The sequence below is a fragment of the Streptomyces sp. P1-3 genome (genome assembly GCF_050613155.1).
GTDB lineage: Bacteria > Actinomycetota > Actinomycetes > Streptomycetales > Streptomycetaceae > Streptomyces.
The window spans coordinates 3,912,759-3,967,361 of the sequence record NZ_CP192512.1 but is presented as its reverse complement, the minus strand read 5'-3'; the positions used below and the strand labels follow the sequence as shown (position 1 = coordinate 3,967,361).

Annotated in this window: 55 protein-coding genes and 1 pseudogene (2 of these 56 running past the window's edge); 24 read left to right on the top strand and 32 right to left on the bottom strand. The window is 72.6% G+C overall.

Translation table 11 applies throughout. The features are described 5' to 3' along the window. Positions 1–26: the 5' portion of a hypothetical protein gene (locus ACQUSR_RS16995; protein ID WP_431043419.1), read on the bottom strand. The gene continues 307 nt to the left of window position 1, outside the view; only the first 26 of its 333 coding nucleotides appear in the window; its start codon is at positions 24–26; its stop codon lies beyond the left edge, outside the window. A gap of 210 nt (positions 27–236) precedes the next feature. Here ACQUSR_RS16995 and ACQUSR_RS16990 point away from each other — a divergent pair, with 210 nt between their 5' ends. Further along, the gene (locus ACQUSR_RS16990) at positions 237–710 is read left to right on the top strand and encodes a hypothetical protein (protein WP_431043418.1); all 474 of its coding nucleotides are present in this window, start codon (positions 237–239) and stop codon (positions 708–710) included. On the opposite strand, the gene ACQUSR_RS16985 is transcribed toward ACQUSR_RS16990, so the two are convergent. Both ACQUSR_RS16985 and ACQUSR_RS16980 read right to left on the bottom strand, forming a co-directional pair. Then, entirely contained in the window at positions 703–897 is a 195-nt protein-coding gene (locus ACQUSR_RS16985; protein ID WP_431043417.1) for a DUF397 domain-containing protein, read from the bottom strand. The two genes, ACQUSR_RS16990 and ACQUSR_RS16985, sit on opposite strands and share 8 nt — an antisense overlap. Before the next feature lie 12 nt (positions 898–909). Next, complete coding sequence (locus tag ACQUSR_RS16980; RefSeq protein ID WP_431043416.1) at positions 910–1,764, bottom strand: helix-turn-helix domain-containing protein; 855 nt, start codon at positions 1,762–1,764, stop codon at positions 910–912. A gap of 141 nt (positions 1,765–1,905) precedes the next feature. On the opposite strand from ACQUSR_RS16980, the gene ACQUSR_RS16975 reads away from it, so the two are divergent. After that, positions 1,906–2,334 (top strand): ATP-binding protein, encoded by a 429-nt coding sequence (locus ACQUSR_RS16975; RefSeq protein ID WP_431043415.1) that lies wholly within the window; start codon positions 1,906–1,908, stop codon positions 2,332–2,334. Between the two features lie 287 nt (positions 2,335–2,621). Here ACQUSR_RS16975 and ACQUSR_RS16970 read toward each other — a convergent pair whose 3' ends face one another. After that, a complete protein-coding gene (locus tag ACQUSR_RS16970) occupies positions 2,622–2,864 on the bottom strand; it encodes an SCO5918 family protein (protein ID WP_431043414.1) in 243 nt (80 codons plus the stop codon). 302 nt (positions 2,865–3,166) lie between these two features. Here ACQUSR_RS16970 and ACQUSR_RS16965 point away from each other — a divergent pair, with 302 nt between their 5' ends. Beyond that, positions 3,167–3,370, top strand: coding sequence for a cold-shock protein (locus ACQUSR_RS16965; protein ID WP_197987712.1), 204 nt, complete (start codon positions 3,167–3,169; stop codon positions 3,368–3,370). Between the two features lie 93 nt (positions 3,371–3,463). Here the strand turns inward: ACQUSR_RS16965 and ACQUSR_RS16960 are convergent, their stop codons facing one another. The 5 genes from ACQUSR_RS16960 to ACQUSR_RS16940 all read right to left on the bottom strand — a co-directional run bounded on the left by ACQUSR_RS16960 (position 3,464) and on the right by ACQUSR_RS16940 (position 7,237). Continuing rightward, positions 3,464–3,910 (bottom strand): DUF5994 family protein, encoded by a 447-nt coding sequence (locus ACQUSR_RS16960; RefSeq protein WP_431043413.1) that lies wholly within the window; start codon positions 3,908–3,910, stop codon positions 3,464–3,466. Positions 3,911–4,059: 149 nt separating this feature from the next. Beyond that, complete coding sequence (locus tag ACQUSR_RS16955; protein WP_431043412.1) at positions 4,060–5,310, bottom strand: ATP-binding protein; 1,251 nt, start codon at positions 5,308–5,310, stop codon at positions 4,060–4,062. A 109-nt stretch (positions 5,311–5,419) separates the two neighbouring features. Further along, on the bottom strand, positions 5,420–6,094 hold the full coding sequence (gene cseB, locus ACQUSR_RS16950; RefSeq protein ID WP_431043411.1) for a two-component system response regulator CseB: 675 nt from the start codon (positions 6,092–6,094) through the stop codon (positions 5,420–5,422). 13 nt (positions 6,095–6,107) lie between these two features. Further along, positions 6,108–6,608 (bottom strand): hypothetical protein, encoded by a 501-nt coding sequence (locus ACQUSR_RS16945; protein ID WP_431043410.1) that lies wholly within the window; start codon positions 6,606–6,608, stop codon positions 6,108–6,110. Between the two features lie 83 nt (positions 6,609–6,691). Next, positions 6,692–7,237: a hypothetical protein gene (locus tag ACQUSR_RS16940; protein WP_431043409.1), complete on the bottom strand. Its 546-nt coding sequence runs from the start codon at positions 7,235–7,237 to the stop codon at positions 6,692–6,694. A gap of 212 nt (positions 7,238–7,449) precedes the next feature. Here ACQUSR_RS16940 and ACQUSR_RS16935 point away from each other — a divergent pair, with 212 nt between their 5' ends. Further along, positions 7,450–10,143, top strand: coding sequence for a SpoIIE family protein phosphatase (locus ACQUSR_RS16935; RefSeq protein WP_431043408.1), 2,694 nt, complete (start codon positions 7,450–7,452; stop codon positions 10,141–10,143). A gap of 203 nt (positions 10,144–10,346) precedes the next feature. Further along, a complete protein-coding gene (locus ACQUSR_RS16930; protein ID WP_431043407.1) occupies positions 10,347–10,802 on the top strand; it encodes a tellurite resistance TerB family protein in 456 nt (151 codons plus the stop codon). Positions 10,803–10,847: 45 nt separating this feature from the next. On the opposite strand, the gene ACQUSR_RS16925 is transcribed toward ACQUSR_RS16930, so the two are convergent. From ACQUSR_RS16925 to ACQUSR_RS16905, 5 genes are all read right to left on the bottom strand, one after another. Then, positions 10,848–11,288: an ankyrin repeat domain-containing protein gene (locus ACQUSR_RS16925; RefSeq protein WP_431043406.1), complete on the bottom strand. Its 441-nt coding sequence runs from the start codon at positions 11,286–11,288 to the stop codon at positions 10,848–10,850. Positions 11,289–11,342: 54 nt separating this feature from the next. Continuing rightward, positions 11,343–12,386, bottom strand: a complete 1,044-nt coding sequence (locus ACQUSR_RS16920) for a M56 family metallopeptidase (RefSeq protein WP_431043405.1) — start codon at positions 12,384–12,386, stop codon at positions 11,343–11,345. Between the two features lie 3 nt (positions 12,387–12,389). Then, positions 12,390–12,923 (bottom strand): BlaI/MecI/CopY family transcriptional regulator, encoded by a 534-nt coding sequence (locus ACQUSR_RS16915; RefSeq protein ID WP_431043404.1) that lies wholly within the window; start codon positions 12,921–12,923, stop codon positions 12,390–12,392. Continuing rightward, positions 12,920–14,140 carry an MFS transporter gene (locus tag ACQUSR_RS16910; RefSeq protein WP_431043403.1) on the bottom strand — a complete coding sequence of 407 codons (1,221 nt, stop codon included), beginning with the start codon at positions 14,138–14,140 and terminating at the stop codon, positions 12,920–12,922. Before ACQUSR_RS16910 ends, ACQUSR_RS16915 begins: the two co-directional genes overlap by 4 nt. A gap of 356 nt (positions 14,141–14,496) precedes the next feature. Then, the gene (locus ACQUSR_RS16905) at positions 14,497–16,611 is read right to left on the bottom strand and encodes a GTP-binding protein (RefSeq protein ID WP_431047637.1); all 2,115 of its coding nucleotides are present in this window, start codon (positions 16,609–16,611) and stop codon (positions 14,497–14,499) included. A 224-nt stretch (positions 16,612–16,835) separates the two neighbouring features. Here ACQUSR_RS16905 and ACQUSR_RS16900 point away from each other — a divergent pair, with 224 nt between their 5' ends. Both ACQUSR_RS16900 and ACQUSR_RS16895 read left to right on the top strand, forming a co-directional pair. Beyond that, the gene (locus tag ACQUSR_RS16900; protein WP_431043402.1) at positions 16,836–17,123 is read left to right on the top strand and encodes a hypothetical protein; all 288 of its coding nucleotides are present in this window, start codon (positions 16,836–16,838) and stop codon (positions 17,121–17,123) included. Between the two features lie 134 nt (positions 17,124–17,257). After that, complete coding sequence (locus ACQUSR_RS16895; RefSeq protein ID WP_431043401.1) at positions 17,258–18,568, top strand: alpha/beta hydrolase; 1,311 nt, start codon at positions 17,258–17,260, stop codon at positions 18,566–18,568. Between the two features lie 53 nt (positions 18,569–18,621). Here ACQUSR_RS16895 and ACQUSR_RS16890 read toward each other — a convergent pair whose 3' ends face one another. The 5 genes from ACQUSR_RS16890 to ACQUSR_RS16870 all read right to left on the bottom strand — a co-directional run bounded on the left by ACQUSR_RS16890 (position 18,622) and on the right by ACQUSR_RS16870 (position 24,281). Continuing rightward, on the bottom strand, positions 18,622–19,491 hold the full coding sequence (locus tag ACQUSR_RS16890; protein WP_431043400.1) for a geranyl diphosphate 2-C-methyltransferase: 870 nt from the start codon (positions 19,489–19,491) through the stop codon (positions 18,622–18,624). Between the two features lie 106 nt (positions 19,492–19,597). Continuing rightward, a complete protein-coding gene (locus ACQUSR_RS16885; protein ID WP_431043399.1) occupies positions 19,598–21,064 on the bottom strand; it encodes a family 2 encapsulin nanocompartment cargo protein terpene cyclase in 1,467 nt (488 codons plus the stop codon). A 35-nt stretch (positions 21,065–21,099) separates the two neighbouring features. Beyond that, the gene (locus ACQUSR_RS16880; RefSeq protein ID WP_431043398.1) at positions 21,100–22,530 is read right to left on the bottom strand and encodes a family 2B encapsulin nanocompartment shell protein; all 1,431 of its coding nucleotides are present in this window, start codon (positions 22,528–22,530) and stop codon (positions 21,100–21,102) included. 259 nt (positions 22,531–22,789) lie between these two features. Next, entirely contained in the window at positions 22,790–23,332 is a 543-nt protein-coding gene (locus ACQUSR_RS16875) for a DUF2231 domain-containing protein (protein ID WP_431043397.1), read from the bottom strand. 205 nt (positions 23,333–23,537) lie between these two features. Further along, a complete protein-coding gene (locus ACQUSR_RS16870) occupies positions 23,538–24,281 on the bottom strand; it encodes a PP2C family protein-serine/threonine phosphatase (RefSeq protein ID WP_431043396.1) in 744 nt (247 codons plus the stop codon). A gap of 250 nt (positions 24,282–24,531) precedes the next feature. Between ACQUSR_RS16870 and ACQUSR_RS16865 the strand changes: the two genes are divergently transcribed. Next, a complete protein-coding gene (locus ACQUSR_RS16865; RefSeq protein ID WP_431043395.1) occupies positions 24,532–26,424 on the top strand; it encodes a LuxR C-terminal-related transcriptional regulator in 1,893 nt (630 codons plus the stop codon). Positions 26,425–26,460: 36 nt separating this feature from the next. On the opposite strand, the gene ACQUSR_RS16860 is transcribed toward ACQUSR_RS16865, so the two are convergent. Next, entirely contained in the window at positions 26,461–27,210 is a 750-nt protein-coding gene (locus ACQUSR_RS16860; protein WP_431043394.1) for a HisA/HisF-related TIM barrel protein, read from the bottom strand. A gap of 267 nt (positions 27,211–27,477) precedes the next feature. Between ACQUSR_RS16860 and ACQUSR_RS16855 the strand changes: the two genes are divergently transcribed. The 4 genes and pseudogenes from ACQUSR_RS16855 to ACQUSR_RS16840 form a co-directional block, all read left to right on the top strand. Beyond that, positions 27,478–28,245, top strand: a complete 768-nt coding sequence (locus tag ACQUSR_RS16855; protein ID WP_431043393.1) for an SDR family NAD(P)-dependent oxidoreductase — start codon at positions 27,478–27,480, stop codon at positions 28,243–28,245. Between the two features lie 82 nt (positions 28,246–28,327). Further along, entirely contained in the window at positions 28,328–28,801 is a 474-nt protein-coding gene (locus ACQUSR_RS16850) for a cupin domain-containing protein (RefSeq protein ID WP_431043392.1), read from the top strand. Positions 28,802–29,150: 349 nt separating this feature from the next. Continuing rightward, positions 29,151–29,507, top strand: coding sequence for a hypothetical protein (locus tag ACQUSR_RS16845; RefSeq protein ID WP_431043391.1), 357 nt, complete (start codon positions 29,151–29,153; stop codon positions 29,505–29,507). Positions 29,508–29,594: 87 nt separating this feature from the next. Next, a pseudogene (locus ACQUSR_RS16840) lies at positions 29,595–30,054 on the top strand (class I SAM-dependent methyltransferase); the annotation flags it as partial. 27 nt (positions 30,055–30,081) lie between these two features. Here ACQUSR_RS16840 and ACQUSR_RS16835 read toward each other — a convergent pair. Beyond that, entirely contained in the window at positions 30,082–30,537 is a 456-nt protein-coding gene (locus ACQUSR_RS16835; RefSeq protein ID WP_431043390.1) for a MarR family winged helix-turn-helix transcriptional regulator, read from the bottom strand. Between the two features lie 106 nt (positions 30,538–30,643). Here ACQUSR_RS16835 and ACQUSR_RS16830 point away from each other — a divergent pair, with 106 nt between their 5' ends. Together ACQUSR_RS16830 and ACQUSR_RS16825 are read left to right on the top strand one after the other, a co-directional pair. Then, entirely contained in the window at positions 30,644–30,985 is a 342-nt protein-coding gene (locus tag ACQUSR_RS16830; RefSeq protein WP_431043389.1) for a DMT family transporter, read from the top strand. A gap of 46 nt (positions 30,986–31,031) precedes the next feature. Continuing rightward, complete coding sequence (locus ACQUSR_RS16825; protein ID WP_431043388.1) at positions 31,032–31,352, top strand: DMT family transporter; 321 nt, start codon at positions 31,032–31,034, stop codon at positions 31,350–31,352. Between the two features lie 20 nt (positions 31,353–31,372). Here the strand turns inward: ACQUSR_RS16825 and ACQUSR_RS16820 are convergent, their stop codons facing one another. The 3 genes from ACQUSR_RS16820 to ACQUSR_RS16810 all read right to left on the bottom strand — a co-directional run bounded on the left by ACQUSR_RS16820 (position 31,373) and on the right by ACQUSR_RS16810 (position 35,248). Continuing rightward, a complete protein-coding gene (locus ACQUSR_RS16820) occupies positions 31,373–31,621 on the bottom strand; it encodes an SCO4226 family nickel-binding protein (RefSeq protein WP_431043387.1) in 249 nt (82 codons plus the stop codon). A gap of 118 nt (positions 31,622–31,739) precedes the next feature. Then, positions 31,740–32,801 carry a 2-dehydropantoate 2-reductase gene (locus ACQUSR_RS16815; RefSeq protein WP_431043386.1) on the bottom strand — a complete coding sequence of 354 codons (1,062 nt, stop codon included), beginning with the start codon at positions 32,799–32,801 and terminating at the stop codon, positions 31,740–31,742. Beyond that, positions 32,798–35,248 carry a UvrD-helicase domain-containing protein gene (locus tag ACQUSR_RS16810; protein ID WP_431043385.1) on the bottom strand — a complete coding sequence of 817 codons (2,451 nt, stop codon included), beginning with the start codon at positions 35,246–35,248 and terminating at the stop codon, positions 32,798–32,800. The genes ACQUSR_RS16815 and ACQUSR_RS16810 overlap by 4 nt, the downstream gene beginning before the upstream one ends. Positions 35,249–35,461: 213 nt before the next feature. Here ACQUSR_RS16810 and ACQUSR_RS16805 point away from each other — a divergent pair, with 213 nt between their 5' ends. Next, complete coding sequence (locus tag ACQUSR_RS16805) at positions 35,462–35,980, top strand: STAS domain-containing protein (RefSeq protein ID WP_431043384.1); 519 nt, start codon at positions 35,462–35,464, stop codon at positions 35,978–35,980. On the opposite strand, the gene ACQUSR_RS16800 is transcribed toward ACQUSR_RS16805, so the two are convergent. Continuing rightward, positions 35,891–36,916 (bottom strand): sigma-70 family RNA polymerase sigma factor, encoded by a 1,026-nt coding sequence (locus tag ACQUSR_RS16800; RefSeq protein ID WP_431043383.1) that lies wholly within the window; start codon positions 36,914–36,916, stop codon positions 35,891–35,893. The genes ACQUSR_RS16805 and ACQUSR_RS16800 overlap by 90 nt on opposite strands. Positions 36,917–37,085: 169 nt before the next feature. Here ACQUSR_RS16800 and ACQUSR_RS16795 point away from each other — a divergent pair, with 169 nt between their 5' ends. Continuing rightward, entirely contained in the window at positions 37,086–37,493 is a 408-nt protein-coding gene (locus ACQUSR_RS16795) for a VOC family protein (RefSeq protein ID WP_431043382.1), read from the top strand. Between the two features lie 40 nt (positions 37,494–37,533). Further along, the gene (locus ACQUSR_RS16790) at positions 37,534–37,806 is read left to right on the top strand and encodes a DUF2277 domain-containing protein (protein WP_431043381.1); all 273 of its coding nucleotides are present in this window, start codon (positions 37,534–37,536) and stop codon (positions 37,804–37,806) included. Here the strand turns inward: ACQUSR_RS16790 and ACQUSR_RS16785 are convergent. After that, positions 37,795–38,004, bottom strand: a complete 210-nt coding sequence (locus ACQUSR_RS16785; protein WP_431043380.1) for a cold-shock protein — start codon at positions 38,002–38,004, stop codon at positions 37,795–37,797. The two genes, ACQUSR_RS16790 and ACQUSR_RS16785, sit on opposite strands and share 12 nt — an antisense overlap. Before the next feature lie 167 nt (positions 38,005–38,171). Here ACQUSR_RS16785 and ACQUSR_RS16780 point away from each other — a divergent pair, with 167 nt between their 5' ends. After that, entirely contained in the window at positions 38,172–39,752 is a 1,581-nt protein-coding gene (locus tag ACQUSR_RS16780; RefSeq protein WP_431043379.1) for an ATP-dependent DNA ligase, read from the top strand. Between the two features lie 72 nt (positions 39,753–39,824). Here the strand turns inward: ACQUSR_RS16780 and ACQUSR_RS16775 are convergent, their stop codons facing one another. Both ACQUSR_RS16775 and ribB read right to left on the bottom strand, forming a co-directional pair. After that, entirely contained in the window at positions 39,825–41,369 is a 1,545-nt protein-coding gene (locus tag ACQUSR_RS16775; protein WP_431043378.1) for an MFS transporter, read from the bottom strand. 94 nt (positions 41,370–41,463) lie between these two features. Then, entirely contained in the window at positions 41,464–42,120 is a 657-nt protein-coding gene (ribB, locus tag ACQUSR_RS16770; RefSeq protein ID WP_431043377.1) for a 3,4-dihydroxy-2-butanone-4-phosphate synthase, read from the bottom strand. Between the two features lie 167 nt (positions 42,121–42,287). On the opposite strand from ribB, the gene ACQUSR_RS16765 reads away from it, so the two are divergent. Next, complete coding sequence (locus tag ACQUSR_RS16765; RefSeq protein ID WP_431043376.1) at positions 42,288–43,349, top strand: endonuclease/exonuclease/phosphatase family protein; 1,062 nt, start codon at positions 42,288–42,290, stop codon at positions 43,347–43,349. Positions 43,350–43,401: 52 nt separating this feature from the next. Here the strand turns inward: ACQUSR_RS16765 and ACQUSR_RS16760 are convergent, their stop codons facing one another. Then, positions 43,402–44,520, bottom strand: a complete 1,119-nt coding sequence (locus ACQUSR_RS16760; protein ID WP_431047635.1) for a LysR family transcriptional regulator — start codon at positions 44,518–44,520, stop codon at positions 43,402–43,404. Positions 44,521–44,763: 243 nt separating this feature from the next. Here ACQUSR_RS16760 and ACQUSR_RS16755 point away from each other — a divergent pair, with 243 nt between their 5' ends. Beyond that, complete coding sequence (locus ACQUSR_RS16755) at positions 44,764–45,303, top strand: hypothetical protein (protein ID WP_431043375.1); 540 nt, start codon at positions 44,764–44,766, stop codon at positions 45,301–45,303. Positions 45,304–45,475: 172 nt separating this feature from the next. On the opposite strand, the gene ACQUSR_RS16750 is transcribed toward ACQUSR_RS16755, so the two are convergent. After that, positions 45,476–47,548, bottom strand: coding sequence for a PhoX family protein (locus ACQUSR_RS16750; RefSeq protein ID WP_431043374.1), 2,073 nt, complete (start codon positions 47,546–47,548; stop codon positions 45,476–45,478). A gap of 326 nt (positions 47,549–47,874) precedes the next feature. On the opposite strand from ACQUSR_RS16750, the gene ACQUSR_RS16745 reads away from it, so the two are divergent. From ACQUSR_RS16745 to ACQUSR_RS16730, 4 genes are all read left to right on the top strand, one after another. Beyond that, on the top strand, positions 47,875–49,884 hold the full coding sequence (locus tag ACQUSR_RS16745) for a VWA domain-containing protein (RefSeq protein WP_431043373.1): 2,010 nt from the start codon (positions 47,875–47,877) through the stop codon (positions 49,882–49,884). Positions 49,885–50,177: 293 nt separating this feature from the next. Further along, positions 50,178–51,902 (top strand): methionine--tRNA ligase, encoded by a 1,725-nt coding sequence (gene metG / locus ACQUSR_RS16740; RefSeq protein ID WP_431043372.1) that lies wholly within the window; start codon positions 50,178–50,180, stop codon positions 51,900–51,902. Between the two features lie 154 nt (positions 51,903–52,056). Next, the gene (locus tag ACQUSR_RS16735; protein ID WP_431043371.1) at positions 52,057–52,563 is read left to right on the top strand and encodes a DNA-binding response regulator; all 507 of its coding nucleotides are present in this window, start codon (positions 52,057–52,059) and stop codon (positions 52,561–52,563) included. A 110-nt stretch (positions 52,564–52,673) separates the two neighbouring features. After that, entirely contained in the window at positions 52,674–53,447 is a 774-nt protein-coding gene (locus ACQUSR_RS16730; protein ID WP_431043370.1) for a polysaccharide deacetylase family protein, read from the top strand. Positions 53,448–53,463: 16 nt separating this feature from the next. Here ACQUSR_RS16730 and ACQUSR_RS16725 read toward each other — a convergent pair whose 3' ends face one another. Beyond that, positions 53,464–54,324, bottom strand: a complete 861-nt coding sequence (locus ACQUSR_RS16725) for a L,D-transpeptidase family protein (protein ID WP_431043369.1) — start codon at positions 54,322–54,324, stop codon at positions 53,464–53,466. 207 nt (positions 54,325–54,531) lie between these two features. Next, positions 54,532–54,603, bottom strand: partial view of an aspartate--tRNA ligase gene (aspS, locus tag ACQUSR_RS16720; RefSeq protein WP_431043368.1) — the 3' end only. It continues 1,707 nt past the right edge of the window; 72 of the gene's 1,779 nt are visible here — the last part of the coding sequence; the start codon falls outside the window, past its right edge — the gene reads right to left on this strand; the stop codon is at positions 54,532–54,534.

Sequence of the window (54,603 nt, the reverse complement as noted above, 5' to 3'; positions counted from 1 at the left end):
GCCGAACTGCCCATGTCGAACTTCATGCCCCACCCCGTATCCGATCGTTGGTCATACCACCCTACAGATTGTCAGGAACCTGCCTGCAACCGACTTCCCGACACGCCAACGCTGACAACAAATCCAGCTCGTCTGGTTCCCGACGGCGGGCGCGTGGGTCGCGCCTTGCCATGTGACAGGATCAGCGGCTGGTTTCGGGCGGGGTGCCCTGACCGGATTCGACTGCTGGGGGAAACATGCGCAAATCGGTTACTGGGATAGCCCTCGCCGTGGCGACTGCCGTCCTGGTCTCGGGGTGTGGCGGCGATGAGGGCGACGACAAGGACACCGGCAAGAAGGACGGTGCAGCGAAGTCGTCCGTGCAGCCGACAGGCGATGCGCCGGGCAAGGGGGCGACGCGCGAGGTGACCTTGGAGGTGCTGAAAGGCACCGGGAAGGTGCTCTCCTTCACGGGGAAGATGTCGATCTACTACAACTTGGAGAGCAATGGGAGCGAGGAGTCGTCCCTTCCATGGAAGAAGACCGCCACGCTGACCCTTACGGACGCGGAGAGGCGTGTCGGGTACCACGTGTCCATCGTGCCCGGCTCGCTTAAAGGGCCTGACGGCATGGCCCACCCCGCCCCGTGCGTCATCAAGGTCGACGGGAAGAAGGTCGCGGACAACCAGGGCGGCAAGTCCAGGAAGGGCTGCGCCTACGAGCTCAAGTGAGCCTGTCGAACGCCCCCGCCTTGGCGGCGCGGATGAAGGTGCCGAGGCGGGCGGGGGTCGTCCTCAGTACGGTGCCGGGGTGTTCGCTCTCGCGGAGGCGCACCGTGCGATCGGGGGCGGCGGCGAGGTTGAGGCAATTGCTCGCCGCCTGGCAGTATGAAGACTTCTTCCAGTCCAGCGTCGACATCGTGTCTGCCTTTCAGAGCGATCGGGCGATCTCACGGATGAAGTCGCGTGACTCCTCCGGCTTGAGGGCGAGGGTCGCCATCCGGTCCAAGACGCTACGGTACGTCTCCAACTGGGCTTCGGCATCGATGAATACAGGACCGTTCGCCTCGTCGAGCTGAACCGTATCGAGTTGTGGAACCGGCCCGGCGGCATAGCCGAAGGTTTGTCCTGGCGCAGGGTACGCACCTGCCTCAAACGGAACAGCCAAGACGGTGATGTGGTCGTGCTCGCTCATGGTGAGGATGTGGTCTAGCTGCGCCCGTGTGGCCGCCCTGCCGCCGAACTGCATACGCAGGGCTGCTTCATGGATGATCGCTGTGTATTCGAGGGGGTCGTCCCGGAACAGGACCACTTGGCGCTTGATGCGGTGAGAGATGCGATGCTCCACCTCGTGGGGCGGGAGCGGTGGCGCTGCCTGTTGGAAGAGCGCTCGCGCGTGGTCGACAGTTTGAAGCAGACCGGGCAGTGTGGCCGTCTGAACCGTTCGCAACGTCACTGCGTGGTGCTCGAATTCGGCCAAGTCCAGGAGCCCATGAGGCACGAAGCCGCGATGCTCCTCCCACCAGAGATGGCGCTTCCGCTCGCCCGTCATGCCGACAAGGGCCTTGACCAACGCCTCGTCTGAGCAGTGGTAGGCACGGGCAAGTGCCCGGACCCGCGCCGCGCTGACGCCGACCCGGCCTGTCTCGATGTTGCTGATCTTCGCGCGCTCGGCACCGAGCTGGGCAGCGGCCTCAGCGGCGGTCATTCCAGCGCGCTCGCGGAGCTTGCGCAGCTCAGAACCCAGGCGCAGTTGACGGACTGTCGGTGTGGTCCTCGGTGGCATGGTCCTTCTCTCGTCGCTCACACACAGTGTGCCGTTGTCACCCACACAGGTCTAGCGACACATGAGTCTTGAGAAAGGGACGACAAGTGTCTCCTTTCAGGTCTACCGTGTGTAGCACGTCACTCACTCCACGGAGGCTCCATGAGCCATGACCTGCCCCAAGACTGGGCCTACTCCCTTGAGTTCGCGCACACGCCCCTCGCCCCGCACATCGCTCGGCACACCCTCCGCCTCATCCTCGAAGCCCATGGCGCAGCGGAACTCACCGACACCGCCGAGTTGTTAACGTCCGAGCTGGTCACCAACAGCGTCCACCACGCCGAGGGCCCGGCCTCCATTCGCGTCGTACGCAACGGCGACAAGGGCGTGCGGGTCAGCGTCTGTGACACCAACCCGCAGCTCCCGACACTGGACGTCGGCTGGGACGACGATGCCGACGCCGAGAACGGGCGTGGCATCGGGCTCGTCGCGGCGTTCGCCGACGACTGGGGTGGGTGTGCGATCGGGCCCGGGGTCTTCGGGGGCGGCGGTAAGACCGTCTGGTTCGAGCTCGGCCCGGCCGTCGGGTGACACCGACGGATCCCCCGCCGCCGGTTCGGCGCACGGTGGCTTCTCCCCGCTCGTCCTCGACGACCCGCGTTCAGCCGCGGGCGGCATGGCCGAAGTGCACCTGTCGTGCACGCCCGGCGGGCGGCCCCTTGCAATCAGGGTGATCCGGCCGGCTTCGCCCGGGATCCGGAGCCCCGCCGCCGGTTCAAGCAGGCGGTCGAGTCGGCTCAGCGGGTCCAGGGCTGTTCACCGCGCCCGCGGTTCGCTGGGCGCGGTGGCGAGTCGGAGTCGGAGTCGGAGCCCGTGGCTCAGACGCCTGCGCCGGTGCGGCAGGTGAAGCCCAGCTTGCGCATGGCGCGGGTGACCTCGAAGGCGGTGAAGTCGCGGCGGTCCTGGCGGGTGACCACCGCCCCGACCTGCTTGACGGGGTAGCTGCGGCGTCCGATCACGACGCACTCGCCCGCGATGGGCTCAGGCTTGATGCCGCTCATCGCCTGCTCCACCTCGCTTGCGGTGAGATCGAAGGGGTAGCCGGCGATGATGCAGCGCATACGGCCTCACCAGGAGAGAAGGGGACGGGAAGGGGCATGTCCAGGGTCGCACACGCGGGCACGTGCGGGAAGCTGTACGCGAGGGTCTGAAAATTCTCCAGGAAAATCCCGCACAGCGGCGAAATCTGTGCTACCTTGGGTTTTGTTGCAGTTGTGGTACCCATGAACTTAGTGTGCGCCTGACGGGATGTAACCCTTGGGCGCTTTTTGTTTTTCCGGGCTCTCCGGATGGGGTCATTACGGCGACCAGAGATTCGCAGAATTTGCGGATTTCCGTACTGCCCCTATTTAAGGAGATCAGCATGGCTACTGGCACCGTGAAGTGGTTCAACGCCGAAAAGGGCTTCGGGTTCATCGAGCAGGACGGCGGCGGCGCCGACGTCTTCGCGCACTACTCGAACATCGCCACCCAGGGCTTCCGCGAGCTGCGGGAAGGCCAGAAGGTGACCTTCGACGTCACGCAGGGCCAGAAGGGCCCGCAGGCCGAGAACATCGTTCCCGCCTGATCAGTATCAGGAGGCGCCGCGCCTTGGCGCCCCCACGGAAGGGCCCGCACACCTCGAGGTGTGCGGGCCCTTCCCGTATCTCAGGAGCTCGGTTCAAGAGCTCGATGTGATGCCCGTATCGATCAGAATCTGCTCGGCCTGACGGATATTGCCGACCTGTACCGCCCTGGCCATCGCTTCGCGGGCCGCCGATGGCGACGCCGTCGGCGGAATGACGAGCAACTTGAAGTGGTCGCGCTCGCCGCGGGTGACGAGAACGGTGTCGTCGCCGACCGGCGACCAGTCGAGGTGCACCACGCGGTCGTCCACGACCAGCCGTGTGGGCGTCTCGTCCCAGGCGCTCGCGTCGAGGCCGACGCGGGTGATGGGGCCGATGTGCCCGGCCAAGGCGCTGACGAGCCCGGGCAGCTCCGCCCCGGCGCTGCGTGAGCGAGGCCACCAGGCGCCGTCGAGCAGGCCCCCGCGGGCCGATGCGGTCTGCAGTCTCAGCAGCAGGGCGCCCGGCGCCACCCGTTCGTGGATGCCGTCCGGCAACGTCATGTCCGGGGACGACGCCCCTGGGTCAGCTGTCATGTGGTCCACCGCCCGTCCGCGGGGGAAGCCCGCTGTGGTCCGGGGCGACCTCGGCACCGGCGCCGGTGTGCAACCTCGGTGATGTTCCTCAGCCTACCTCCGGCATATCCGCTATATCAGACATGCTTGCCGCCCGCCGCGGGCTGTCCCGTGGAGCCGGGTGTGAGGTCGAGGGTGGCCCTGGCACCCCCCGTCGGGGGGTTTTCGTAGGTGACCCTCGCCCCCAGGACCCGCGCCTGGCCCTCGACGATCGTCAGGCCCAGGCCGATGCCCGTGCCGCGCTCGCGGGCGCCGGTGCGGAAGCGGCGTGGGCCCTCCGTCAGGAGGTCGGTGGGGAAGCCGGGGCCGTGGTCCCTTACGCGTAGGGCCGGGGCGTCGACTTCCAGGACGACCGGTGCGGCGCCGTGGCGCCTCGCGTTCGTGATCAGGTTGGTCAGGACGCGTTCGACCCTGCGGGGGTCCGTCTCCACGATCCCGTCGGCGGCCACCACTACGTTCACGTCCCCGGCCGTCCCGCCGGCCGTCGCCGCCGCCGCCCGGTGCGCCAACGTGCTCAGCCGCACCGCCTCGCGCTGCGCCTGCTCCACGCCCGGGACGTCCAGGCGCGCCACCTCCAGGACGTCCTCGACCAGGCGGCGCAGTACGTCCACACCCCCGCTGACCAGCTCGGCCGGGCGGCCGGGCGGCAGGAGGCCGACGGCGGTGACCAGGCCGGCCACGGGGGTGCGCAGTTCGTGGGCGATGTCGGCGGTGACTCGGCGTTCGGCCTCCAGGCGGGCGCTCAGGGCGTCCGCCATGGTGTTGACGGCGGCGCCGAGGCGGGCGATCTCGTCCTTGCCCTTGGGTTCGACCCTCGCCGTCAGGTCGCCGTCCGCGATCCGCTGCGCGGTGCGCGCGGACGCGCCGATGCGCCGTCCGGCGGTGGCGGCCACGGCGACGCCCAGTCCGCAGCCGAGTGCGGTGGCCGCGGCGCCCGAGCCCAGCAGCACCTGGTCGAGATCGGTGAGGGCCCGGGCCTGCTCGGCGTAGGAGCGGCGTACGGCGAGGATGTCGCCGTCGACGCGGGCGGCGGCCCACATCAACGGGGGCCGGTCGCCGCCGCGGTGCTGGAGATACGTGGCCCGCACCGGGCGGCGGGTGATCGTCTCGCGCAGCGTGGCCGGCAGGTCCCGTGGATTGACCACGGCGCCGCTGTCGATCCCGGCGGCGTAGTCGTCCAACGCGTCCCGGAGCTGGGCGTCGGCCGCGCGGGCCGCGTTCCTCCGCTGGTCCTCGGCGGTGCGATGGTGCACCAGGAGGCCGATGAGCGTGGCCACGATCGCGGCGGTCCCGGCGATGACCAGGGCGGTCTTGGTGCGCAGTCCCATGGCGGTCAACTCGGCTCAGGTGGGGGTGAGGTGGGGGGAGGTGGGAGGGGAGGCGTGTCGGGACGGGTCGGATGCAGGGCGGGTCGGATGCGGTGCGGGTCGGGTGCGGTCACGTCGCCAGCTTGTAGCCGAAGCCCCGGACGGTCTCGATGCGGTCGCGGCCGATCTTGGCGCGCAGCCGCTGCACATGGACGTCGACGACACGCGTGTCGCCGCCCCACGCGTAGTCCCACACGCGCTCCAGCAGCGCCGTCCGCGAGAGCACCACGCCCGGCTGGGCCGCGAACTCCAGCACCAGCTTGCGTTCGGTGGGCGTCAGGTCGAGCAGCCGGCCGTCCCGGCGGACCTCCATGGACGCGGTGTCCACGGTGAGGTCGCCGAACCGCAGCGGCGGTTCCTCCTCCGGGACGCTCCGCGGGAGGTCGGCGGCCCGGCGCAGCGCCGAGCGGATGCGGGCGACCAGCACGGGGATGTCGTACGGCTTGGTGATGTAGTCGTCCGCGCCCGCCTCCAGGCCGAGGACGACGTCCACCGGGTCCGTGCGGGCGGAGATCAGCAGCACCGGCAGTCTGCTCTCCTCCCGGATACGGCGCACCAGGCTGACCCCGTCCAGGTGCGGCAGCATGACGTCCAGTACGGCGACATCGGGGGTGCGTTCGCGGAACCGCGCCAGTCCGGCCAGGCCGTCGGAGGCCGTGCGCACCTCGTAGCCGTACGTCTCCAGGGACAGCTGGGTGGCCTCACGGAGCAGCGGGTCATCCTCCACCAGCAGCACGTCGGTCATCTCTTGCGGCTCCTCAGGATTCCGGTACCGGGAGATGCGCTTCGCGCAGTTCGGCTGCCTGGTCGGGTGGGAGGTGGGCCGACCGTACGGTGGCCCGGGTGTAGTACGCCACGTTCTCGCGGTCCTCCAGGCCGGTGAGCTCGACGGTGGCCGGGTACCCGTCCTCGCTGCACTTGGTGGTCGTGCACCACAGGCCGCTCACCCGTCCGGTCGCGACGGCCTTCTCCTTGCCCCAGTTCCGCCAGCTCAGCTGGAAGAGCCCCGTGTGCTCCGTGATGCCGAGATTCGTAGGACGGCGCAGCGGCCGGCCGGCGGCGTCAGTGACGTAGACCGGGCGGCCTGCGCCCCGGGTGAGGCTGGGGGCCGGACCCTCGACACGGGGCCGGTCATCGGGGCCGCCGCACCCCGCCGTACCCAGGGCCGCCAGCGTCAGCGCCAGCACCGGCGCGAAGGCGACCGCGGCCTTGGGCTTGGGCATGGGCTTGGGCATGGGCTTGGGCATGGGCTTGGGCATGGGCTTGGGGTGCATCGGGACCCTTTCGCTTGAGCGGCGCGCGGGCTGCCGCCACGCGCCTCAGCGGATGGCCGCCACGTGCCTCAGCGGGTGGCGAGCGGGCGCTTGCCCTTCAGGTCCTCGGAATCGTACGCTCCGGGCTTCCCGGACAGCTTGAGCCGGAAGCTGGAGAAGACCTTCTTCCCCTTGACGGTCTTGGGGTCCGAGAGCGTGACGGTCGCCTTCAGCGGCTTGTCGAGGCACTTGTCCAGGCACCAGGTGCCCGTGACCTTTCCGGTGCCCACCGCCTTCTTCGCACCCCACTGCTTCCAGTGCACGCCGTGGATCGAGGTGAACTCGGAGAGCACCAGGTTCTTCGGGCTGCGCACGGCGACGCCCTTGTCCGCGTTCTCCTCGCCGTAGTGGTTGACGACGTACGGGGCGGCGCTGGTACGGGCGACGCTCGCGCTGCGGGTGATGTCGGCTGAGGCGGCCCCGGCGGCGTTCTTGTCGCTCTTGCCGCTCTCGCCGCAGGCGGTGGTGAGCAGGCCGAGGACGGCGACCCCGGCCAGGGCGGTCGCCATGGCCGCCGGCCTGTCGCGGCGGGCCATGGTGGTGCGGGTGCGGGCGCGGGTTCGGGTGCGGTTCATAGCCGGGGCTCCGGTTCGGTTGCGTCGGTTGGTGTCTCAGAAGCTATGAGCGGCGCTTCTCGGTGGCCTGTCAGCCATGTAACGGCCGTTCATCGGCTGCTGTTACGTGATCGACATACCGTGGCCCGCATACGGGATCCCAGACCGCGACGGCGCACCGCGCTCAGGGGCATGCTTGTGGGGTAGAGGTCTCGAAGGCGAGATGAGCGACCATGGACACACCGGCTGCCGTGGCCGTGGTGAGCCCTGACGGGGCGCTCACCGGCTGGAGCCCCGGCGCGCAGCGGCTCCTGCGGTACTCCGCCGACGAAGTGGTGGGGCTGCTCGCGGCCGACCTGCTCGCGTCGCCGCTTCCGGACACCGCGCGCGCACGGCTGGCCGCCCGCGAGAGCTGGTCCGGTCGGGTGACGCTGCGCGACCGCGACGGCGACCCGGTGGAGTGCGCCCTGCGGGCCCGCCCTCTGGTCGACGGCGACGGACGGACCAGCTGGCTGCTGGAGGCCGCGCTGCCGCGAACCGGGGACGACTTCGGTGACGCCTTCGGTGACGCCGTCGGCGGCGGCATGAAGAGCGGCGCGGACCAGGCCGGCGACCGCGCAGACAGCCACGTCGCGGGCGACTCGGCCCACGTCGCGGGCGGCGCGGGCCACGTCGACGACCGCGCCGTCGACCACCACGTCACGGGCCGAACGGACCACGTCGACGGTCTCGCCTTCGACCGCGCCGTCGATCTCGCCGAGGACCGGCTCCAGCGCTGGGCGTACCTCCAGTCCCCGTTCGCCCAGGGCATCTTCGACACCGAGGGCCGGATCCTGCGGATCAACGCCATGTTCGAGCGGAACGCCGCCGCCTCGACGCGGGAGCTGCGCGGGCTCCGGCTGGACGAGGCCCTGCACGGGCCGGTGTTCGAAGCGGACCAGGCGCTCATCGACCGGGTCGCGGCGACCGGGCGGGGCGAGTACGTCGAGCGGTTCGTCCACCTCCCGGGCGAGCCGCAGGCCCACGCCTGGGCCATCCACGTCTCACCACTGAAGGACCCGGCGGGGCGGGTGCGCGGCGTCATGCAGTCGGCGCTGGACTTCACCGAGCAGTACAACGCGCGCGAGCGGCTGGCCCTGCTCAACGAGGCCAGCAGGCGGATCGGCAGCAGCCTGGACGTCACCCGCACCGCCCAGGAGCTGGCGGACGTGGCCGTCCCCGGGTTCGGCGACTTCATCTCGGTCGATCTGCTGGACGCCGTCCTGCACGGCGACGAGCCGGCCCCCATCCCGGCCGCCGGCCCCCTGCGGCTGCGCCGTGCGGCGCTGCGCTCCATCGTCGATCCGGCGGTCGAGACGGGCCAGCTGGCCGACTACCCGGCCAGTTCGCCGCCGACCCGCTCGCTGGTCACCGGCCGGGGCGCGGTCCACCTGGTCAGCGACCCGGAGATCTCGGCCTGGATGGCGCAGGACCCCGCCCGCGCAGCCTGGGTGCGCGAGCACTGGCCGCACTCGTTCCTGCTGGTGCCGCTGCGGGCGCGCGGCACCAACCTGGGTGTGGTGATGTTCGCCCGCCTGGACTCGTCCATCGATCCGTACGGTCCCGCGGATCTCGAGATCGCCGAGGAACTCGCCGGGCGCGCCGCGGTCTGCATCGACAACGCCCGCCGGTACACCCGCGAGCGGCACACCGCGCTGGCCCTCCAGGAGAGCCTGCTGCCGCGGAGCCTGCCCGAGCAGGCGGCCGTGGAGGTGGCCAGCCGCTATCTGCCCGCCGGTTCGCTGGCCGGTGCGGGGGGCGACTGGTTCGATGTCATCCCGCTCTCCGGTGCCCGCGTCGCCCTGGCCGTCGGCGACGTGGTCGGCCACGGCATCCACGCCTCGGCGGCCATGGGACGGCTGCGGACCGCCGTACGCACCCTCGCCGATGTCGACCTTCCGCCCGACGAGCTGCTCTCGCACCTGGACGACCTGGTGGTCCGCCTCGGCGCCGAGAGCGGCGGCGAGGCGGACGACACGAGTGGCGGCCTCGGAGCGGCCACCGGCCTCGGAGGGACCGGCGGGCTCCGGGCGACCGGCGGCCTCGGGGCCGGCGACTTCGGCGGCTCCAGCGACCTCGGCGCCACCTGTCTGTACGCGGTCTACGACCCGATCTCCCGCAGGTGCGCCATGGCCAGCGCGGGCCATCCCCCGCCCGTCCTGGTCGCCCCGGACGGCACGGTCGACGTACTCGACCTGGCACCGGGCCCGCCGCTGGGCCTGGGCGGGCTGCCGTTCGAGGCGTACGAACTCGATGTGCCCCAGGGCAGCCTGCTGGCGCTCTACACGGACGGCCTGATCGAGGCCCGCCACCGCGACATCGACGACGGCCTGCGCACCCTGTGCAACGCGCTCTCCGACGCCGTCCCTCCCTCGGAGCGGACGCTGGGAGGCGCCCCCTCGCTGGAGCGCACCTGCGACACCGTGCTCAAGGCGATGCTCGACACGCGGCCCGCCGACGATGTGGCGCTGCTCATCGCCCGTACCCGGGCGCTGGACGCCGCGCACGTCGCCGTCTGGGATCTGCCCGCGGACCCGGCGGTGGTCGCCGAGGCGCGCATCCGGGTCGGCGAGCAGCTGCGGGTCTGGGGACTGGAGGAGCTGACCTTCGTCACCGAGCTGGTGGCCAGCGAGCTGGTCACCAACGCCATCCGGTACGCCGCCCCGCCCATCCAGCTGCGGCTGATCAAGGACCGGTCGCTGGTCTGCGAGGTCTCCGACGCCAGCAGCACCGCGCCGCATCTGCGCCGGGCCCGCACCTTCGACGAGGGCGGGCGGGGGCTGATGCTGGTCGCACAGCTCACCGAGCGCTGGGGCACCCGGCACACCGGCACCGGCAAGACCATCTGGGCCGAGCAGGCCACCGCTCGCCCACGGCCGCCGCGCTGACCCGGGTGCCGGTGCGCGTACCCGTGCGCGTACCGGTACGGGCATGGCCGCGCCCTTCACGTGCCACATTGGTTCTACAAGCGTGTAGATTTCAGTTCCGTGCGATACGCCCGAAAACGGCGTGGCCGGGGTGGCCACGACCCGACACGGGCGCGATCAACGAGAACGACGAGAACCGATCGAGAACCGACGAGGAGATTCACATGGCTCTGTGGGACCGGCTCAAGGACTCCGCCCAGACGATGCAGGCTCAGCTCATGGCGAAGAAGAACGAGTTGAAGAGCGGGGCCTTCCGGGACGCGAGCATGGCGATGTGCGCCCTGGTGGCGGCGGCGGACGGCACGATCGACCCGGCCGAGCGGCAGCGCGTCGCCCAGCTCATCGCCACCAACGACGTGCTCCAGAACTTCCCCTCGGACGACCTGCACCGCCGCTTCGAGGAGAACGTCAACAAGCTGACCGCGGACTTCGCCCTCGGCAAGGTCAGCGTGATGCAGGAGATCGGCAAGGCGAAGAAGAAGCCCGCCGAGGCACGGGCCGTCATCCAGATCGGCATCGTCATCGGCGGCGCCGACGGGCACTTCGACCCGACCGAGCAGGCCATCGTGCGCGAGGCGTGCTTCGCGCTGGACATCGCGCCCGCCGAGTTCGACCTCTGAGCGCGCCGGCTGCCGGCGTCCGACGCGCCACCGGTGGCCGACGCGCTACCGGCGTCCGGCGGCCTCGTCGCGCGGCTTCGCCCCCGCCGCGAGCAGCAGGGCCACGGTCTCCGGATACGGGCCTCTCATCGCCCAGTCGAGCGGTGAGTATCCCGTGCCGTGGTCCTCACGGAGGTTCACATCGGCGCCGTACGCGATGAGTTCGCGCACGGCGTCGATATGCCCCCAGCAGGCCGCTCCGCACAGCGGCGTCCCTTGCTCGCCGTGGCCGCTCTCGGTGTCGGGCAGCGCCCCGGCGGCCAGCAGCAGGCGGACGATGTCGGCCGCGCCGTTCACGGATGCCTGGTAGAGCGGCGTCGTGCCCTCGGCATCGGCCGTCTCCGGATGGAGTCCGGCTCTGAGGACCGCCGCCACCCGCGTGGCATCGTCGCAGATCACCGCGTTGACAAGACGGTTCGACAGCTTCTTGTGCCGTCTTCTGTTCACAGCTTCTCGTGCCGCCTTTTCTTGTGCCGCCTTCTGTTCATGGTCCCTCCGGGACTACAGCGGGGTCGCGGCCTTAAGGACGGCGAACAGCGCGAACGCCGCGTTCGCCGAGGACAGGGCGGAGGCCGCCGTCCCCGCCGCGGCCGTCCACGCGGCCAGGCCCACCGCCGTGAACGCGGGCGGCCAGCCGCGCGCCGGAGGGACGGAGCCGAGCAGTGCCGCCACCCTGCGCGGCACCGGCCCGGGCGCGGCGAAGCCGAGCAGCGTCGCCGCGGGCGCGCCGTGCGAGACCAGCGCGGCCTTGCCGACGGCCCGCGCCACGACCTTCCGGTCGCCGACCGCCAGCGCCGCGTCCTCGTCCGCCCACCGCTCGGCGCTGTACGCCACCGCGGCGCGCAGCGGAAGCAACAGCGGGTTCGCCCGCGCCGCCAACTGGGCGGCCAACAAGTGGCGGTGATGGCGCGCCGCGAGGTGGGCCCGCTCGTGGGCGAGCAGGGCCTGGCGCTCACGGGCGTCCAGGCAGGCGAGCATCCCCTCGGAGACCACGATCCGGTCGGGCGTACGGCGGCGGGTACGGCGCGCGTGACCCGTACGGTCCCTGCGGCCAGTACGACCGGTACGACCGGTGCGACCGGTACCCCCGGTGCGACCCGTACGGCGCGCGTCCGGGCCTCCGCCGGGCAGGGCGTACGCGTACGCCCTGGTGTCGGGCAGCACCGCCACGGGTGCGTCCGGCAGGCCGGTGATCGCGTCGTGCGCCCGCCGCCGTACCCGCCGGTGGCGCAGCAGCAGGGCTCCGCACGCCGCGCCGACCGCGGCCAGTGCCCCGATGGCGGCCTTCCCCGCGACCTCGTCGTACGGCACCGCCGCGCGCACCTCGGGGTCCGACCAGCCGTCCGGCAGCGGGTTGCCGGGGAGCTGCGCCGTGCCGACCACCACGAGCAGCATCAGGCACAGCGTGCTGCACAGCGCGAGCACGGCCCCGAGGGCCGAGAGCAGACGGGTGGCGCTGCGCGGGTGGAGGTGCAGTTCGGCGAGGCGGGCGACCGGCAGCGCCGTCAAGGGCAGGACGAGCGGCAGGAAGACGAACACACCCATCGGTCAGCCCTCGGGGTCCGCCGGCGGCTCCATCCGCCCGTCGCCCGACTCCGTCCGCTCGTCCCCTGACTCGCCCGGCTCCGTCCGCCTGTCGCCCGACTCCCCCGGCTCCGTCTGCCCCGCGTCCCCCCGCTCCGCCGCGCCCGCGTCGCCCAGCAGGTCCCTCAGGAGCCGCTCGTCGTCGGGCGTCAGGGCCGTGACGAAGCTGGCCAGGACGGCCTCGCGGTCGCCTTGGCCGTCCAGCACCCGGCGCATCCGCAGCGCCGCCAGCCCCGCCTCGTCCGACGCCGCCCGCCATACGAAGGACCGGCCGACCCGCTCGCGGGTGACGGCCTGCTTGGCGTGCAGCCGGGAGAGGATGGTCATGACCGTGGTGTAGGCCAGATCCCCTTCGAGGCGCTCCTGCACCCAGGCCGCGCCGACCGGGCCCGGGGCCACCTGGAGCACTGCCAGCACCTGGGACTCCAGCTCACCCTGGCCACGGCGCCGGGAACGCCTCGGCCAGCCGATGCCGCCGGCCCCGTCCTGGTCTGTCACATGGGCTCCTTCCCCAGCGCCGCCCCGCCGCCGTCCTCCCGCAGAGCGACCTCTGGGAGGTGCCGCCGCGCAGCGGTCCATCGTAGAACGTGCCGGGCCAGGGCGAGGGCTGCGAGCAGGGCCACGAGCGCGCAGACGCCCGGCCACCCGAAGTGGGCGAAGGCGCGCGCCCCGCACCAGGAACCCATGCCGCCGCCCAGGAAGGCGCAGGTCATGTACGCGGTGTTCAGCCTGCTGCGGGCGTCGGGGCGCAGGGCGTAGATCCGCACCTGGTTGGCGACCATGCCCGACTGCATCGCGACGTCGAGCAGCAGCGTGCCCGCCGTCAGGGCCACCAGGCCCGGCACCCCGCCCAGGCCGCCGACCGCGAGGACGGCGGCAGACGCGAGCGCCCCGAGCATGCAGACGAGGTTGACCGGGTCGGGCCCGTGGCGGTCCACCCGGCGGCCCGCGAGCGGTGTGCAGAGCATGGTCCCCGCGTTGACCAGGGCGAGCGCGCCGACCGCCGACGCGCCCAGGCCGTACGCCGGCCCCGTCAGCAGGAGCGCGACGCCCGTCCAGACGGCCTGGAAGGCGGCGAAGACCGTGGCCTGGTAGAAGCATGAGCGGCGCAGCTCGGGCTCGGTGCGCAGCAGGCGCAGCGGCTCGGCGAGCAGCGCCGGGTAGCGCTGCCGCGACGTTGGAGTCGTGGGCGGCAGCGTACGGGCGAGGACCGCCGCGAGGAGCAGGGCGAGCGCCGCCGCCATCAGGTAGGGGGCCCGCCAGCCCAGCCAGTCGCCGACCGCCCCGCCGACGGTGCGGGACAGCAGCATGCCGCCGATCGAACCACTCAGCAGCGTGCCGGTGACCGCTCCGCGGCGGTCGTCGGAGACCAGCCCGGCCGCCATGGGGCCCGCGATCGGCGCGATCACGGTCGTGACGCCGACCAGGGCGCTCGCGCCGACGAGGGCGGGCAGCACGGGCGCGGCGCTCGCGGCGAGCAGGCCCAGACCGGTGAGGCAGAGCAGGGTGACGAGCAGCGGGCGGTGCCGGAACCGGTCGCCGAGAGGGACCAGCAGGAAGATCCCGACCGCGTAGCCGAACTGCGCGGCGGTCACCACCAGGGCGGCCGCGCCGGGCGGCACCCGCAGGCCGGAGGCGACCAGCGGGCCGAGCACCTGGGGGAAGTAGAGGTTCCCCACGGCCACCCCGCAGGCCACGGCCAGGAGCAGGACCACCCCGCGGCCCAGGGGCGGGCGCGATAGCGGATCCTCCGGTCGGCGCGCGGACGGGCGCGGCAGCGGGCCCTCCGGTCGGCGCGCGGACGGCCCCGCGGGCAGGCCCGAGGGCGAGCCCGTCCCCGGACTCGCGGACGAACTCACGGATGGACCCGCGGACGGCCCCGCGGACAGGCCCGAAGGAGAACCCGCCGCCCGACTCGCAGACGAACCCGCGGGCAGGCCCGAGGGCGAACCCACCAGCGGGCTCGCAGACGAACCCGCGAGCGGCCCCGCGGACAGGCCCGGGGCCGAGCCCGCGGACGGACACGCGAGCGAACCCGAGCCCGCTGGCACGCTCAGCGGCTCCTCCCTCGTCACTCGCCCTCCCCTCGCCCTGCCACCCGCCGCACAACGCGCAGCAGATACCCCTTGCGGTCCAGCGGATCGTGGTCCGTCCGTTCCCGGGTCGGGATCGCGCCGCGCACCGGCTGGTAGCGCTCGAAGGCGCATTCCAGCACGCCCTCGCCGCGCGTCAGCCCCGGCAGCCGCTGCTCCAGCCGGTGCACCGAAGCGGCCGGGATCTCCCCCTCCAGCACGCATGACGCGGCGCGGACGGCGGGAGCCCGCGGAACGGCTCCCAGCCGTGCCAGTACCGGCAGCAGCGCCCCGAACGCGTCCGCCGGGGCCTCCAGGTGGAAGCGGTGCATGGGCTCGTACACCCGGGTACCGGCCTGCCGCAGGGCGCTCATCAGGACCAGCGGTGTCAGCTTGCGGAAGTCGCCGGCGGTACTCGACCACGTGCTCCACCCGGACGGAGGGGGCGGCGTGTACGCGGAGTGTGTCATGGTCACCGTGCAGTCGGTGACCGGCCAGCCGTGGATTCCCTGCCGCAGCGTCTGGTGCACGGTCTCCTCGACCGCCTTCAGGAAGGAGAACGGCAGGGCCCCCAGCTCGATCTCCCATCGGAACCGCACGCCGGAGCCGGCGGCCGCCGGCTCGACGCGCAACCCGACCGTGGCGCGGAACGGGTTGTCCTCCGCGCCCATGAACTCGACGGCGGCGCCGGTGCCGACCGGCCGTTCCCGGCAGATCGTCGTCGTCTCGCGGAAGGTGACGTCGACGCCGAAGTCCTCCGCCAGCGTCGCCTGGATGACCTCTTTCTGCACCTCGCCGTAGAGCGAGACGGACACCTCCCGCCGAACGTCGTCGTGCCGCAGGTTGATCAGCGGGTCCTGCTCGGCGAGCTGGGCGAGCGCGGCGTGCAGCGCGCCTCCGTCGGAGAGGCGGCGGGGGACGACGACCGTCTCCAGCGTGGGCGGCGCGAAGTGCCGCCGTTCCGTGGCGGGCGCGCCGACCGCGCCGGCCCGCGTGGCGGCCTCGCCGACGGTGTCGCCAAGGGTGTCGCCGACCCGGATGCCGCCGAGCCCCCAGAGCTTGCCGATCTGCCCCGCGGAGACCGACGTGCGCCGCACGGCCGCGCCGCCGTCGAAGACACCGACCGCGGTGACCTTGCCCTCACGGTCCCCACTGCCCGCGCCATCGACGCCGCCCGCACCGCTGACGCCGCCGCTCGAGCCGTCCTCGCCGCTCTCGCCATCCCCGCCGTCCCAGCCGAACCGCAGGACGTCCCGGGTCCTCACCGTTCCCGAGCGCAGGCGGACGTACGCGATCTTCTCCCCGGCGGGCCCGCGTTCGACCTTGAAGACCGTGCCGGAGACCGGCCCGTCGGCATCGCCGCCGGCCGCGGGCAGCAGCTCCCTGATGCCCGCGGTCAGCGCGGCCACGCCCGCTCCCGTGATCGCGGAGCCGAAGAACACCGGATGCACCAGCGCCCGTCCGGTCTGCGCCGCCAACTCCGCGCGGAGCCGGTCGTACGAAACCGTCGCCTCGTCGTCCACGTACGCGGCCAGGAGCGACTCATCGTGCTCCGCGAGCTGTTCGACCAGCGCGGACGCGAAACCGGCGTCGGCGGCGGCGTACGGCTCGACGGCGGCGGCGCGGGTGCCCAGCCCCGTGACGGACCCCATCGGCACGATCGCCGGGGTCAGCTTCTCGGACATGCTCCGCAGCAGGCGGTCGTGGCGCGCGCCGCCGCGGTCGATCTTGTTGACGAAGACGAGGGTGGGGATGCGCAGCCGCCGCAGCGTCCGCATCAGCACGCGGGTCTGCGGCTGCACCCCCTCCACGGCGGAGACGACGAGGACGGCGCCGTCGAGCACGCTCAGCACCCGCTCCACCTCGGCGATGAAGTCCGGGTGGCCGGGGGTGTCGATCAGATTGACGGTGGCGTCCTCAATGGCGAAGGAGACGACCGCCGACTTGATGGTGATGCCGCGGCGCCGCTCCAGCGCCAGGGAGTCGGTCTGGGTACTGCCGTCGTCGACGCTGCCGATCTCGCCGATGACTCCGGCGGCGTACAGCAGCCGCTCGGTCAGGCTGGTCTTACCGGCGTCGACGTGGGCCAGAATCCCGAGGTTCAACGTGTGCACCAAGCGTCATGTCCTTTGAAGAAGTGGGGATTTCCTTCGGGGCGAACATGAACGCAGTGCGCATCAACGTCTCCTTTTCCGGTGGCCTGTCGTCGGGCAGTGCAACAGACGGCGACCCGCAGGGCAACCGATTTTCGGCGCCGCCGATACCGGGCCTACGCTGGATGTAACCAAGGTCGGCAGGGACCGGCAGGACACAGTGATCGGCACTGTGGAGGTGCGTCATGCCACGTAGCCACCACTTCCACCTCGACCACGGCGACCACTCGATCACCGTGAACGTCGGCCCCGGCCGGACCGGGCCGATCGAGGTCCTGGTCAACGGCAAGGTCATCGCCTATCAGCGTGAGCACGACGTCGGGACGACCGTGCTGGACGGCGAGCTGCCAGAGGAGCCGGTCCGCCCGTTCCGGGTCCTGCTGCACCAGCCGCGCCTCGTCCCGTCGAGTCCCCGGTGCACGCTGGAGCTGGGCGGCGCCGAGCAGCCCATGCCGGAGCGGTCCGTCGTGTGACATGGGGCCGTGTGCCATGGGATCGCGTGACACGGAGTCGCGTGACATGGGGTCGCGCGACATGGGGGGAATGACCGGGATCTTGGCTCATTTCCGGATTCCGCTCGGTCCCGGGCGGCCTCGACCATCGGCGTATGACAGAAACCGCGGAACCGGCGACCACCGCCCGACGCCCGCGACGAGCCGCCCGCATCAGCGCGGTGGCGGCTGCCGCCCCCCTGCTCCTGTCCCTCTCCGCCGCACCGGCGCCCGCCCTCCAGCGGGCCGCCCCCCAGTCCACGCCGCACCCCGCTCCCCACGCCGCCCCGCAGGCCACCGCCCACCCGCGCGGTGCGCTGCTGTCCGTGACGCCCCTGGGCCACGCCAGCCGCGCGGAGGTGGTGCGGCTGGTGACCGCCGCGGGCGTGGACGCCGGTGCCGCACGCCACGGCACCGACTCCTACCGTCTGACGTACGCCACCGTCACCCCGTCCGGAGCGCCGACCACCGCCTCCGCGCTGCTCGTTCTGCCGGACGGCGGCGGCGACCGGCTCGCCACGGTCTCCGAGACCCACGGCACGCTCGCCTACCGCGGCCACGCTCCCTCCGCGGGCGGCAACGCCTCCAACATCGGCGCCCTGCTCTACGCGTCCGGGGGCCGGGCCGTGGTCGCGCCGGACTACCTGGGCCTGGGCGCCGGGCCGGGCACGCACCCGTACATGGACACCGCGTCCTCGGTCTCCGCCTCCCTCGACGCCCTGCGCGCGGCCCGCTCCGCCGCCGCGCGCCACGGCAGGCAGCTCACCCAGGACGTCTACGTCACCGGCTTCTCCCAGGGCGGCCAAGTCGCCATGGCCCTCGGCCACGAGCTGGACCGCGGCGCCGATCCCCGCTTCCGGCTCCGGGCGCTGGCCCCGGTCGCCGGACCCTACGACCTGGCGGGGCAGGAGGTGCCGGGCATGTTCGACGGCCGCGTCAAGGGGGCCTCTTCGGCCTTCTACGTGTCGTACTTCCTGGTCGCCCAGAACCGGCTGCGGCCGCTCTACGCGGACCCGCGCGAGGTCTTCCGCGCACCGTACGCGGACCGCGTGGAGGGGCTCTTCGACGGCGAACACCGCGAGAAGGAGATCGCCGAGCAGCTCCCCGGCAGCCTCGAGGAGCTGGTCACCGAGGAGTGGTACGGACGGCTGCGGCACCCCAGCGGCGCACTCGCGGACGCGCTCCGGCGCAACGACGGCGTCTGCGAGTGGGCTCCCCGGGTGCCGGTCCGCCTGCACACCGCGCGGGGCGACCGGGACGTGCCCTTCGGCAACACGGTCAGCTGCGTCAAGAGCCTGGCCGAACGGGGCGCGCCCGCCGCGGTGCTCCCGCACGGCGACACCGACCACTTCGGCACGTACCGGGAGGCGGTCTCGTCCAATGCCCGCTGGTTCGGCCGGCTGGACCGAGCGGCCCTCCCACGCTGAAGCCGCCCGGTCCTGTCCGGGTGAGATCCGGTCCGGGTGAGACCCGGTCCGCGTCAGATCCGGTCGGCGGCGATGAGCAGGTAGTGGAAGCTGCCCTCCTTGTACGCGGTCAGGAACGCCTCCTCGATGCCCGTGGCCACCGAGGACTTCGCCCGCAGCTCCCAGTACGGGATGGTCGCCGAGGTCAGGTCGACGACGTTGATGGGGACGAGGTTGTTGGCCGCCATCGCCTTGAAGTACTCACTGCGCGGGTGGATGTTGCACGTGTAGTGCTCGTCGATGCGGCTGACGGCCTTGGAGCGCATGCCGGTGACGTCGTTGGAGCAGCCGGTGACGCACACGTACCGCCCGCCGTACTCCAGCAGCCGGGAGAACTCGGCGTAGAGCTCGAACAGGTCCACGTACATGGTGGTCTCGTTGGTCCAGATGCCCCGGCGCGAGCCGGTGCCGAAACCGGTGTCCAGCATGTTCCGGAAGTGGAACCGCACGTGGTCGGCCACGCCCCGCCGCGCCGCCTGGTCGTTGGCGAAGCCGACCTGGGCCTCCGAGATCGTCACGCCGTCCACATGGCAGCCGAAGCGGGCGTTGGCCATGATGCTGGTGCCGCCCCGGCCGGAGCCGGCGTCCATCAGGCGGTGGGCGGGTGAGATCGCACCGAGGTGGTCGAGGAGGACATCGGCCTGGGCGGTCTCCAGACGGTGCAGTTCCTCGATGACGCGCTGGTCCCGGGTGTCCGCCGGCCCCTCCAGGACGGACGGGTCGAAGTCGCCGATGCCGTAGTGGTGGTGGTACAGGCCGTCCACGTCGCCGAGCCGCAGGTTGACGGGGTCCTTCTCGGTGTTCCAGTACTCGGCGACGGACTTCTGGTAATCGGTGCGCAGCACGTCGTCCATGGCGGCGATCTCGGTCTCGGTGGTGGGCATGGTGCGGGAACTCCTTGCGTACGAACGGGGTTCGGAGATTCGGAGATGAGGTCGGGCTGGGGTCATGCTGAGATCGGGCTGAGGTCAGGCTGAGGCCGGGCCGGGATCAGGCGGCCGACGCGTAGCGTGCGCTGCCCGCGTGCCATTCGCGGTTGCCGCCCACCCACGCCCACGTGCCGGCCAGGAAGCGGCCCAGCTCCGGGGAGCCGGTGAGGGCGAGGGCTGCCGCCTCGGCCTCGAAGGTGTGCATCAGCTCGTCGTGGATCCGGACACTGCGCTCGACCGCCTCCGCCATCGAGCACTGGTCCTCGGCCGCGATGAGCATGGGCAGGCTGAAGTCCGTGGGGTCTTCCTTGCCCATCGAGTACAGGTCGTTCATGAGCACGGTCGCGGTGCCGGCCAGGTTGAAGGCGCGGCGCACCCGCGGATCGGAGAACTCGGCCATCGGCACCTCGTACCCGGCGATGGCGTCGACCAGCACCATGCACGGGATGAAGCTGTTCTCGTGCCGGTGCATCAGGTACTCCCACACCGGCGGCCTCAGGCCCTGCGTGTGCCAGTTCGCCTCCTGGTTGTACGCGACGAACATGATGGCCAGTTCGTGGCGGAGCCGGCGCACCTGGGTCGTCGTGGCGAACTGCAGGAGGTTGTCCAGGCCGGAGCGGAGCGCCCGCGCGACCGGGTCGTTCCGCACTACCTGTTCGAGCTGGGGCGCGTAGGCCAGCGGGAGCTGGGCCTGGTCGATCACCGAGTGGCAGATGGCGAGGCGCTGGCCGAGCAGCTCGTGGCGGGGCTCCTCGACTTCGCAGTCGACGATGTGGTCGTCGACAGCCCACTCGGACAGCCCGCACTTCGCCGCCGCCAGCAACCGGTCGGGGTCGTCGGTCTCGGGGTGGGCCAGCATCATGAGGCGCCCGAAGTTGGCCGAACGGACCATGTCGAGCCGACCGGGGTAGATCCCGACCTCCTCGGCCCAGGCCACCAGCCGCTCGTTGACCGCCTCGCCGAGGGCGGGGTCGTCACGGACGGCGGGCGGGCAGTACAGCACCGGCGGCGACGACGAACGGCTACCGGAGCTGCCGGAGCCGTTGGAGCTGCCGAGGCTGTCGGAGCCGCCGGACTCGCGCTCCCGGACCGCGAGGCGGGCGGCGGAGGTGCCCGGCCCCGTGGGCCCGCCGGGCACCGGGAGTCCGGCGGGCACCGGGAGCCCGGCGGCGGCCTGTCGCGCGGGGCGGTCGGCCATCACGCGCCCGGCCACGGCCTGTTCGGTGCGGCCCCCCGGGACCGGGGGTTCGACGGCCGGCGAGGGGATCAGGGCCCTGGCCGCCGAGGTGCCGAGCCCGGTCGGCCCCGAGGGAAGCACCGGCGTGTCCGGATCCGGCGGCTCCAGCGGATCCGGCGGATCCGGACGCGGGGCCGAAGCCGCGGCCGGAGCCGTCTCCGCAACCGTTACCGGCGGCGGTGCCAGCAGGTCCGGCCTGCCGGGGCGCGCCGGATCGGACAGCAGGGCGCCCACCAGGCCCGCCACCTCACCGGTGGCCGCGACGGCGGACATCCGAGACAGCAGGGACACCGTCTCAGTCCTCCTTCACTGGCGGGTTCCGGCGCTCAGGCACCTGCACCGACCTCGGCGTTCTCGAGGATGCCGATCGCGTCCGGGACCAGGATGGCGGCGGAGTAGTAGGTGCTGACGAGGTAGGAGATGATCGCCTTGTCGTCGATGCCCATGAACCGCACGTTGAGGCCGGGCTCGACCTCGTCGGGGATCCCGGTCTGGTAGAGGCCGATGACGCCCTCGTTCTTCTCCCCGGTACGCATCGCGATGATCGACGAGGTCCCCTTGTCCGAGATCGGGATCTTGCCGCAGGGGAGGATCGGCACGCCCCGCCAGGCGGGGATGTGGTGGCCGTCGACGTCGACGCTGTGGAAGTAGATGCCCCGCTTGTTGCACTCCTTGCCGAAGGCCGCGATGGTGCGCGGGTGGGCGAAGAGGTACTGGGTGTTGCGGCGCATGGAGATCAGGTCGTCCAGGTCGTCCGGGGTGGGCGGGCCGGAGCGGGTCTGGATGCGCTGATCGAAGTCGGTGTTGTTGAGCAGCCCGAACTCGGGGTTGCTGACCAGCTCGCGCTCCTGGCGCTCGCGCAGGGCCTCGATGGTGAGCCGCAACTGCTGCTGGGTCTGGTTCATCGGCTCGTTGTAGAGGTCGGCGACCCGGGTGTGCACCTTCAGCACGGTCTGCGCGACGCTCAACTCGTACTCGCGGGGCTTGAGCTCGTAGTCCGCGAAGGTGACCGGCAGCGTCGGCTCACCGATGTGGCTGGACAGGAACTCGATCTCGGCCTCGCCGGACTTGTTCGTCTTCTTGTGGCCGTTGGAGCTGAGCAGCTGGACGTGGGAGCGCAGCGCCGCGTACTGGTCGGCGACCGCCTTGTACGCGGAGTGCGGCAGCGTCAGGACCGTGGTGTGGGTCAGCGCGCGGGCCGTGAAGTCCCACTTGCCGCCGGGGTCCCTCATCATCTGGCCGCCGAAGGCGTCGCCGTCGCCCAGCCGGCCCAGGATGGTCTCGGCCTGGTCGTACGCACCGGTGCCGACCTTCTCCACCTTGCCGTGCGCGATCAGGTAGATGTGGTCGGCCTTCCGGCCCGCCTCCACGATGACCTGGCCCGGCTCGTACTCCTTCTGGACGAACTTGTCGGCCAGGGCACCCAGCGCGCTGGTGTCGTCGAACCCTTGCAGCAGCGGCAGTTCGGCCAGCTCGGCGGGGATGACACGGACCTTGGAACCGTTCTTGTCGAAGGTCACCCTGCCGTCCCCGACGGTGTACGACAGCCGCCGGTTCACCCGGTAGGCTCCGCCGGGCACATGGACCCACGGCAGCTTGCGCAGCAGCCACCGCGAGCTCTTCGCCTGCATCTGAGGCTCGGACTTGGTGGTGGTCGCGAGGTTCCGCGCCGCCTCGGTGCTGAGACTCAGCCGCTCCTGTTCCTGCTCCTGAGTCTGGGCCTTGCCCGCCGGGGCCGGACGTGTCTCCACTGCCATCGACTGCTTACCTCTCTCGTTGCGTGCGTTGATCCGCGTGGCTCGTGGTCAGGCCGGGCTTCGAGCTGAGCGACCAGACGGGATCACGTTCCGTGGACAGTGGTAACGCATAGTTATCGGCAGTCGTGCAAGGCGCGCCTGCCGCACCGTCGCACTCCGCCAAACGCACGCGGGCGCGCCCCGATCCCGCGAAGGTGCCGCCGGATCGGTCCGCGCTGCCGGATCAGGCCGTGCTGCCGGATCGGTCCGCGCTGCCGGATCAGCCGCCGGTACGTCCGGACGAGCCGCGGCGGTACGGGGTGAACCCCTCCGCCTGGGTCGCCTCGTCCGCGACCCGGACTCCGTAGTGGTAGGCGAGCTTGCCGCCCAGGAATCCGGAGATCCCCAGCACGGCGAGGCCCGCCGCGCTCAGCGCGAGCTGGCCCGCCGGCACGCTGCCCGACGGTCCGTCGCTCTGCCGCCACAGGAAGCCGGCCACATAGCCGGCGGTCACCAGCAGGTTCAGCGTCATGTGGATCAGCCCGACGCGGAACGCGCGGCTGCCGGCCGGGATGACCAGCAGGTCCAGGAAGCCGACCACGGCCGCGACGAGGGCGCCGATCACTCCGATGGCGATCAGCCACATCGCTCCCCGGGACAGGAAGTCGGGATCGTCGACGACGTAGGAGGCGATGTCGAAGACGAGGCTGCCCACCCAGGCGCCGATCGGCACCGTGACCAGGATCGGGTGGAAGGGATGCCCGTAGGGCCCGGCGAGCACCGGGCTGATCGGCCGCTTGGCCTGCGGTGACGGCCTGTCCATGGGGCCACCTCCACTGCTTCACCGACGACTGCCGACCGTCACCGACGACGCGCTCGCGATGGTGGTCTCGTCCCCATGCTGAGGCTCGGCGGGGAGTCCCGCGCGCTGGACGGGGAGCACGGGACGGGTGGCGCTGGACGGGCGGCACCGGATGGGTGGGGCACTGGACGGGCGGCACCGGACGGGCGGCACCGGACGGCGAGCGCTAGGCGTCGCCGATGCGGACCAGGGCGAGCGTGATGTTGTCGGGGCCGCCCGCGTCGATCGCGGCCTTCCACAGTTCGAACGCGGCTCTGCCGTCGTCGTGCACCCGGAGCAGCTCGCCGAGCGCGTCGTCCGGCACCGGGTCGGTGAGGCCGTCGGAGCAGACCAGGTAGCGGTCGCCCACGGAGAGCCCGATCGTGGCCACGTGGGGGGTGACGGCGCTGAAGCCGGGGGTGCCGCCGAGGGTCTGGGTGACGATCGGCGTGGTGCGCTGCCCGGGGGCCAGCGGCGGGTTGTCGTCCACGCTCACCTCGCGGAATCCGTCCCGCGTCGCGTCGTACACCCTGCTGTCGCCGACGTTGAACGCGAACAGCGACTCCCGCAGGACGACCGCGCCCGCGACCGTGGTCCCCATGGTGACCAGTTCCGGATCGGCGTCGGCGGCCGCGTACACCGCGTGGTTGCAGAGGTTCACGGCGTCGCGTACCGCCTCCTCGGTGTCCAGCGACGAGCCGAGCGAGGCGAGTCGCCGGACGACCAGCGCACTGGCCACCTCACCGGCCGGCTGACCGCCGAGGCCGTCGGCGACCGCGACGACCAGCGGGGTGCCGAGGGGGAACAGCAGCGTCTGCGGGTTCTCCGTCACGGTGCCGCACAAGGTCCACGGCCCGACGGCGAGGCTGTCCTCGTTGCGGGCGCGGACCAGCCCCGGGTGGCTCAGTGCGCTGACGGCTATGTACGGCATCGCGTGCCCCACTCCGCGCGACGGCGGGTGCGTTCCCCCACCACCAGTGTGACGCGACGACCGCCGATCGGCGTGGCGGCCGAACGCCGGGTTCGCCCTCGCCCAGACCTCTCCCCCAGCGCGGCCTCCCCCAGACTCCGTCCGGGGGGGGACCCCCAGAGGTGCCCCCAGAGATGCCCCCAGGAGGTGCCCCCGGCCGTACGGGCGGACCATGGAGGCAGGATCCGGCCCGGCGGTGGGTGGCAGGCACATGGACGCTGACATCGCGCTTGAAGAAGAGATCGCCTCCGGCCGCGAGGCACTGGCCCGCGGCGCGTGGGCGCAGGCGCGGGCGGCCTTCGAGCAGGCACTGCGGCACGACGTCGACGCGCGGGCGTACGAGGGGCTCGGTACGGCGGCGTGGTGGCTCGACGACGTCACCGCGGCGACGGGCGCGCGCACGCGGGCCTTCCGGCTCCACCAGGACGCGGGGGACCGGCGGAGCGCGGCGCGAGTGGCCACCGCCCTGGCCATGGACCGGTTCGCCGCGGGAGAGGACGCGGACGCCAGGGGCTGGCTGCGGTGGGCCCGGGGACTGCTGGAGGGACTGACGGCGGGCACCGGGACCGGGGCCGGGGCCCGAGCCGAGACCGAATCCGCGGCCGCGGCCGGGGCTGCATACGGAGCCGCGGCCGGAGCCAAGCCGGGGACCGAGGCCGGATGGGTCGCCGTGCGTGAGGCGCAGCTGGCGCTGGTGGCCGACCACGATCCGGAGGCCGCGGTGCGCGCCGCCGCCGGTGCCGTGGCGGTCGGCCGGGCCTCGGCCGACCGCGATCTGGAGCTGCTGGGGCTGGCCTGGCAGGGGCTCGCCCTGGTGGCACAGGGCCGGGTCGGGGAAGGGACCCGGCTGGTCGACGGAGCCGCGGCGGCCGCCGCCGCGGACGAGGTCCGGGACCCCGACGCCGCGGCCACCTGCTGCCGCTGTCTGGTCTACGCCTGCGAGCTGGTCCACGACTACGAGCGCGCCGCGCGGTCGTGCCGGAGTCTGCGGGACCTCGCGGCCCGCTGGAACCACCGGCTGATGCTGTCGGCCTGCCGTACGCACGAGGCCGGGGTGCTCCTCTGGCGTGGGCTGTGGCCGGAGGCCGAGGCGGAGCTGGCGACCGCGATACGGGCGATGGAGGCCACTCGCCCCGCCCTCGCCGCCGAGGCCGTCGTACGGCTCGCCCGGCTCAGGTGCCGGCAGGGCCGGTTCGAGACGGCGGCGGCGCTGCTCGGCGGCGTCTCCCAGGCGCACCAGAGGAACCAAGGGAACCAGACGCACCAGGCACACCAGGGGCACCAGGCCACGCTCCAGGAGACGGCCGAGCCCGGTCCGCCGCCGCGCGCTCTCGGCGGGGCTCCGGCCCTGCTGGCGCGCGCGGAGCTGGAGCTGGAACGCGGCGACGCGGGCGGGGACGCGGCGGCCGCCGCCGACCTGGCCGAGCGGTATCTGCGCGGGCTGGCGGCCACGGCCCGTATGGAACGCGCCCCCGGGCTGGAACTGCTCGCCCGCGCGAAGGCGGCGATGGGCGACGCGCGGGCCGCGGAGGCCGCGGCCACCGAGCTGTCGGCCGTGGCGGCGGACGCGGCGACGGAGCCGATGCGGGCGTCGGCGTGCCTGGCGGCCGGGGCGGCGGCCGCCGCCCGGGGCGATCACGAGAAGGCCCGGCACCGGTTCGAGGACGCGGTGGACCACTACGAGCGCGGCGGCGGCGTCTTCGAGGCCGCCCGCGCCCGGCTGCGGCTGGTCGGCGCGCTGGCCGCGCTGGGGCGGGCCCCGGAGGCGGCGGCCGAGGCCCAGGGGGCGTACCGCGCGTTCCACACCCTCGGCGCAGAGCGCGCCGAGGCCGACGCCGCCGCCCTCCTGCGCGGAATCGCGGCGTCCGTGTCGGACCGGACCGACCTCGGCGGTACGCGTCTGACGCCGCGCGAGGTCGAGATCCTGCGCCTGCTGGCCCGGGGCCTGAGCGACCAGCAGATCGCGGAGGAGCTGTTCCTGAGCGTCCACACCGTCGTACGGCACCTCGGCACCATCTACGACAAGCTCGGCGCCGCCGGCGGCGCGGGCGGCGCAGCCCGCGCCAGGGCGGCGGCCTTCGCGCTCACACACGGCGTGGCCTGATCCAGGAAGTCCCCTGCCTACAGGGGGCTACGGGGGCTACAGGGCTGTTTCCGGCTGGTGGCCGACGGCGGCGGCGAGGGCCTGGGGCAGGGTGAACGCGTCGGCGTACAGGGCCCGGCCGACGAGGACGCCCTCGACGCCGTGCGGGGCCAGGGCCGCGACCGCCCGCAGGTCCTGGAGGGTGGTGACGCCGCCCGCGGCCAGCACCGCGGCGGGTGTACGGGCGCAGACCTCGTGAAAGAGGCCGAGGTTGGGCCCGGACAGGGTGCCTTCCCGGCCCACGTCGGTGACGACGTAACGGGCGCAGCCGGCGCGGTCCAGCACGCGCAGGACGTCGCCCAGTTCCCCGGAGTCGCCGCCAGGCCCGAGCCCGGCCACGCGCAGGCCGCCGGTGGTACAGCGCACGGGCAGGCTGACGCCGAGCCGTTCGCCGTGCCGGGCGATGGCCGCGGCGCACCAGCGGAGGTCGGCCAGGGAGCCGCGGCCGAGGTTCAGCCGGTTGCAGCCGGTGTCGAGCGCCCGTGCGAGGGAGTCGTCGTCGACCACTCCGGCACGGCACATCAGCTGTACGTCGATGTCGACGGTGCCGATGATGCGGCGGGCCGTATCGGCGTCGAAGCCCCCATTCCCCTCCTCCTCGGCCATGACCAGGTGCAGCCAGGTGGCGCCCTGCTTCTGGAAGGCGAGGGCGGCCTCGACCGGATCCGTGCGCACCGGCTCCGGCACCTGGCCGTCCTTGACGAGGTGCACCACCCTGCCCCCGGCAACGTGGACCGATGGGAACACGGTGAAATCCCCCCGGCGCGCCCGCTTCGCAACCTCCGGCACTCCGTCCCCTCCCGCACGCCTCGTGACCGACTCCGCTTCGCGGGGACCTTAGCCGTCAGACGCGGATGCCCGCCCCTGATCAGCGATCTCGGCCATGTGGACGACCAGAACGCCGTCCTTGACGCGCCGCACGCCGCTGGCAGCATTCCGTGCCACCAGCCAACTGGCGATCGTCCGCAGGGAATCCGCGGGAGATCCGCGGGGGATCCGCAGGGAAGGAGAACCGTGCCACGTGCTCTGGTGACCGGGGGAAGCAGGGGGATTGGCGCCGCGTTCGCCGACCGGCTCGCCGCCAAAGGATGCGACCTCCTGCTGGTCGGCCGCGACGAGCAGCGCCTAAGCGCCACGGCCACGGCGATACGCCGGACCCACGGTGTCGACGCCGACGTCCTCGTCGCCGACCTGGCCCGGGAACGGGACCTGGCCCTGGTGGAGGAACACGCGGCCGCCGGTGTCGACATCCTGATCAACAACGCCGGATTCGCTCACCCCGCTCCGTTCCTGCGGGTGCCGGTGGAAGACGAGACCCGCATGCTGCGTGTGCACTGCGAAGCCGTGTTGCGCCTGACCCATGCGGCGCTGCCCGCCATGAACGCCCGCGGCCGCGGCGGCATCATCAACGTCGCCTCCATCTGGGCGCTCTGCCCCCGCAGCACCTACGGCGCCTCCAAAGCGTGGATCACCGCCTTCAGCGAGAGCCTGCGCCACGGGAACACCGTCCGGCCCGGCGTCCGCGTGATGGCCCTGTGCCCCGGCTACGTCCGCACCGAACTGCACCAGCGCACGGGCAGGGACGTCTCGCGCGTCCCCGGCTTCCTGTGGACGCCCGCCGCCGACGTCGCCGACATCGCCCTGCGCGACCTCGCCCGCAACCAGCGCCTCAGCATCCCCGGCACGCCGTACAGGATCCTGGCGGCCCTGGGCGGAATCAGCCCCCGCATCCCCTCCCTGATCCTGGGCCGCCTCGGCTCCCGTCACCGCCGGCACACGTGAGTCCGCACCCGAATGGCGGCCTTCGACCGGGCCCGTCGGTGGGAACCCATGGTGGAGGTCCACCGAGGAGAGGAGGCGTCCCGTGGCGAAGAACGCCCACGTGCGCCGCAGCGGTGAAGGAAAGGCGTTCTGGATGCTGAACGGCCTCTACGAGGTCAAGGCATCGAGCGATGAGACCAATGGCGAGATGACCGTCATGGAGATGACCATCCCGGAGGGAATGGGCCCGCCGCCCCACATCCACCCCGGGACCGAAAGCGTCTACGTCATGGAGGGGACGCTGCGCTATCACATCGGCAACAAGACGGTCGAAGGCGGTCCCGGGGACTTCTTCCACATCCCCGAGGGCACGGTGGAGCGGTTCGAGCCCACCAGCACGGTGCGGGTCCTGGTCACCTACACACCGGGCGGCATCGACAAGTTCTTCGCCGAGGCGGGCGAACCCGCCCAGCGGCGCGAACTGCCGCCCCGGTCGGACGCGGCGCCGGACATCGACCGCCTCATCGAGATCGGCAAGCGGCACGGAATCCAGATGGAGCGGATGACCCCCGCCTAGCTCCTGCCGTGGGGCGCTGGTGCGTGCGCCTGGAGGGGCGCACGCACCAGCAACGCGTGCGGGCCGGTTCGCAGACTCCACACTCCCGCACGAGCCGGCCCGACCGGCCCGTTCTCCGTCATCGGGCCAGGACCCGCCCGACGGGTCGGGTCAGGGGAGCCCTCCGGCCTCCCTCGACGGAGTGGCCCCTGCGCGGCGAGGACATCGCGCCTGTCCGTCCGTACGTCGTCGCACACGAGCGGCGTCAGGAAGCTCGACGCCAGTGCCAGCGTCGGCGGACGCTGTGGCTCGCTGTCCATGGCGTCGACGTCGGCGCCCGCTGGATTCACGGCGTGAAGGTGGCGGCCTGATGAGCGCGCGTCCCCGGCTGCTGCCGTGGTCCGGTCCGGCCGGGCAGCCCTCGTACCTCGTCACGGACGGCGGTACCGACAGTCACCTGTGGCAGCTCGCCGACGAGATGGAAGCGCTCCAACTCCGCATGGGCACCGAGATGATCCAGCACGCGCGGGCGCTGGTCGACGAACGGAAGGCGGACGCCAGAGCACTGCGGTTCCTGGTGAACCGGCTGACCGAGGCGTTGACCGACGCGTTGCGCGTCGCCGAGAGCAGAGGCATGCGACTGGACGCTTCGAACGACGAGGGAACGCAATCGTCGCGTCAGGCCGGCAACTCGGATCACGGCCCAACGAGGCCCAGCCTCCACTGAACCAAGCGGCACTAGAGTGCCTGCCCCTGTCCTCCCCGAGGGCGGGGGTTGCCGCCGTATCCCCAACCACCCCGCAGAGGACACCCGTTGCCCGCACGCCACGACATCGACGCCGAACGCGAACTCTGGGACGCCTACGCCGAGAGCACGAAGAAGGACGTGTACGAGTCCGAGCCCGTCTTCCGCTGGACGCAGTACGCCGGACACGGGCCGGGCCCCGAATTACTCGGCGAGCCGGAGTCGGTGCTGGAGATCGGCTGCGGCACCGGGCGGGCTCTGGCGTACCTCGCGCGGCAGGGGGTCACGGCGACCGGCGTGGACATGTCGCCGGCCATGGCCGCGCGCGGCCATCCCCGGGGCGTACGGGCCGCAAGGGATGTACAAGGGCGGGTTCGCGGGCAAGGCCATGTTCACGTACCGCTACAGCCACACGCCCCGCAAGTGGGTGGGGCTCCTGCTGAGGGCCGGGCTCGCGGGTGCCGACGCGTACGTACTCGACGCGCCGGCGCCCGGGCACATCGGCACGCTGATCGTCCGTGCCGTGGCGAGCCGAGACCGCGGTGAAGGCGGGAGGTCAGGCCAATGCGGACCTCAGGGCGGTCAGGGCGGCCGCCGTGGTCGGGTCGGACTCGGCGGACTCGTCCAGGGCCGCGGTGAGGGTCTCCTCGTAGGTCGCGCGAGCCTCCTCGTGGCGGGCCCGGCCGGATTCGTCCAGCACGGTGTAGACGCCGCGCTTGTCGTCCGGGCAGGTGTCGCGGTGGGTGAAGCCGGCCGCGTTCAGACGGCCGACCAGGCGGGTCACCGAGCTCTGGTTGAGGCCCAGCCGGTCGGCCAGTTCCTGCATGCGCAGCTCGCTGTCCGGCGCGGCCGCGAGGTGGCCCAGGGCCCGGTACTCGGACAGGCCGAGGCCGTGCCTGCGCTGGAGCACGGTGCCGAGGCGGTGCTCCACGTGCGCGTGCAGGGACAGGACGCGGTTCCACATCTGCGCGTCCCGCGCGCCGGACCGCTGGGCGGTGGGGCCTGAGGGCATCGTCTTCTCTCCCTTGGTTGACACCAGCTTACTTGCACATACATGCTTCTCCTCGACAGCGAGAACTTGCACGTACATGCAATTAAATCTGATACGAGGAGCACCCATGGCCTGGATCTACCTGCTCATCGCCTCGGTCTTCGAGGTCGTCTTCGCCCTCGCCACCAACGCCACGCACGGCTTCACCGAGCTATGGCCCTCGCTCCTGACCGCCGCCGCGGCCGCGGGCGGGATCTTCTTCCTGAGCCTCGCCCTGAGGACCCTCGACGTCGGCGTCGGCTACACCGTCTGGACCGGCATCGGCTCCGTCGGAACGGTCACCCTCGGCACCGTGATCTTCAACGAGACGCTCAACGTCTGGAAGGCCCTGGCCTTCGTCCTGATCATCGGCGGCGTCCTCGGCCTCAAGCTCGCCGACAAGCAGCCGGCGCGGCCGGCCACCGTCTGAGCCCCGTCTTACCCACCAACCCTCCGATCAGCAAAGGGACATCGCCATGACCTGGCTCTACCTCGCCATCGCCATCGTCTTCGAGATCGCCTTCGCCCTCGGCACCAACGCCACCAAGGGCTTCACCAAGCTCTGGCCCTCCGTCTTCACGCTGCTCGCCGCGGCAGGAGGCATCTTCACCCTCAGTCTCGCCCTCAAGACCCTCGACGTCGGCGTCGGCTACACCATCTGGACCGGTGCGGGCTCCATAGGCACCGTCATCCTCGGCGCCGTCGTCTACCGGGAGAAGATCACCGTCCCCAAGCTGCTCTCCTTCGCGTCGATCATCGCCGGTGTCATCACGCTCAAGCTCGCCGCCGGGGTCTGATGGCGGCGGGCGAACCACCGTCAGATCGTCAGCGGCACCGCGTGGATCTCGTCGCACGGGTGGCCCGTCCGCTGGTGTACCCGCTGCACCGCGTCAGCCGACGGGCCCTCGGACAGGCAGTAGACGGTGCCGGAATCCGGATCGGCCCAGGCGCGCTCGAAGTGGACCTTCTCCTCGCCCTCGATCGCGAGGTCGGCCTCATGAGCCGCCTTGAGCTGGTCCGGCGTGATGCCCTTCATCCCGCGGTGTACGTCCATGAACTTCGTCATCGCTCCCGCACCTCCCGGTACGTCCGTCACCCCGGGGGCCGCACGAGTCGAGCCCCTCGTGGTCTCTCCTTCCAGCCTCCTCCCGGCACCGGGAGATCGCCAACACCGGCGGGGAGCGTCAGGCCCGCTGGGCCCGGAGCTCCGCCAGCAGTTCGGGGCCCGTCCAGGTGCGGGCGTGCTCCGGGCCGGCCTCCTCCGCCTCCCGTACGAGGGTGACGAGATGGGCGTTGACCGGAGCCGGGAGGCCGTGGCGGGCGGCCGTCGCGACGATCTCGCCCTGAAGGCTGTCGATCTCCGTGCGGCGGCCGCGCCGCAGGTCCTCCCACATGGAGGTGCGCGCGTGGGCGTCGATGGCGAGGGCCGAGGCGGCCAGCCGGCGGAAGACCGGGTCCGGCAGGCGCAGCAGGCGGGGCATGAGGCGAGCCGGAATCGCGCCGATCCGGCCCGGACGGAGGCCCTCCGCGCGGAACGCGGCCAGCGCCTCGGCCTGGCTCAGCGCCAGGCAGACACGGAACGCCCGCTGCCCCAGCTCCTCGCGCAAAGGCAGGCCGGACAGGACGTTGACCGCGTTGTTGAGGTTCATCAGCAGCTTGGCGCGCTGGACCGCGGGCATGTCGGGGCAGGTCTGGACCCGCAGCCCGGCCTGGGCCAGGGCCCGGACCAGCGCGGCGGCCTCCGGGCGGTCCTCGATCATGAGGGCGCCCCCGGAGCCCTGGTGGTAGGCGCCGGGGGCCGTCCCCAGCACGTTGTACGGGACCATGCCCGCCAGCACGGTGTGCCCGGGGCCGAGGACAGAGCTGATGACCTGCGGGTTGTGCAGGCCGTTCTGGAAGCTCACCACCACGGTGCCGGGGGTGAGGTGCGCGGCCAGGTCGCGGGCGGCGTCGCGGGTCGCCGGGGACTTGACGGTCACCAGGACGTAGTCGGCTCCGGCGGCGGCCGCGGGCGTGCGGGCGGTGTGGACGGCGGCCGGGCCGAGGCGGACGCTCGGGCGGCCGCCCCCGGTCAGGGTCAGCCCGTGCGTGCCCAACGTGTCCATGGCCGCCCGGCGGCCGATCAGCGTGACGTCGGCGTACGGGGCGAGACTGCCGCCGAGGTGGCAGCCGATGCTCCCGGCGCCGAGCACGGCGACCTTGAGGCGGGCGGGGGTGCGCTCCGTGCGCTCCATGCGCTCCGTCATGGGCTGTCCTCCGAGGTGGTGGCCGTGGACGTGGCCGTAGGCGTGGGCGGGGCGACGCTGCCCAGCCACAGCGTGTCGCGTGCCCGGGTCATGGCGACGAACAGCTGGCTGCGGGCCAGCTCCTCCCTCTCCCGCACGACGTCGTTCCCTTCCGGCCCCGCGTGCGGCGCCCCCGGCAGCGCCGCGTCGTGGCACGGCAGGAACACGTACTTGAACTCCAGCCCCTTGGCCCGCCGGTAGCTGCCCAGCTTCACCGCGTCGACGGGGCGGCCCGTGTAGTTCTCCAGCGTGCAGACCGGTATCTCCGCCCGGTCCAGCAGCCGGTGGTAGCGCTCGATGTCACGCCGGGACGGGCACAGCACGGCGATGTCGCCCCAGCCGCGGCCGGCCCCGCCACCGTCGCTGCCGCCCTGTGCGCGCAGCGCAGTCAGCAGCGCCTGGTCGTGGTCGCCCAGGGACCGCTCGGCGACCCGGATCACCCGGCCGTCGTGGTACGTGAGGTCGATGTCGCGGCGGCCCGGGCTGCGGCTGCCGTCGATGTCCTCGAACTGGTCGTCGGCGACGACCTCCAGCGCCGCCTCCAGGATCTCCCCGGCGTTGCGGTAGTTGGTGCGCAGCACCTGGCCGCGGTCGCCGCGGATGTCGACCCCCGCGTCGGAGAGCCGGAATCCGCCCGGATAGACCGCCTGCTGGCCGTCGCCGATCAGCAGCAGGCCGTTGGATACGTCGCCGACCAGGGCGTGCAGCATCTGTACGCCGACCAGCGTCAGGTCCTGGATCTCGTCCACGACGACGGCGCCGTACGGCGAGAGTTCGGGGCGGGCGCGCGCCTCGTCCCTGGCCAGCAGCAGGACGTCGTTGAAGTCGTGCACGTCCTTCTCCCGGCGGCGGCGCTCGTACTCCTCGTACAGGGCCCACACCGCCTCCCGGTGCGGGCGGCGCAGCACCGTCAGCCTGCGGCGCCTGCGGAGGGCGGCGTACTCCTCGAAGGCTGTGATGCCGCGCCCCTTGATGACGTAGTCGATCTCCTCGCGCCAGTAGTGCGGCGCGGGGTCGATCTCCGCCAGGCGGCTGCCCCGGCCCACCCGCGCCCAGGCGAGGCTGAACGCGGTCTGGGCCTTCTCGCCGTGCAGCCGCGTGGTGACGCCCCGCTCGCGCAGGAACTCTCCCGCCCAGGCGTGCACGCTGCGGAAGTCGATCCGGTCGGCCACCTCGGGGGACATGGTCCGCAGGAACGTGCTCTGCACACGGGGCAGGTTGTTGGCGAACGTGACGTACAGGACGCGTTTGGTGGTGCGCTGCGCGAGGTGGGCGGCACGGTGCAGGCCGACGACCGTCTTGCCGGTGCCCGCCGGGCCGCTGATCCGGGCGGGGCCCGCCCAGTTGCGGCGTACGAGCGGGATCTGGGCGGCGTCGAGGAAGGTCATCCAGCGCTCGATCGGGCCCTGCCGGGCCGCGTCCACGACCGCGTCACGCAACCCGCCGAGATCGAACAGCCCGTCGTCGCCTTCGGCGACGGTAGCGGTACCGGGCGCGGGCCTTGCCGCGTGGGATGCGGGCCTTTCGGCGGGCGCCGCGGGCTCGGGCTGCCCGGGCTCGGGCTGCCCGGGCGCGGGCTCCCGTGCGACGGGCGCGGGCACGGCCCCGGCAGGCGGTGCTGCTCCGGTGGCGGGCGCGGCCCCGGTGTCAGCCACGGTTTTCTCCCCTCCCCCGCCCCTTCCCGCAGGGGTGAAGCCACGGCCGCTCGGCGGAGGCGCGGCGGCAGCAGCCGCGGACGGGGTGTGGCCGGGAAGGGGGCGGCCCGAAGGCCCGGGGGCGGAGCCCGGGCCGCGCGGCGAAGCCGCACCCGCCTCGACCGTGGAGTCCTCGTACGCCGTGAAGACCTTCTCCAGGTGCCCCGCGACGAGCCCGACCGCGGCCGCGCCGATCCTGGCCCGCTGGGCCGCGAGCGCCGCGCCCACCTCGTACTCGCCCACCAGCCGCACCCGGCCCAGCGTGCTGTGGAGCCGCCGCCCGGCGAAGGCCATCACCGGGTGTACGGCGACGGGGGACAGCCCCAGCTCCTCGACGGCCCGCTCCGTCGTCCGGGTCACCGCCAGCAGCCTGTCGATCTCCTCGTGCCGGTCCTCGCCGCCCGCGCGCAGCCGGCCGCTCCCGGTCTCCGGGGCGGAGCGCCAGTTCTTGACGTCGATGACGAAGACCCCGCCCGGCCCGACCAGCAGCATGTCCACGTTGGCGGATCGGGTTCCCGGCCACCGCCGGTCCACCAGCAGCCGCCAGCCGCGCTGGACGAGCACCAGTAACTGGGCGGCGATCCGCTGCTCCCCCTTGCTCGCCGCCTCCCACCGCCAGGCCCGCTGCCGGGCCGCCAACCACTGCTCGCGCAGCTCGCGTTCCTGCCGCCGCGCCTCCGCCGCCCTGCGCCCCGCCGATCCACCCGCCGTCATCAAAGCCCCCCTCGTACACGGAGTGATGATCGTAGGACGCAACGCGACGCCCCGGACAGTGCGACGTCCTCTACAGCGCCCCGGACACGCGACGCCCGGACAGACGCCCCGGGCAGAGCGACGCCCCCGGCGGCCGGGTGGCGATGACTTCCGCGCCGCCGGGCAGTCCTACTGCCACAAGGTCGAATCGCCCATGAGGTCAGGAGGACGCGCATGGCAGCCGCGGACATCCCGCCCGGATCACCGGCCCCCACCGTGCTGGTCGTCCCCGCCCCCGTCGGCCGGGACGACGCCGCCGTGCTGTGCGCGCGCCTGCGCGCCCTGCTCCGCGGCGGGCCCCCCGGAGCCGCCGCGTGCCCGCCCGTGGTCTGCGACGTCCGCGCCCTCACCCGGCCCGACGCCGCGGCCCTCGACGCCCTCGCCCGGTTGCAGCTCACCGCCCGGCGGCACGGGCGGGCGATCGCGCTGCGCCGGGCCGGGCCCGCGCTGCGCGCGCTGATCGCGCTGGCCGGGCTCGGCGACGTGCTCCCCCTGCTGGACGAGCCCGAACCGCTCGACGAGCCGGCACCGCTGGACGGGCCGGAACCGCTCGACGGCCCCGAGGAGGAGCGGGGCGCCGCGAACCGGTCACCGCCCGGTCCGCTACGGGTCGAGCCGCGCCGGGAGGCCGAAGAGCGGGAACAGCCGCTCGGTGTCCAGGAAGGCGTTGAGTCCGGTGATCCGGGTCCCTGACACCTCGACGACCTGCAACGCCCACGGCTCGTGACCGGAGCCCGTCGCGCTGGGGCGGTACTGGCCGAAGGCCGGGGTGCCGTTCGCCACCACCGGCACCAGCCGGGAGCCCCGGCAGCCGATCCCGGTGCCCAGCATCCACGCGCGTATGTCGGCGTGGCCGCGCAGCCACAGCTCGTACGGCGGCATGGACAGCGTCGCGTCCTCCCGCAGCAGCGAGGTGAGCGCGTCCAGGTCGTACGACTCGAAAGCCGCCACGTAACGCGCCAGCAGGCCGCGCTGCTCCTCGTCCATGGCCGGGGCCAGGGCGGTGTCGGCGATCTCGCGGGCGGCGAGCGCCGCCCGCGCGCGCTGGAGGGCGCTGTTGACCGAGGCGACCGTGGTGCCGAGCAGCTCCGCGACCTCGCTCGCCTTCCAGGCCAGCACCTCGCGCAGGATCAGCACCGCGCGCTGCCGGGGCGCCAGGTGCTGCAACGCGGCCACGAACGCCAGCCGGATGCTCTCCCGCGCCACCGCCAGGTCGGCCGGATCGCCGCTCTCCGGCAGCACCCGGCCGTCCGGGACCGGGGAGATCCACGTGGCCTCGGGCAGGGCGTCGGGCAGCGGCGCGCCCGCGCCCACCGGGGACGCCAGGTCCATCGGGCGGGCCCTGCGCTGGCTGCCGTTGAGCATGTCGAGGCAGACGTTGGTCGCGATGCGGTAGAGCCAGGAGCGCAGCGCCGCCCGCCCTTCGAACTTCCCGATGCCGCGCCAGGCGCGCACCAGGGTCTCCTGGACGGCGTCCTCGGCCTCGAAGGCCGAGCCCAGCATCCGATAGCAGTACCCGGTCAGCTCCGCGCGGTGCCGCTCCAGCGACGACTCCACGTCCCGCGCGCCGCCGTCTTCCGCAGCCGTGGCCGTGGCCGTGTCGGCTTCCGTAGCCGTGAGATCGCTCATCAAGGGCCCCTCCCGTTCGTTTCTCAGCCTAGGACGGGCCACTGACATCGCCACCGGACGGGAAATTCGGGGAACTCGCTGCCGCGGGGGCGATGAGTTTCGAGGACCCCGGCGGTCTACGCATACGACAAGCCCGCGAACACAGAGATACACAGAGATGAGGCACCCCATGAGCACCAAGATCTTCGTCAACCTGCCGGTGAAGGACCTCGGCAAGTCCATCGGCTTCTTCGAGCAGCTCGGCTACTCGTTCAACCCCCAGTTCACCGACGACAACGCCGCGTGCATGGTGATCAGCGACGACATCTACGCGATGCTGCTGGTCGAGCCCTTCTTCAAGTCGTTCACCGACAAGGAGATCGTCGACACCTCGAAGGGCGCGGAGGCCATCGTGGCGCTCGGCGTCGAAAGCCGGGAGCGGGTCGACGAACTGGCCGACAAGGCCCTCGCCGCCGGGGCGAAGCCGTCGAAGGAGCCCATGGACGAGGGCTTCATGTACGGCCGCAGCTTCCAGGACCTGGACGGCCACCTCTGGGAGGTCTTCTACATGGACCCGTCGGCGGTCGAGGGCCAGTAGCGGTCCGGGACCGGCGCCACTGACCGGCGACACTGGAACCATGTGCCGAAGTATCAAGACGCTCCGGCCGCCCTCGATGCCCGAGGTCTCCGAGGAGGACATCAGGGCGGCCGCGCTGCAGTACGTACGCAAGGTGTCCGGCTTCCACGCACCGGCCGCCCACAACAGAGCCGTGTTCGAGGAGGCCGTGGACGCCGTCGCCACCGCGACGCGCGAGCTCCTCGGCGGACTGGAGGTGCGCGGCGCGAAGGGCCGACCGCGACAGGCGGCGGTCGGCCCCGGGCAGGACGCGCGCGCGGGCTCAGGCGTGTAGTGACCGGACCTGGTCCGCCTGCGGGCCCCGTTCGCCCTGCGCCACCTCGAACTCGACCCGCTGGTTCTCGTCCAGACTGCGGTAGCCGGTCGCCGAGATCGCGCTGTAGTGCACGAACACGTCCGGCCCACCGCCGTCGACCGCGATGAAGCCGTAGCCCTTCTCGCTGTTGAACCACTTCACGGTGCCCTGCGCCATCTTGCCTCTCCTTACAGGTCGTACCAGGGGCGGACCAACTGCGAGGTGCGCCACCTGTAGGAGTACCGTCCCGTCCGCGCGGCGGCCGACACCGTCACCCGGACGACGGCGTGTCCGCCCCCCGCCCGCGAGCTGCGGCGGTGACCGGGCCGGGTGACGATGAGGGCATGCTGCTGGCCGACGTCGCCCGGACCTCCGAGGAGGTCGCGGCCACGTCCGCCCGTACGGAGAAGGTGGCCGCGCTCGCCCGGCTGTTCTCCCGGACGCCGCCCGACGAGGCCCCGGTGGTGATCACATATCTGGCGGGCAGGCTGCCGCAGCGCCGTACCGGCGTGGGCTGGAGCGCGCTGCGCCGGCCCTCCCCCGGGCTTCGTCCCGGAGGTACCCCCACGCCCGCCGCGGAACCGCGCCTGGAGGTACGGGAGGTCGACGCGGCGCTGGAGAGGATCGCGGCCGTCGCGGGCAAGGGGGCGGCCGCGCGGCGCAAGGAGCACCTCGACGCGCTGCTGTCCGCCGCCACCGAGCGGGAGCAGCACTTCCTGCTGCGGCTGATCGGCGGGGAACTGCGGCAGGGCGCACTGGACGCGCTCGCCGTCGAGGGGCTGGCCGCGGCGGCGGGCGCGGACCCCGGTGACGTACGACGCGCCGTGATGCTGGGAGGGTCGCTCGGCGCGGTCGCGCGGGCGCTGCTCGCCGAGGGTACGGCGGCGCTGGACCGGTTCCGGCTGGAGGTGGGGCGGCCGGTGCTGCCGATGCTGGCGCAGAGCGCGAAGGACCTGGACGAGGCGCTGGACCGGCTCGGCCCGTGCGCGATCGAGGAGAAGCTGGACGGCATCCGGGTGCAGGTGCACCGCGACGGCGCGGACGTGCGGATCTACACCCGTACCCTCGACGAGATCACCGCGCGGCTGCCGGAGGTGGTCGCGGCGGCGCTGGAGCTGGCGGTGGACCGGGCCGTACTGGACGGCGAGGTGATCGCCCTGGACGCGGCGGGGCGGCCCCGGCCGTTCCAGGACATCGCCGGGCGGGTCGGCTCCCGGCTCGACGTCGCGGGCGCGCGGGAGACGCTGCCACTGTCCCCGGTCTTCTTCGACCTGCTCTGCGTGGACGGCCGGGATCTGCTGGCGCTGTCGACCCGGGAGCGGCACGCCGAGCTGGCGCAGGTGGCCCCCGAGCCCCGGCGGGTACGGCGGCTGGTGGCGGCGGACCCGGCCGACGAGGCGACCCGGCGCGCGGCACGGGAGTTCCAGCGGGAGGTGCTGGAGCGCGGTCACGAGGGGGTCGTGGTCAAGGCCCTGGACGCCCCGTACAGCGCGGGGCGGCGCGGCGCGTCCTGGCTGAAGGTGAAGCCGGTGCTCACCTTGGACCTGGTGGTGCTGGCCGCGGAGTGGGGGCACGGCCGCCGTACCGGGAAGCTGTCCAACCTGCACCTGGGCGCGCGGCGCGAGGACGGATCGTTCGCGATGCTCGGCAAGACGTTCAAGGGGCTGACGGACGCCGCGCTGGAGTGGCAGACCGCGGCGCTGCGCCGGATCGCGGTCAGCGACGACGGGTGGGTGGTGCGGGTGCGGCCCGAGCTGGTGGTGGAGGTGGCGTTCGACGGGTTGCAGCGGTCCACGCGGTACCCGGCGGGGGTGACGCTGCGGTTCGCGCGGGTCGTGAGGTACCGGGAGGACAAGACGGCGGCGGAGGCGGACACGGTGGAGACGGTGCTGGCGCTGCGCGGTCGGGGCGGCCACCGCGGTTGACCGCGTGGACGAGTTGACGAGTTGACCACGTGGACGGGTTGGCCACGTGGGCGACGGGCCGGTGGGGCGCTGCTAGCCGACGGGCGGGCCCGTACCCTTCAGCCGTTCCAGGTCCGACGGCCGCACCTGGATCGCCAGGAGCGCGATCAGCGCCGCCACCACCGTGAAGATCGCGGCCGCCACGAACGCGGAGCTCGCCCCCGCCGTCAGCACCTCGTTCCCCCACCGGCCGGGCAGCTGACCGGTGCGCTGGAACAGCAGTCTCTCGCGCGGGGTCGCCCGCGCCATGAACTCCGGTACCAGCTCCTCCGCCTTGTTGCGGCTGGCCGTGGAGAAGACCGTCACCAGGATCGAGAGACCCAGCGAACCACCCACCTGCTGGGTGGCGTTGAGCAGGCCGGACGCCGCGCCCGCCTCGTGCGGCGCGACCCCGGAGACCGCCATCAGCGTCAGCGACACGAACTGCAGCCCCATCCCGAGGCTGAAGACCAGCATCGGCCCCAGGATGCTCCCGGCGTATGTGCTGTGGGCGTCGGTCAGCGTCAGCCAGGCCAGCCCGGTCGCCGAGAGGATCGACCCCACGACCATGAACGGCTTCGGCCCGAACCGGGGCAGCAACTGGGAGGCGATCCCCGCGCCCACCACGATGAGCGCGCTGACCGGCAGGAAGGCCAGACCCGCCTGGATCGGGCTGAAGTCCAGGACGTTCTGGACGAAGAGGGTGAGGAAGAAGAACATCCCGAAGATGGCTGCGGCCAGGCTCAGCATCATCCCGTACGTGCCCGCCCGGTTGCGGTCGGCGAACATCCGCAGCGGGGTGATGGGCTGGGTGGAGCGCCGTTCGATGGCGAGGAACGCCGCGAGCAGCGCGACGGCCGCGCCGAACGCGGTCAGCGTCCAGCCGTCGCGCCAGCCGTCCTGCGCGGCGCGGATGAAGCCGTAGACCAGGGAAACCATGCCGAGCGTGGAGGTGAGGGCGCCGGCGAGGTCGAAGTGGCCCGCGTGGCGCTCGGACTCCCGGATGACCCGGCGCGTGGCGAGGGCGATCAGCAGGCCGATGGGTACGTTCACGAAGAAGATCCAGCGCCAGTCGAGCCACTCCACGAGGATGCCGCCCGCCAGCAGCCCGATGGCACCGCCGCCCGCCGAGACGGCGGCGAAGACCCCGAAGGCCCGGTTGCGCTCCGGGCCCTCGTCGAAGGTCGTGGTGATCAGTGCCAGCGAGGTGGGGGAGGCGATGGCGCCGCCCGCGCCTTGCAGGGCGCGGGCGGCCAGCAGTTGGGCGGAGTTCTGCGCGAGCCCGCCGAGCAGCGACGCGAGGACGAACAGCAGCACTCCGAAGATGAACACCCGGCGGCGGCCCAGGATGTCGCCGGTCCGGCCGCCGAGCAGCAGCAGTCCGCCGAAGGTGAGGGTGTAGGCGTTGACCACCCAGGACAGGCTGGTCGTGGAGAAGTCCAGCGCCCTTTGGATCTGCGGGAGGGCGATGTTCACGATCGTGATGTCCAGGACGACCATGAGCTGGCAGGAGGCGATGACGGCGAGGGCGATGCCCTTGCCGTGGTGCGTCGCTTCCTCGACGGTGCCCGTCTCCGATACCGGGCGGGGAGTCGCCATGCTGGGTCCCGGTGGTCATCGTCGGTGAACGGTGGCGTCCACCACTGGTGGCGCCCACCCTTTCCGAACGCCACCTTCGAACGTAGACCCGGGGTTACCGGTCGGCCACTCGATCTTGCGCCCGCGCCAGCCGGTACGCCGCCAGATCGCGCACCGAGATCAACGGGAGGAGGCGGCTGGCCGCCAGCCGGCTCAGGTCGTCGTGGCGCGCCGTGCCCCAGTCCGGCGTGACGATCTCGCACATGGCGGTGACGCCGGACAGGCCCGCGAGCCGGGACAGGTCGACGGCCGCCTCGGTGTGCCCGTCGCGCTGGAGTACGCCGCCGGGCTCGGCGCGGACGGGGAAGACGTGCCCGGGGCGGCCGAGGTCCTCCGGCGCGGTGGCGGGGTCGGCGAGCGCCTGAATGGTGCGGGCGCGCTCCCGGGCCGGGATGCCGGTGGTGGCGGCCGCCTTGAAGTCCACGGAGACGGTGAACGCGGTCTCGTGCAGTCCGGAGTTGTCCGCCACCATCTGCGGCAGCCGCAGCCCGGCGGCGCGCTCGTCGGGCAGGGCCACGCAGACGACGCCGGAGGTGTGGTCCAGCATCTGCCTCAGCGCGTCCTCGTGGGTGTACTCGGCGGCGAGCATCAGATCGCCGTGGTTCTCCCGGGACTCGTCGCCGAAGACGATCACGAACCCGCCGTCGGCGAACACCTCGATCGCCTGCTCCACCGCCATGAGTCGTTCGATCGCGACGGTCTGTTCGGTCACGATCAAGAGTCTGGCACACCGCCGGGCTCGACGAAGGGCTAACTCGTATAAAACTCAACTTACTTGGTGCGGACCCCGTCCACCTCGGGGTCCGGAGCGGGCCCGGCGCGTCTGAGAGGGAGAATCGACCCGTACGCCGCGCCCGCCGCCGACCGAGAGGCCGAAACGTGGAACCGTCCGTCGCGGAGCGGCGGGGCACCGAGTCGCCGCCCGAGCCCCCGGCCCGCTTCGCCCGCGTCACCCGCCTCGCCCGTGCCCTGCGGCCGCCGCGCGGGCGGGGGCGGCGGATCGCCGCCTGGTGCGCCATACCCCCGCTCGCCACGGCCAGCGTCGTCCTGGGCTGCCGGGCGGCCGACACGGACGGGATCACCCCGGTCCCGCAGCTCCTGGCCTTCCTGCCGTGGCTCCTGGTCCCCGTGCTGCTCGGGCTGCTCCTGGCCGTGGCCGCCCGGTGGGCCGCCGGATGCGTCTGGGCGCTGGTGGCGGCCGCGGCCACCGGCTGGTTCACCCAGCCCTACGGCAGCCCGGCCGGGCCCGAGCCGAGCGGCCCGGTGGTGGCCCGGCTGCGCGTGCTGAGCGCCAACCTGGAGTACGGCGGGGCCACGGACGGCCTGCTGAGCACGCTGCGCCGGGAGCGCCCGGACCTGGTGTCGGTGCAGGAGTGCGACGTCCGGTGCGCGACGGCGCTCGACAGCCCGGCCGTACGCGAGAGCTATCCGTACCGGAACATCGTCACCGGCACCCCGGCCGAGGGCTCGGCGATCCTCAGCCGCCACCCCCTCCGGAACGAGGAGGGGATCGACGCCACGCTCGCCATGCCGCGCTCGGTGGCCACGGTCCGCGGCCAGCGCGTCCACGTCCAGGTCGCCCACCCCATGCCGCCGGAGCCGGGCGGGGTGGACCTGTGGCGCGCCGAGCTGGGCCGGTTGCGCGCCTACGCGGCCGGGCGCGGCGACGAGGCCACGATGGTGGCGGGCGACTTCAACGCCACCCAGGACCACGCGGCGTTCCGCTCCGTGCTGGACACGGGACTGCGGGACAGCGCGCGGGTGACCGGGGCGTCGCGTACGCCGACGTGGCCGAGCCTGACCGCCCCGCTGCTGGGCGTCCAGATCGACCATGTGCTGGTCAGCGACACGCTGCGGCCGCGTACCGCCCGGTTCCTGGACCTGGCGAACACCGACCACCGGGCGCTGCTGGTCGACCTCGACCTGTACGCCGCGCCATAGCCGCGCGCCGGAGGCGCTGCCCGCGGCCGTCCTGGCTGCCCGCGGCCAGGGGTCAGCTCTCGCTCGGGTCGTAGGAGTTGGCCAGCTCGAACGGGTCCGGCTCCAGTCCCGCCGTCGGCCACCGCTGCTCGCGGCGCCAGCGGGCGCCCTCCGCCGCCAGCGCGTCCCACAGCATGTTGAGCGGGTGGGCGCTGTCGTAGTGGTCGCGCTCGCCACGCCGGGTGAACGCGCCCAGCAGCACCTCCAGCCTCGGCCCGGTGTCGTTGACCAGTTCCACCGAGCGCAGCCCGCTGCCGTACGCGAACCGGGGGTCCACCGCCACCGACGTGCCGCCCGCGCCGGGCGGCGGCAGCTGGGGGTACCTCCCAGGCGTCAGGCCTGGGGGAGGATGACCGCCCGCCGCGTCCGCGACGCCCTTCGTCACCAGCATGCAGCCCTGGAGCAGCCCGGAGCGCAGCAGCTCGAAGCCGTAGTTCATGGTGTCGATCTCGGCGGCGATGTTGAGCCGGTGGCGGTAGTCGGCCCCGAACCAGGTGTGCAGGGCGCCCGACATCAGGCCGCTGGTGGACACCACCAGGGGCAGGGAGCGCAGTTCGCTGGTCTCCACGGTGGGACCCGGCAGCTGCCCCGGGGGCAGGTTCGTCAGCAGGGAGACGCCGCTGCGCCGCCACTCCATCACATCGAACGCGTCCAGCTCGTTGTCGCCGCCCGGGCGGGTCACCACGCTGCCGCAGACCAGGTCGACCTCCTTGGCGCGCAGCTTGGCCAGGACGTCACGGGTCCGTACGTGTCCGACCTTCAACTCGACGCCGCGCTGCCGGAAGTCCTCGGCGACCCGCTCCCCGGCGTCGGCGAGATAGGCGAGCGTGAAGCGCGTGGTGCCCACCATCAGCGTCCGGCCCAGCCGGCGGCGCGACTCGTGCACCCCGTCCAGCCAGTCGCCGAGCGTGCCCCGCGCCAACTCGACCAGCGACTGCCCGGTGCCGGTGAACAACACGTCCTTGCCGCGCCCCTGTTTGAGCACGAGCGGTTCGCCGCACAGCTCGCGGAAGTTGCGGTTCATCGTGTCGAGCTGCTTCTGCACACTCGACTGCTCGCGGCCCAGGACCCGGGCGGCGCCCAGCGCCGTGCCGGTCTCGTGTACGACGATGAGCGTACGGAGCTGATCCATCGTGGTGTCCAGCAGCGCGAGCGGACTCTGCAACAGGCTGTCGCGCGCGCTCGCCGGGTTGGGTGGGGCGGGAGTCGGCATGCTTTCCCTCTCACCTTCCAACTCTGCGGGAATATGGAGCCATTGAGTTTAGCCCCGGCTCGTACCCGCACATCCGCAATATCCGGAACGTAATGTTCAACGGGCTGCGAGGATGGTGAAGGCCAGTCAGCCGATCCCTCGAACAGGAAACCCCGTACTCCCATGCGCGTACGTACCGCGGTCATCGCCGCCGCCGTGCTGCCGATCCTTCTCACCGGCTGTTCCGCCGACGGCGGCGACGGTGCCGAACGGAAGCAGGAAGCCATTCACCACGTCACCTACGAGGCGACCGGATCGCAGGTGTTCGACGTGAATTACGACACCGGCGCCGAGGACGCGGAGGGAATGGCGAAGGACCGCGCCGTGCGGGGCCTCAAGGGCCGGTGGTCCAAGACCGTCAAGGCCACCGCCGACGAGCTCCTGGCCGTCACGGTCAACGGGGTGGGCGAGACCGCCCCGGCCCACGCCGTCGGATGCGCCGTGTCCGTGGACGGAATCCTCATGGAGAAGCACGCCACGAAACCGGAGGAATCGGCCGTGACCCAATGCGTCGCCGATGTTCCCAAGGCACTGGAGAAGGCAGCGGAGAGGACGGAAGGCACGGCAGGCGTCAGAGCGGGCGGCAATCCGGGCGAAAGGCCGGCCGGGCAGCGGCCGCCGTTCTTGCCGCTGATAGCGCCGAACACACGAAAGGCCGTATGAATGCCGTATGAACAGGGCCATATTGGGCGTGATCCCGCGCGCCCGCCCGGGCCCGAAACGCCCCAGCACGTCGACCCCCACAGATCGACGTGCTGGGACACCCTCCGTTATTCCCCCCGCTATTCCCCTATTTCCCCCGTAGCCCCCCTCGGGCCGTTATCGGGACATCAGGTCAGACGCCGATGTCACCGCCGTCGCGCCGCCACACGCTGACGACGGCCGGCCGGACGATCTTCCCGGGGCCGTCGGGCCACTGCGAGGCGGGCTTCTCGACGCTGGCGCCGTCGACCTCGCCGGGGTGCTGCACGGCGACCAGCACCCGCCGGTCTTGCACGATCGGACCGCAGGTCTCGGCGCCGGTCGGCACGGTCAGGAACTGCCGCACCTCGCCGCGCCGCTCACCGCGGGTCGCCACGCCGAAGAGGCCGTCGTGGCTGCCGAGCTGGTTGCCGTCGGTGGAGATCCACAGGTTGCCGTGCGAGTCGAAGGCGACGTTGTCCGGGCAGGAGATGGGGCTGACGCTCTCCTTCGGGAATCCGGCGAAGTAGGTGTTCGGGTCCTTCGGGTCACCGGCGACCAGGAACAGCCGCCAGGCGAAGCGGTCCGACGCCGGGTCGTTCCAGCGCTCGGCCAGCTCCAGGATCTGGCCGTGCTTGTTGGCGTTGCGCGGGTTGGCCTCGTCGACCCCCGCCTTGCCCGCCGCGCCGCGGTCCTTGTTGTTGGTCAGCGCCAGGTACACCCGGCCGGTGCGCGGGCTCGGCTCGATGTCCTCGGGGCGGTCCATCTTCGTCGCGCCCACCTTGTCGGCGGCGATCCGCGTGAAGACGTAGACCTCCTCGGCGGTCATGCCCTCGACGAAGGACTTGTCCCCGCTGGCCAGCGGGATCCACTCGCCGCTGCCGTCGAACTCGCCGTCGTTCGGGAGCGTGCCCGCGCCGTCGATCTCGGTCGCCGGGCTGTCACCGGTGAGCTTGGCGACGTACAGCGTGCCCTCGTCCAGCAGGGTGAGGTTGTGCTCGCGGGCGGCCCGGCCGGTGCCGCGCATCATCCGCTTGCTGGAGACGAACTTGTAGAAGTACTCGAAGCGCGAGTCGTCGCCGGAGTAGACCACCGGGCGCCCGTCCTCGGTCAGCCGCGGCTGCGCGCCCTCGTGCTTGAACCGGCCGAGGTGGGTGCGCTTGCGGGGCGTCGAGGTCGGGTCGTACGGGTCGAGCTCGACGACCCAGCCGAAGCGGTGCGGCTCCTGCGGCTCCTGGGAGACGTCGAAACGCTTGTCGAACCGCTCCCACTTGCGCTCGCTGGCCCCGCCCTTGATGTCGTAGCGCTTCAGCCGCGCGGCATGGGTGGGGTCGGTGACCTTGTCGGCGTTGCCGAAGTACTGGTCGACGTTCTCCTCGCCGTGCAGCGTCGTGCCCCACGGGGTCGTACCGCCGGAGCAGTTGTTGAGCGTGCCCAGCACCTTGGTGCCGGTCGGGTCGGCCGACGTCCGCAGCAGCTCGCTGCCGGCCGCCGGACCGGTGATCTTGAACGGGGTCGTCGCGGTGACCCGGCGGTTGAGGTGGTGGCGGGTGACGGCGGTCAGCTTGCCGCTCTCGTCCTCGTCCTGCACCACGACCACGGACAGGCCGTGCGCGGCCCAGGCGATCTCGACCTGCTCGCGGGTGGGGTTCTCCGGGTCGTAAGCCCTGAACATCAGGACCTCGTCGGTGTACTCGTGGTTGGACACGAGCACTTGGCGGCCCGGCTCGCGGCGGAGCGGGAGCAGCGAGAGGAAGTCGTTGTTGTAACCGAACTGCCCGGCCTGCGCCTTGGCCGACTGGTTGTCCGGGTCGAAGGCGGGCGCGCCGCGCAGGATCGGCTCGCCCCAGCGGAGGACGACGTTCTGCCCGTAGCCCTCGGGGACGACGACGGCGTCCGTGGTGTTCGGCGCCACCGGGGTGAACCGCAGGCCGCGCGCCGCGCGCCGGGCGCGGGCGCTCTCGCCCTCCAGCGCGGCCGGCACGGCGGCCTCCGCCTGCGGACCCTGCCCGAGCACGGCCGCACCGGCCGCGACGCCCACGGTCACGACGGCACCGGCGCGCAGCATGGTCCGGCGCGAGAGCGCGCTGGCTATGACGTCGCCGAGGTACTCGTTGTCGCTGGTGTTCGGCGCCTCGTGGAAGCAGGCGTTGCCGCAGCGGAAGCGGCAGGTCATGGCGGAACGCCCGCCCTGGTGCGAGCCGAGCAGCGGCAGGAGCTTGCGCACGTTTTCTCCTCCGAGAGATGTCCCGTGATGGGCCCCGTCCGGGTCCCGTATGGGTGGTACCGGCGCGCCCCGCGCCGACATGACGTCGGAATCAATCCGGCCCGAACGTATGGGCGGAGAACCGCGCGACGGCGACCGACGCGTGAACCGGGAGTGAACGCCGGGAAACCGAAAGCGGTGTGCGGCGAGCGGACGGCGCACTTCCGCTCGCGTGGGTGCAGCGGGGGAACCGCCCGGAGCCCGGCGGAGGACGGCCCGCGGGCCCGCTAGCCTTTCCGCACGCGCGCCACGCGCGCACCACCGACAGACACGTGAGAGGTTCTCCCATGGGCATACGGGACCTGCTGCGCAACGTTTTCGGCCGCTCCCGATCGAAGCGGGACGAAACGACCGTGTCGGAGACGGAGGTTGCGCCGGAGCCGTCGGCGGCGGAGCGCGAGGAGCCGACGCCGGCCCCGCGGACGCCGGCCCCGCGGTCGGCGGAGCACGAGGAGTCGACGCCGCCGTCCGCGGAGGACGGGGCCGCGGCGAAGGCAGGCGACGCGGGGGCGGACGGGGGCGATCCGACGGGCGACGTGGCACGTCAGGAGCCGACCGCTGAGCCGGTCGCCGAACCGGTCGCGGAACCGGTGGCCGAGCCGGTCGCGGAACCGGTGGCCGAGCCCGTCGTCGAACCGGTCGCGGAGCCGGACGAGCCCACCCTGGACGACCCGGCCTTCACCAAGCCGCTCAAGACGCTGGACGAGCTGCTGGATTCCCCGGCCCCGGCCGAGCCGAACGGCTCGTCGGAGCATCCGGAGCGGGTGCCCGCCACGACGACCACTGCCGGGGCCGTACCGCCCGCGCGGGAACCGGAGCCGAAGGACGCCGCCGAGGCGCGGCCCGCCGAAGCGGCGGAGGAGCCCGCGCCGACGGAGAGCCCCGAAGCCCGGCCGGAGCCCGGCGAGCCGACAGCGAAGCCGGCCGAGGCCGCTGAGGTCCAGCCGGAAGCCGCCGACCGGACGGACGCGCCCGCCACGGCCCCCGAGCCGAGGGATACGGGAACGGCCACCGCCGAGGACGCCCCGGCCCGGCCGGGTGCGGAGCCCGAGGCCGCCGACGAGGTCCCCGCCGAAGCCCGGCCGGAGGCCGCCGAGGCCGCCGAGGCCCCCGAGGCCGCCCCGGGAGCCACCGCTGAGCCCGAAGCCGCCCAGTCCCCGGCGGCGGACGGTGACGTCACCACCGAGCCCGAGCCGGAAACGACCGCCGCGCCCCAGCCCGCCCCGGAGACCGCCCCCGAGCCGGAAGCGGTCGGCGAGCCCGCCCCCACCCCGGCGCCCGAGCCGGAGGCGGACCCGACGCCGGAGACGACACCCACACCGGCAGCCGAGCCTGAGGGCGCGTCCGAACCGGAAGCCACACCGGAGACCGACCCCGCACCGGAGACCACGCCGGAGACGACACCCACCCCGGCGACCACCCCGGAGACGGCACCCACCCCGGCGCCCGAGCCGGAGGCGGACCCCGCACCGGCGGCGACATCCTCACCGGCGATCGCGCCGGAGACGACACCCGCACCGGCAGCCGAGCCGGAGGCGGCGCCCGCACCGGCGCCGGAGTCGACGGAGGCGGCCCCGGCCGCCCTCTCGTTGCGGAAGGTCGAGGCCCACGCACCCGCGCTCGTCAGCCTCTACAAGACCGCCGCGGACACCCTCGGCAAGCAGGGGCTCGCCGGGCAGCGGGCGGCCGTCTACCTCGTGCTCGACCGCTCCGGATCGATGCGCCGCTACTACAAGGACGGCACCGTCCAGCACCTCGCCGAGCAGGCCCTCGCCCTCTCCGCGAACCTCGACGACGACGGCACCGTCCCGGTCGTCTTCTTCTCCACCGATGTCGACGGCACGGCCGACCTCGACCTCACCAACTACAGCGGCCGCATCGAGGAACTCCACTCCTCCCTCGGGCACATGGGCCGTACGAACTACCACTGGGCGATCGAGGCCGTGGTCGAGCACTACAAGAAGTCCGGCGCCTCGGCCCCCGCGTTCGTGATCTTCCAGACCGACGGCGCGCCCACCAGCAAGCCCGCGGCCGAGAAGGCGCTGTGCGAGGCGGCGGGCCTGCCGATCTTCTGGCAGTTCGTCGGCTTCGGCGCCCCGGACGCCAAGGGCTTCGACTTCCTGCGCAAGCTGGACGACCTGGCCGTACCGGAGAAGCGCGTGATCGACAACGCGGGCTTCTTCCACGCCGGGTCGGAGCCGCGCGAGGTGGCGGACGCCGAGCTGTACCAGGAGCTGATGGCGGAGTTCCCGGAGTGGCTGCGGGAGGCCCGCGACGCCGGGATCGTCCGGGGCTGACCGACGCACCCGGCGGCCGCACCGGCCGCGGACGACGAACGCGAGGGGCGCCGCGCACAGCCGCGGCGCCCCTCCGCCGTTTCCCGCCGTGCCGCGCGTCACCCGAAGCGCGGTGTCCGTTTCCGTCGTGAAGCGCACCGCCCGTCCCCGCCGCGACGCGCGCCGCCCGTCCCCGCCGCCGTAAAACGCGTCGCCGCTGGCCCGCGCCGCTCGGATACGATATGGGCGGCTCGCAGAGCAAGCCCGCAGAGCGAGCAACGTCACTCACCGCATCGACATGGGAGCAGCCTGTAATGGCTCGACACCTCATCACCAGCGCCCTTCCCTACATCAACGGGATCAAGCACCTGGGCAACATGGTGGGGTCCATGCTCCCGGCCGACGTGTACGCCCGCTATATGCGCCAGCGCGGGCACGACGTCCTCTACATCTGCGCGACCGACGAGCACGGCACCCCGGCCGAGCTGGCCGCCAAGGAGGCCGGGCTCCCGGTCGACGCCTTCTGCGCCGAGCAGCACGACGCCCAGAAGGCGGTCTACGACGGCTTCGCCCTGGCCTTCGACTACTTCGGCCGCAGCTCCTCCCCGCAGAACGTGGAGATCACCCAGACCGTCGCGCGCGAGCTGAAGGCCAACGGGTTCATCGAGGAGCGGGCGATCCGCCAGGTGTACTCCAACGCCGACGGCCGCTTCCTGCCCGACCGCTACATCGAGGGCACCTGCCCGCACTGCGGCTACGACAAGGCGCGCGGCGACCAGTGCGAGAACTGCACCCGCGTGCTGGACCCGACCGACCTGATCGAGCCGCGCTCGGCGATCAGCGGCAGCAGCGACCTGGAGGTCCGGGAGACCAAGCACCTGTTCCTGCTCCAGTCCAAGCTGGCCCACGAGGTCGAGGCCTGGGTGGACGAGCACGGCAAGGACTGGCCGACGCTGGCGTCCTCGATCGCCCGCAAGTGGCTGACCGAGGGCCTCCAGGACCGCGCGATCACCCGCGACCTGGACTGGGGCGTGCCGGTCCCGGGCGACACCTGGCCGGAGCTGGCGGCCGAGGGCAAGGTCTTCTACGTGTGGTTCGACGCCCCGATCGAGTACATCGGCGCGACGAAGGAGTGGTCGGACCAGGACCCGGAGAACCGGGACTGGAAGTCGTGGTGGTACGACGCGGACGAGACCGTCCGCTACACCGAGTTCATGGCGAAGGACAACGTCCCGTTCCACACGGTGATGTTCCCGGCGACGCTGCTCGGCACCCGCGACAAGTGGAAGAAGGTCGACTACGTCAAGGCGTTCAACTGGCTGACGTACTACGGCGGCAAGTTCTCCACGTCGCAGAAGCGCGGTGTGTTCACGGACGCGGCGCTGGAGCTGCTGCCCGCCGACTACTGGCGCTACTTCCTGATCGCCAACGCCCCGGAGTCCGACGACACCTCCTTCACCTGGGAGCACTTCACCGCGACCGTCAACAAGGACCTCGCCGACACCCTCGGCAACTTCGTCAACCGCGTGCTGTCCTTCTCGCGCAAGCGCTTCGGCGACGAGGTGCCCGCGGGCAAGGAGGCCGGGGAGGCCGAGGCCCGGCTGGGTGAGGAGATCGCGCGGCTGCTGGCGGAGTACGAGGAGCACATGGACGCGCTCCAGTTCCGCAAGGCGGCCGCGGCGCTGCGCGCCCTGTGGAGCGCGGGCAACTCCTACCTGGAGGAGAAGGCGCCCTGGCTGGAGATCAAGACCGACCAGGACGGCGCGGCGCTGACCCTGCGTACCGCGATGAACCTGATCCACCTGTACGCGGTGGTCTCCGAGCCGTTCATCCCGGCGTCGGCGGCGGCCATGCGGTCGGCGTTCGCGCTCACCGACGACACGGCGGCGTGGGTGTCGCAGGACGAGGCCAAGGCCCTGGCCTCGGTTCCGGCGGGCACGGCCTTCACGGTCCCGCCGGTCCTCTTCGCGAAGATCACCGAGGAGGACCTGGAGGGCTACCGCGAGCGCTTCGGCGGCACGGAGGAGCCCGCGGTCTGAGCGACCGCCGCGGTGTGAGCCACCGCCGCGCACTGCCCTGAGCCACCCCGCATTGCGGGGTGGCTCTGTGCGTTGACCCGTCGGCAAGGGAACGTTTAGCCCCCTCACCGAGCCTGTGTACTCCGCCGACCACAGGGAAATCGAGGAAACGCACGTGCCCGGAAGACGCGTCACGGTGACGGTCCACGGCCCCGACCCGCTCTCGCGGGCCGGGGTCGTACGCCATCTCCAGAGGGAACCCACCGTCGAACTGATCGACCGGCCGCGGCCGTTCGGCGGCGAGCCGCTCGGGGCCGTGGCCGTCATGCTCGCCGAGCGGCTGGACGCCAGGGCCGGGGCGGAGTTGCGGCGGCTGGTGCGCGGCGGGGCGCAGCCCGTGGTGCTGGTGGCCGGGGAGCTGCGGGAGGCGGAGCTGATGGTGGTGGTGGAGTACGGCGTACGGGCCGTGCTCTGGCAGCACCGGGCGACGCCCCGGCGGCTGCTGCGCGCGGTGCACCGGGTGGCGCGGGGGGACCGGTCGGCGCCGTACGCGGTGGACCGGGAGCTCGGCGACGTCCACGGCCCCGGGGCCACGCGCGGCCCGGGCACCGACCCGCACGGCCGATCCGGTCCGCACGCCCCATCCGGCCCGTCCGGCCCGCACGATCCAACTCATTCGTGACACATCGCACATGGCCGGGAATGAACGGCGGCCCCGCTTCCCCCGTCTATCTGTCCGTCCATCCGTTCGCCCGGCTCGCCCGGCGCTTCCGTCGAAAGTGAGCTGTGTCCATGGTGAGGAAGAAGTCGGCGGTCCGCCGGAAGGCCACCGCCGCCGTGCTGGCGGCCGCGGCACTGACGCTGGCGCTCGGGGGCTGTTCGTCGATGGACACCACCTCACCGAAGAGCGCCCGGGAGGACGCGGACTCCGGGGCGGACGGCAAGTTCGGCTCCGTCGACTGCCGCAAGGCCAAGTGCATAGCCCTCACCTTCGACGCCGGGCCCGCCAAGGACACCCCGCACCTGCTGGACATCCTGAAGAAGGAGAAGGTGCCCGCGACCTTCTTCCTGCTCGGCAAGAACCACGTCCTCAAGTACCCCGACGTCGTACGCCGCATCGCGCGCGAAGGGCACGAGGTGGCCAACCACACCTGGACGCACCAGGTGCTGACGGATCTCGACGCCGACGAGATACGCGACGAGCTGGGCCGCACCCAGGACGCCATCGAGAAGATCACCGGCCGCAAGCCCGTCCTGATGCGCCCGCCGCAGGGCCGCGTCGACGACGAGGTCACCAAGGTCAGCAAGGAACTCGGGCTCTCCCAGGTCCTGTGGAGCGTCACCGCCAAGGACTACAAGACGACCGACTCCGAGCTGATCAAGAAGCGGGTGCTCGACCAGGCGGACCAGGACGGGATCATCCTGCTGCACGACATCTACGCGGGCACGGTGCCCGCCGTCCCCGGGATCATCGCCGAGCTGAAGAAGCGCGGGTACACCTTCGTGACGGTGCCGCAGCTGCTCGCCCCGGCCGTGCCGAAGCCGGGCGAGGTCTACCGGCCGTAAGCGGCCGTCCGCCGCGTCAGCGGGCCAGGTACCGCGCGTCGCCCATCACCACGACCGGGTGCCGGGCCGGGTCCAGGGTCCGCAGCAGCCGCTTCATGTGCGGCGCGGAGAGGCTGACGCAGCCGTGGGTGGGGCCGTCGTGGTCCACATGGATCCAGATGCCGCCGCCCTTCTTTGCGCCCAGTGGCCGGGTCCAGTCCAGCGGTGAGGTACCGGCGACGCGGTTGTAGTTGATGGCCACCACATAGTCGAAGGCCCCGGCCAGCGGCTCGCCCTCGAAGTCGACACCGGTGGCGATGAAGCCGGCCGAGTGGTCGTACGGCAGCCTCGTGCCGGGGTCGGGGCGCAGCCCGCCCGCGTCGGTGAGGCCGAAGACGCCCCTCGGCGAGCGCAGGTCGCCCAGGCGGTGGTGGTCGGTCCAGCCGCGCAGCGCGTTGTGGGCGGGCCAGGAGGGTCCGGCCCGCCAGCCCGCCGCGGTGCGCTCGTACAGCACGGCGGTGGCACGGGACGAGCGGCGGCCCTCGCCGGTCACCACCAGCACCTGGTGCGCGTCCCCGGGCACCCGGTCCCGTGCCCGCGGGCCGAGGCCCGGCAGCTCCGCCGGGAGCCGGCCGGGGCCGGTCAGGGCCAGATCCGCTCGGGAGGGCGGCCCGGCGCCCGGGGCCTTGCCGCCGCCCACGCCCGAGGCCCGAGGCTTGCCGTCGTCCGCGCTGGGGGCCTTGTCGTCTTCCGCGCCGGAGATCCCGCCGCCCGCGCCCCGGGCCTCGCCGCCGGTCCCGGGCGTCTCCCGAGGGCTCGCGTAACCGGCCAGCACGCCCATGAACAGCAGCCCCGCGACCGCCAGGGCGCGGAACCTCAGGGGTCGGCGAGCGGGCATCAGGCGGTCCTCCCGGACGGATGTCGAGCGGTGTCGGAGGGGGGTCGGAGGGGTCGGAGGAGGGGTCGGGGTCTGACTCCACTCTCGGCCTGGCGGCTGTCCCGCGCCCGCCGCGACACGGCAAAGGACCCCGGCCCAACCGGGCCGGGGTCCTCCGAACATGCGTCTGACCGATCCCTCGGTCCGGCCGCTCCCGCGGCCTGGCGGCTACTTCTCCGCCTGCTTGACCTGCACCGGCTTGCGGAGCGCCAGGTGCAGCTCCTTCCACCGCGCCTCGTC

Bases quoted from the DNA above. Each gene is read 5' to 3' on its own strand.
- ACQUSR_RS16825 (WP_431043388.1), top strand. From the start codon at position 31,032: ATGACCTGGCTCTACCTCGCCATCGCCATCGTCTTCGAGATCGCCTTC.
- ACQUSR_RS16890 (WP_431043400.1), bottom strand. From the start codon at position 19,491: ATGCCCACCACCGAGACCGAGATCGCCGCCATGGACGACGTGCTGCGC.
- ACQUSR_RS16920 (WP_431043405.1), bottom strand. From the start codon at position 12,386: ATGGGTGTGTTCGTCTTCCTGCCGCTCGTCCTGCCCTTGACGGCGCTG.
- ACQUSR_RS16725 (WP_431043369.1), bottom strand. From the start codon at position 54,324: ATGCCCGCTCGCCGACCCCTGAGGTTCCGCGCCCTGGCGGTCGCGGGG.
- ACQUSR_RS16970 (WP_431043414.1), bottom strand. From the start codon at position 2,864: ATGCGCTGCATCATCGCCGGCTACCCCTTCGATCTCACCGCAAGCGAG.
- ACQUSR_RS16795 (WP_431043382.1), top strand. From the start codon at position 37,086: ATGAGCACCAAGATCTTCGTCAACCTGCCGGTGAAGGACCTCGGCAAG.
- ACQUSR_RS16790 (WP_431043381.1), top strand. From the start codon at position 37,534: ATGTGCCGAAGTATCAAGACGCTCCGGCCGCCCTCGATGCCCGAGGTC.
- ACQUSR_RS16815 (WP_431043386.1), bottom strand. From the start codon at position 32,801: ATGACGGAGCGCATGGAGCGCACGGAGCGCACCCCCGCCCGCCTCAAG.
- ACQUSR_RS16730 (WP_431043370.1), top strand. From the start codon at position 52,674: ATGGTGAGGAAGAAGTCGGCGGTCCGCCGGAAGGCCACCGCCGCCGTG.
- ACQUSR_RS16835 (WP_431043390.1), bottom strand. From the start codon at position 30,537: ATGCCCTCAGGCCCCACCGCCCAGCGGTCCGGCGCGCGGGACGCGCAG.
- metG (WP_431043372.1), top strand. From the start codon at position 50,178: ATGGCTCGACACCTCATCACCAGCGCCCTTCCCTACATCAACGGGATC.
- ACQUSR_RS16800 (WP_431043383.1), bottom strand. From the start codon at position 36,916: ATGAGCGATCTCACGGCTACGGAAGCCGACACGGCCACGGCCACGGCT.
- ACQUSR_RS16985 (WP_431043417.1), bottom strand. From the start codon at position 897: ATGTCGACGCTGGACTGGAAGAAGTCTTCATACTGCCAGGCGGCGAGC.
- ACQUSR_RS16990 (WP_431043418.1), top strand. From the start codon at position 237: ATGCGCAAATCGGTTACTGGGATAGCCCTCGCCGTGGCGACTGCCGTC.
- ACQUSR_RS16965 (WP_197987712.1), top strand. From the start codon at position 3,167: ATGGCTACTGGCACCGTGAAGTGGTTCAACGCCGAAAAGGGCTTCGGG.
- ACQUSR_RS16845 (WP_431043391.1), top strand. From the start codon at position 29,151: ATGAGCGCGCGTCCCCGGCTGCTGCCGTGGTCCGGTCCGGCCGGGCAG.
- ACQUSR_RS16810 (WP_431043385.1), bottom strand. From the start codon at position 35,248: ATGACGGCGGGTGGATCGGCGGGGCGCAGGGCGGCGGAGGCGCGGCGG.
- ACQUSR_RS16900 (WP_431043402.1), top strand. From the start codon at position 16,836: ATGCCACGTAGCCACCACTTCCACCTCGACCACGGCGACCACTCGATC.
- ACQUSR_RS16755 (WP_431043375.1), top strand. From the start codon at position 44,764: ATGCGCGTACGTACCGCGGTCATCGCCGCCGCCGTGCTGCCGATCCTT.
- ACQUSR_RS16820 (WP_431043387.1), bottom strand. From the start codon at position 31,621: ATGACGAAGTTCATGGACGTACACCGCGGGATGAAGGGCATCACGCCG.
- ACQUSR_RS16780 (WP_431043379.1), top strand. From the start codon at position 38,172: ATGCTGCTGGCCGACGTCGCCCGGACCTCCGAGGAGGTCGCGGCCACG.
- cseB (WP_431043411.1), bottom strand. From the start codon at position 6,094: ATGACCGACGTGCTGCTGGTGGAGGATGACCCGCTGCTCCGTGAGGCC.
- ACQUSR_RS16830 (WP_431043389.1), top strand. From the start codon at position 30,644: ATGGCCTGGATCTACCTGCTCATCGCCTCGGTCTTCGAGGTCGTCTTC.
- ACQUSR_RS16955 (WP_431043412.1), bottom strand. From the start codon at position 5,310: ATGGGACTGCGCACCAAGACCGCCCTGGTCATCGCCGGGACCGCCGCG.
- ACQUSR_RS16875 (WP_431043397.1), bottom strand. From the start codon at position 23,332: ATGGACAGGCCGTCACCGCAGGCCAAGCGGCCGATCAGCCCGGTGCTC.
- ACQUSR_RS16935 (WP_431043408.1), top strand. From the start codon at position 7,450: ATGGACACACCGGCTGCCGTGGCCGTGGTGAGCCCTGACGGGGCGCTC.
- ACQUSR_RS16805 (WP_431043384.1), top strand. From the start codon at position 35,462: ATGGCAGCCGCGGACATCCCGCCCGGATCACCGGCCCCCACCGTGCTG.
- ACQUSR_RS16930 (WP_431043407.1), top strand. From the start codon at position 10,347: ATGGCTCTGTGGGACCGGCTCAAGGACTCCGCCCAGACGATGCAGGCT.
- ACQUSR_RS16960 (WP_431043413.1), bottom strand. From the start codon at position 3,910: ATGACGTTGCCGGACGGCATCCACGAACGGGTGGCGCCGGGCGCCCTG.
- ACQUSR_RS16870 (WP_431043396.1), bottom strand. From the start codon at position 24,281: ATGCCGTACATAGCCGTCAGCGCACTGAGCCACCCGGGGCTGGTCCGC.
- ACQUSR_RS16945 (WP_431043410.1), bottom strand. From the start codon at position 6,608: ATGCCCAAGCCCATGCCCAAGCCCATGCCCAAGCCCATGCCCAAGCCC.
- ACQUSR_RS16940 (WP_431043409.1), bottom strand. From the start codon at position 7,237: ATGAACCGCACCCGAACCCGCGCCCGCACCCGCACCACCATGGCCCGC.
- ACQUSR_RS16975 (WP_431043415.1), top strand. From the start codon at position 1,906: ATGAGCCATGACCTGCCCCAAGACTGGGCCTACTCCCTTGAGTTCGCG.
- ACQUSR_RS16895 (WP_431043401.1), top strand. From the start codon at position 17,258: ATGACAGAAACCGCGGAACCGGCGACCACCGCCCGACGCCCGCGACGA.
- ACQUSR_RS16880 (WP_431043398.1), bottom strand. From the start codon at position 22,530: ATGGCAGTGGAGACACGTCCGGCCCCGGCGGGCAAGGCCCAGACTCAG.
- ACQUSR_RS16745 (WP_431043373.1), top strand. From the start codon at position 47,875: ATGGGCATACGGGACCTGCTGCGCAACGTTTTCGGCCGCTCCCGATCG.
- ACQUSR_RS16785 (WP_431043380.1), bottom strand. From the start codon at position 38,004: ATGGCGCAGGGCACCGTGAAGTGGTTCAACAGCGAGAAGGGCTACGGC.
- ACQUSR_RS16775 (WP_431043378.1), bottom strand. From the start codon at position 41,369: ATGGCGACTCCCCGCCCGGTATCGGAGACGGGCACCGTCGAGGAAGCG.
- ACQUSR_RS16760 (WP_431047635.1), bottom strand. From the start codon at position 44,520: ATGGATCAGCTCCGTACGCTCATCGTCGTACACGAGACCGGCACGGCG.
- ACQUSR_RS16865 (WP_431043395.1), top strand. From the start codon at position 24,532: ATGGACGCTGACATCGCGCTTGAAGAAGAGATCGCCTCCGGCCGCGAG.
- ACQUSR_RS16980 (WP_431043416.1), bottom strand. From the start codon at position 1,764: ATGCCACCGAGGACCACACCGACAGTCCGTCAACTGCGCCTGGGTTCT.